Origin of the sequence: Serratia quinivorans, from assembly GCF_946227985.1 — a bacterium.
GTDB lineage: Bacteria > Pseudomonadota > Gammaproteobacteria > Enterobacterales > Enterobacteriaceae > Serratia > Serratia quinivorans_A.
In genome coordinates, this window is record NZ_CAMKGL010000001.1 from 457948 (window position 1) to 513535 (window position 55588).

At 56.8% G+C, this 55588-nt stretch carries 56 protein-coding genes, 2 tRNA genes and 1 pseudogene (2 of these 59 running past the window's edge); 26 read left to right on the forward strand and 33 right to left on the reverse strand.

The features are described 5' to 3' along the window. The 3 genes in view from OCH02_RS02125 to OCH02_RS02135 are tightly spaced (at most 28 nt apart) and all read right to left on the reverse strand, a layout consistent with a single transcriptional unit that may run on beyond the window. Positions 1-1336: the beginning of an ATP-binding protein gene (locus tag OCH02_RS02125; RefSeq protein WP_261429563.1), read on the reverse strand. 1385 nt of this gene lie to the left of the window's left edge; only the first 1336 of its 2721 coding nucleotides appear in the window; its start codon is at positions 1334-1336; its stop codon lies beyond the left edge, outside the window. A 2-nt stretch (positions 1337-1338) separates the two neighbouring features. Beyond that, positions 1339-1947: a response regulator transcription factor gene (locus OCH02_RS02130; protein ID WP_261429564.1), complete on the reverse strand. Its 609-nt coding sequence runs from the start codon at positions 1945-1947 to the stop codon at positions 1339-1341. Positions 1948-1975: 28 nt separating this feature from the next. Next, positions 1976-3241, reverse strand: coding sequence for an MASE1 domain-containing protein (locus OCH02_RS02135; RefSeq protein ID WP_261110615.1), 1266 nt, complete (start codon positions 3239-3241; stop codon positions 1976-1978). Between the two features lie 181 nt (positions 3242-3422). Between OCH02_RS02135 and OCH02_RS02140 the strand changes: the two genes are divergently transcribed. After that, positions 3423-3698, forward strand: a complete 276-nt coding sequence (locus OCH02_RS02140) for a hypothetical protein (protein ID WP_261429565.1) — start codon at positions 3423-3425, stop codon at positions 3696-3698. 270 nt (positions 3699-3968) lie between these two features. Next, positions 3969-4151: pseudogene (locus OCH02_RS02145) on the forward strand (hypothetical protein); the annotation flags it as partial. A 79-nt stretch (positions 4152-4230) separates the two neighbouring features. Here the strand turns inward: OCH02_RS02145 and OCH02_RS02150 are convergent. Together OCH02_RS02150 and mtfA are read right to left on the reverse strand one after the other, a co-directional pair. Continuing rightward, positions 4231-4306, reverse strand: a tRNA-Asn gene (locus OCH02_RS02150). Between the two features lie 102 nt (positions 4307-4408). Beyond that, positions 4409-5197 (reverse strand): DgsA anti-repressor MtfA, encoded by a 789-nt coding sequence (mtfA, locus tag OCH02_RS02155; protein WP_261429566.1) that lies wholly within the window; start codon positions 5195-5197, stop codon positions 4409-4411. A 92-nt stretch (positions 5198-5289) separates the two neighbouring features. Between mtfA and OCH02_RS02160 the strand changes: the two genes are divergently transcribed. The 3 genes from OCH02_RS02160 (at position 5290) to OCH02_RS02170 (ending at position 7559) form a co-directional block, all read left to right on the forward strand. After that, positions 5290-5379 (forward strand) — tRNA-Ser (locus OCH02_RS02160). Positions 5380-5572: 193 nt separating this feature from the next. Further along, complete coding sequence (gene gspS / locus OCH02_RS02165) at positions 5573-5971, forward strand: type II secretion system pilot lipoprotein GspS (RefSeq protein WP_261429569.1); 399 nt, start codon at positions 5573-5575, stop codon at positions 5969-5971. Positions 5972-6107: 136 nt separating this feature from the next. Beyond that, on the forward strand, positions 6108-7559 hold the full coding sequence (locus OCH02_RS02170) for an EmmdR/YeeO family multidrug/toxin efflux MATE transporter (protein ID WP_261429572.1): 1452 nt from the start codon (positions 6108-6110) through the stop codon (positions 7557-7559). Between the two features lie 3 nt (positions 7560-7562). Here OCH02_RS02170 and OCH02_RS02175 read toward each other — a convergent pair whose 3' ends face one another. Further along, positions 7563-8402: an AraC family transcriptional regulator gene (locus OCH02_RS02175; protein WP_261429575.1), complete on the reverse strand. Its 840-nt coding sequence runs from the start codon at positions 8400-8402 to the stop codon at positions 7563-7565. Positions 8403-8602: 200 nt separating this feature from the next. Between OCH02_RS02175 and OCH02_RS02180 the strand changes: the two genes are divergently transcribed. After that, on the forward strand, positions 8603-9910 hold the full coding sequence (locus OCH02_RS02180; RefSeq protein ID WP_261429578.1) for an alpha-glucosidase/alpha-galactosidase: 1308 nt from the start codon (positions 8603-8605) through the stop codon (positions 9908-9910). Positions 9911-9990: 80 nt separating this feature from the next. Further along, on the forward strand, positions 9991-11247 hold the full coding sequence (locus tag OCH02_RS02185) for an MFS transporter (RefSeq protein WP_261429580.1): 1257 nt from the start codon (positions 9991-9993) through the stop codon (positions 11245-11247). Here OCH02_RS02185 and OCH02_RS02190 read toward each other — a convergent pair whose 3' ends face one another. From OCH02_RS02190 to OCH02_RS02200, 3 genes are all read right to left on the reverse strand, one after another. After that, complete coding sequence (locus OCH02_RS02190; protein WP_261429582.1) at positions 11248-11442, reverse strand: hypothetical protein; 195 nt, start codon at positions 11440-11442, stop codon at positions 11248-11250. 292 nt (positions 11443-11734) lie between these two features. Next, positions 11735-14110 (reverse strand): glucose/quinate/shikimate family membrane-bound PQQ-dependent dehydrogenase, encoded by a 2376-nt coding sequence (locus OCH02_RS02195; protein ID WP_261429584.1) that lies wholly within the window; start codon positions 14108-14110, stop codon positions 11735-11737. Between the two features lie 358 nt (positions 14111-14468). Beyond that, on the reverse strand, positions 14469-15368 hold the full coding sequence (locus OCH02_RS02200) for a LysR family transcriptional regulator (protein ID WP_261429585.1): 900 nt from the start codon (positions 15366-15368) through the stop codon (positions 14469-14471). Positions 15369-15539: 171 nt separating this feature from the next. Here OCH02_RS02200 and OCH02_RS02205 point away from each other — a divergent pair, with 171 nt between their 5' ends. Further along, on the forward strand, positions 15540-16322 hold the full coding sequence (locus tag OCH02_RS02205; RefSeq protein ID WP_261429587.1) for a carboxymuconolactone decarboxylase family protein: 783 nt from the start codon (positions 15540-15542) through the stop codon (positions 16320-16322). Between the two features lie 85 nt (positions 16323-16407). Next, positions 16408-16803: a cupin domain-containing protein gene (locus tag OCH02_RS02210; RefSeq protein WP_261429588.1), complete on the forward strand. Its 396-nt coding sequence runs from the start codon at positions 16408-16410 to the stop codon at positions 16801-16803. Positions 16804-16865: 62 nt separating this feature from the next. Here OCH02_RS02210 and gabD read toward each other — a convergent pair whose 3' ends face one another. Further along, positions 16866-18341, reverse strand: a complete 1476-nt coding sequence (gabD, locus tag OCH02_RS02215) for an NADP-dependent succinate-semialdehyde dehydrogenase (protein ID WP_261429589.1) — start codon at positions 18339-18341, stop codon at positions 16866-16868. A 217-nt stretch (positions 18342-18558) separates the two neighbouring features. Here gabD and OCH02_RS02220 point away from each other — a divergent pair, with 217 nt between their 5' ends. After that, entirely contained in the window at positions 18559-18771 is a 213-nt protein-coding gene (locus OCH02_RS02220) for a glycogen synthase (protein WP_012145814.1), read from the forward strand. Between the two features lie 34 nt (positions 18772-18805). Here OCH02_RS02220 and OCH02_RS02225 read toward each other — a convergent pair whose 3' ends face one another. Then, positions 18806-19720: a pyridoxamine 5'-phosphate oxidase family protein gene (locus OCH02_RS02225; RefSeq protein ID WP_261429590.1), complete on the reverse strand. Its 915-nt coding sequence runs from the start codon at positions 19718-19720 to the stop codon at positions 18806-18808. Between the two features lie 5 nt (positions 19721-19725). Further along, entirely contained in the window at positions 19726-20343 is a 618-nt protein-coding gene (locus OCH02_RS02230) for a glutathione S-transferase (protein ID WP_261429591.1), read from the reverse strand. A 98-nt stretch (positions 20344-20441) separates the two neighbouring features. On the opposite strand from OCH02_RS02230, the gene OCH02_RS02235 reads away from it, so the two are divergent. The 6 genes from OCH02_RS02235 to OCH02_RS02260 all read left to right on the forward strand — a co-directional run bounded on the left by OCH02_RS02235 (position 20442) and on the right by OCH02_RS02260 (position 26333). Continuing rightward, positions 20442-21347, forward strand: coding sequence for a LysR family transcriptional regulator (locus OCH02_RS02235; protein WP_261429592.1), 906 nt, complete (start codon positions 20442-20444; stop codon positions 21345-21347). 155 nt (positions 21348-21502) lie between these two features. Then, positions 21503-22297, forward strand: coding sequence for an alpha/beta hydrolase (locus tag OCH02_RS02240; RefSeq protein WP_261429594.1), 795 nt, complete (start codon positions 21503-21505; stop codon positions 22295-22297). 3 nt (positions 22298-22300) lie between these two features. Beyond that, positions 22301-22672: a RidA family protein gene (locus tag OCH02_RS02245; protein ID WP_218217102.1), complete on the forward strand. Its 372-nt coding sequence runs from the start codon at positions 22301-22303 to the stop codon at positions 22670-22672. A gap of 59 nt (positions 22673-22731) precedes the next feature. Next, positions 22732-23919 (forward strand): amino acid aminotransferase, encoded by a 1188-nt coding sequence (locus OCH02_RS02250; protein ID WP_261429596.1) that lies wholly within the window; start codon positions 22732-22734, stop codon positions 23917-23919. A gap of 16 nt (positions 23920-23935) precedes the next feature. Next, positions 23936-25336: an amino acid permease gene (locus tag OCH02_RS02255; RefSeq protein WP_261429598.1), complete on the forward strand. Its 1401-nt coding sequence runs from the start codon at positions 23936-23938 to the stop codon at positions 25334-25336. Between the two features lie 94 nt (positions 25337-25430). Next, positions 25431-26333 carry a DMT family transporter gene (locus tag OCH02_RS02260; RefSeq protein WP_261429599.1) on the forward strand — a complete coding sequence of 301 codons (903 nt, stop codon included), beginning with the start codon at positions 25431-25433 and terminating at the stop codon, positions 26331-26333. Positions 26334-26455: 122 nt separating this feature from the next. Here the strand turns inward: OCH02_RS02260 and OCH02_RS02265 are convergent, their stop codons facing one another. From OCH02_RS02265 to paaA, 14 genes are all read right to left on the reverse strand, one after another. After that, positions 26456-27940: a PLP-dependent aminotransferase family protein gene (locus OCH02_RS02265; protein ID WP_261429600.1), complete on the reverse strand. Its 1485-nt coding sequence runs from the start codon at positions 27938-27940 to the stop codon at positions 26456-26458. Between the two features lie 81 nt (positions 27941-28021). Further along, positions 28022-28618, reverse strand: coding sequence for a phenylacetic acid degradation protein PaaY (gene paaY, locus OCH02_RS02270; RefSeq protein WP_261429601.1), 597 nt, complete (start codon positions 28616-28618; stop codon positions 28022-28024). 12 nt (positions 28619-28630) lie between these two features. Next, the gene (gene paaX, locus OCH02_RS02275; RefSeq protein WP_261429602.1) at positions 28631-29569 is read right to left on the reverse strand and encodes a phenylacetic acid degradation operon negative regulatory protein PaaX; all 939 of its coding nucleotides are present in this window, start codon (positions 29567-29569) and stop codon (positions 28631-28633) included. Positions 29570-29647: 78 nt separating this feature from the next. After that, the gene (paaK, locus tag OCH02_RS02280) at positions 29648-30955 is read right to left on the reverse strand and encodes a phenylacetate--CoA ligase PaaK (protein WP_017893315.1); all 1308 of its coding nucleotides are present in this window, start codon (positions 30953-30955) and stop codon (positions 29648-29650) included. Between the two features lie 17 nt (positions 30956-30972). Next, entirely contained in the window at positions 30973-32178 is a 1206-nt protein-coding gene (gene pcaF / locus OCH02_RS02285; protein ID WP_261429603.1) for a 3-oxoadipyl-CoA thiolase, read from the reverse strand. Continuing rightward, positions 32175-32615 carry a hydroxyphenylacetyl-CoA thioesterase PaaI gene (paaI, locus tag OCH02_RS02290; RefSeq protein ID WP_261429604.1) on the reverse strand — a complete coding sequence of 147 codons (441 nt, stop codon included), beginning with the start codon at positions 32613-32615 and terminating at the stop codon, positions 32175-32177. Before paaI ends, pcaF begins: the two co-directional genes overlap by 4 nt. Continuing rightward, positions 32612-34132 carry a 3-hydroxyacyl-CoA dehydrogenase gene (locus OCH02_RS02295; protein WP_261429606.1) on the reverse strand — a complete coding sequence of 507 codons (1521 nt, stop codon included), beginning with the start codon at positions 34130-34132 and terminating at the stop codon, positions 32612-32614. Before OCH02_RS02295 ends, paaI begins: the two co-directional genes overlap by 4 nt. Before the next feature lie 2 nt (positions 34133-34134). Next, a complete protein-coding gene (paaG, locus tag OCH02_RS02300; protein ID WP_261429608.1) occupies positions 34135-34926 on the reverse strand; it encodes a 2-(1,2-epoxy-1,2-dihydrophenyl)acetyl-CoA isomerase PaaG in 792 nt (263 codons plus the stop codon). Positions 34927-34929: 3 nt separating this feature from the next. Further along, positions 34930-35703 carry a 2,3-dehydroadipyl-CoA hydratase PaaF gene (gene paaF, locus OCH02_RS02305; protein WP_261429609.1) on the reverse strand — a complete coding sequence of 258 codons (774 nt, stop codon included), beginning with the start codon at positions 35701-35703 and terminating at the stop codon, positions 34930-34932. Between the two features lie 9 nt (positions 35704-35712). After that, complete coding sequence (paaE, locus tag OCH02_RS02310) at positions 35713-36771, reverse strand: 1,2-phenylacetyl-CoA epoxidase subunit PaaE (RefSeq protein ID WP_261429610.1); 1059 nt, start codon at positions 36769-36771, stop codon at positions 35713-35715. Between the two features lie 8 nt (positions 36772-36779). Next, a complete protein-coding gene (gene paaD / locus OCH02_RS02315; RefSeq protein WP_261429611.1) occupies positions 36780-37277 on the reverse strand; it encodes a 1,2-phenylacetyl-CoA epoxidase subunit PaaD in 498 nt (165 codons plus the stop codon). Between the two features lie 9 nt (positions 37278-37286). Then, positions 37287-38045 (reverse strand): 1,2-phenylacetyl-CoA epoxidase subunit PaaC, encoded by a 759-nt coding sequence (gene paaC, locus OCH02_RS02320; RefSeq protein ID WP_261429612.1) that lies wholly within the window; start codon positions 38043-38045, stop codon positions 37287-37289. Positions 38046-38053: 8 nt separating this feature from the next. Beyond that, positions 38054-38341, reverse strand: a complete 288-nt coding sequence (paaB, locus tag OCH02_RS02325; RefSeq protein WP_017893307.1) for a 1,2-phenylacetyl-CoA epoxidase subunit PaaB — start codon at positions 38339-38341, stop codon at positions 38054-38056. A gap of 12 nt (positions 38342-38353) precedes the next feature. Continuing rightward, the gene (paaA, locus tag OCH02_RS02330) at positions 38354-39292 is read right to left on the reverse strand and encodes a 1,2-phenylacetyl-CoA epoxidase subunit PaaA (RefSeq protein WP_315899147.1); all 939 of its coding nucleotides are present in this window, start codon (positions 39290-39292) and stop codon (positions 38354-38356) included. Between the two features lie 318 nt (positions 39293-39610). On the opposite strand from paaA, the gene paaZ reads away from it, so the two are divergent. Continuing rightward, positions 39611-41683: a phenylacetic acid degradation bifunctional protein PaaZ gene (gene paaZ / locus OCH02_RS02335; protein ID WP_261429614.1), complete on the forward strand. Its 2073-nt coding sequence runs from the start codon at positions 39611-39613 to the stop codon at positions 41681-41683. 60 nt (positions 41684-41743) lie between these two features. Continuing rightward, on the forward strand, positions 41744-42841 hold the full coding sequence (locus OCH02_RS02340; RefSeq protein ID WP_261429615.1) for an AAA family ATPase: 1098 nt from the start codon (positions 41744-41746) through the stop codon (positions 42839-42841). Here OCH02_RS02340 and OCH02_RS02345 read toward each other — a convergent pair. Together OCH02_RS02345 and OCH02_RS02350 are read right to left on the reverse strand one after the other, a co-directional pair. Continuing rightward, the gene (locus OCH02_RS02345) at positions 42838-43734 is read right to left on the reverse strand and encodes a Kdo hydroxylase family protein (RefSeq protein ID WP_261429616.1); all 897 of its coding nucleotides are present in this window, start codon (positions 43732-43734) and stop codon (positions 42838-42840) included. The two genes, OCH02_RS02340 and OCH02_RS02345, sit on opposite strands and share 4 nt — an antisense overlap. A gap of 321 nt (positions 43735-44055) precedes the next feature. After that, positions 44056-45606 carry a GGDEF domain-containing protein gene (locus OCH02_RS02350; RefSeq protein WP_261429617.1) on the reverse strand — a complete coding sequence of 517 codons (1551 nt, stop codon included), beginning with the start codon at positions 45604-45606 and terminating at the stop codon, positions 44056-44058. Positions 45607-45790: 184 nt separating this feature from the next. On the opposite strand from OCH02_RS02350, the gene OCH02_RS02355 reads away from it, so the two are divergent. Then, on the forward strand, positions 45791-45985 hold the full coding sequence (locus OCH02_RS02355; protein ID WP_261429618.1) for a hypothetical protein: 195 nt from the start codon (positions 45791-45793) through the stop codon (positions 45983-45985). 54 nt (positions 45986-46039) lie between these two features. Here OCH02_RS02355 and OCH02_RS02360 read toward each other — a convergent pair whose 3' ends face one another. Next, positions 46040-46456: a VOC family protein gene (locus OCH02_RS02360; protein ID WP_261429620.1), complete on the reverse strand. Its 417-nt coding sequence runs from the start codon at positions 46454-46456 to the stop codon at positions 46040-46042. 271 nt (positions 46457-46727) lie between these two features. Here OCH02_RS02360 and OCH02_RS02365 point away from each other — a divergent pair, with 271 nt between their 5' ends. From OCH02_RS02365 to OCH02_RS02380, 4 genes are all read left to right on the forward strand, one after another. Continuing rightward, positions 46728-47501, forward strand: a complete 774-nt coding sequence (locus OCH02_RS02365; protein ID WP_261429622.1) for an SDR family oxidoreductase — start codon at positions 46728-46730, stop codon at positions 47499-47501. 53 nt (positions 47502-47554) lie between these two features. Beyond that, the gene (locus tag OCH02_RS02370) at positions 47555-48457 is read left to right on the forward strand and encodes a LysR family transcriptional regulator (protein WP_261429623.1); all 903 of its coding nucleotides are present in this window, start codon (positions 47555-47557) and stop codon (positions 48455-48457) included. Between the two features lie 496 nt (positions 48458-48953). After that, complete coding sequence (locus OCH02_RS02375; RefSeq protein WP_017893301.1) at positions 48954-49202, forward strand: GlsB/YeaQ/YmgE family stress response membrane protein; 249 nt, start codon at positions 48954-48956, stop codon at positions 49200-49202. Positions 49203-49296: 94 nt separating this feature from the next. Further along, entirely contained in the window at positions 49297-49686 is a 390-nt protein-coding gene (locus OCH02_RS02380) for a YidB family protein (RefSeq protein ID WP_115184359.1), read from the forward strand. 3 nt (positions 49687-49689) lie between these two features. On the opposite strand, the gene OCH02_RS02385 is transcribed toward OCH02_RS02380, so the two are convergent. Next, positions 49690-50622 (reverse strand): LysR family transcriptional regulator, encoded by a 933-nt coding sequence (locus tag OCH02_RS02385; protein WP_261429624.1) that lies wholly within the window; start codon positions 50620-50622, stop codon positions 49690-49692. 115 nt (positions 50623-50737) lie between these two features. Here OCH02_RS02385 and OCH02_RS02390 point away from each other — a divergent pair, with 115 nt between their 5' ends. Together OCH02_RS02390 and OCH02_RS02395 are read left to right on the forward strand one after the other, a co-directional pair. Further along, the gene (locus OCH02_RS02390) at positions 50738-51790 is read left to right on the forward strand and encodes an SDR family oxidoreductase (RefSeq protein WP_261429625.1); all 1053 of its coding nucleotides are present in this window, start codon (positions 50738-50740) and stop codon (positions 51788-51790) included. Between the two features lie 109 nt (positions 51791-51899). Then, on the forward strand, positions 51900-52979 hold the full coding sequence (locus OCH02_RS02395) for an endonuclease/exonuclease/phosphatase family protein (protein ID WP_261429626.1): 1080 nt from the start codon (positions 51900-51902) through the stop codon (positions 52977-52979). Between the two features lie 38 nt (positions 52980-53017). Here OCH02_RS02395 and OCH02_RS02400 read toward each other — a convergent pair whose 3' ends face one another. From OCH02_RS02400 to OCH02_RS02410, 3 genes are all read right to left on the reverse strand, one after another. Further along, positions 53018-54025, reverse strand: coding sequence for an NAD(P)H-quinone oxidoreductase (locus OCH02_RS02400; RefSeq protein ID WP_261429627.1), 1008 nt, complete (start codon positions 54023-54025; stop codon positions 53018-53020). Between the two features lie 158 nt (positions 54026-54183). After that, entirely contained in the window at positions 54184-54393 is a 210-nt protein-coding gene (locus tag OCH02_RS02405; protein WP_012145776.1) for a hypothetical protein, read from the reverse strand. A gap of 510 nt (positions 54394-54903) precedes the next feature. Continuing rightward, positions 54904-55287: a hypothetical protein gene (locus OCH02_RS02410; RefSeq protein WP_261429630.1), complete on the reverse strand. Its 384-nt coding sequence runs from the start codon at positions 55285-55287 to the stop codon at positions 54904-54906. A 157-nt stretch (positions 55288-55444) separates the two neighbouring features. Here OCH02_RS02410 and OCH02_RS02415 point away from each other — a divergent pair, with 157 nt between their 5' ends. Beyond that, positions 55445-55588 carry the start of an ion transporter gene (locus tag OCH02_RS02415; RefSeq protein WP_261429633.1) on the forward strand. 723 nt of this gene lie beyond the right edge of the window, so 144 of the gene's 867 nt are visible here — the first part of the coding sequence; the start codon lies at positions 55445-55447; its stop codon lies beyond the right edge, outside the window.

Here is a 55588-nt window from a genome sequence, read left to right on the forward strand (position 1 = left end):
GTGAGCGAATTTCATGACTCATGCGCGCCAGGAAATGACTTTTTTCGCGGCTGGCGTTGGTGGCCTGCTGCAAGGCATCGGCGAGATCGCGCGCCAGGCGTTTGCGCTCGCTGATGTCGTACCAACCGAGTAGCAGCCCTTGCGGCGTCATACGGCTGTCACTGTAAGCCGCCAGCCATTGGGCGATTTCCCGTTGCGCTCCCTGTATCACCATCGCACGGTCGGAAAACTGCGGCTGCATATTGCCGATGGCTGCTATGCGCTCTTGTTGACTGATGGCGGGAATAATTGGATTTCGCGCGGTAAATTGCTCGAGGGAATGTCCAATAACTTGCTGCTGCGTTAGCGTCAGTGACTTTAGCAAGGCCTGATTGCAATGGGTGATGTTACCGAGCGGATCACACACCAGCAGTGGCGTTGGGATACTGTTGAGCAGCGTTTGCCAGTATTTCAACGCATCGCGCAATCCGCGTTCGGCACGGCGGCGGCGGAAAATTTCAGTCGACAGAAAACCGATCAGGAACAGCGACAGCGCGGCGCTGACCGCCGTCAGCGGGTTGAACCAGCGATCGCCGGCGGTGCCGCTCGGTTGCATTCCACTTAGCGTTGAGTTCAACAGCCAGCGTTCATTGATCGATTGTGCAACGCCTGTCGGCAGGGCGTCGATGGCGTGATTAATACGCTGCAACAGTGCGTCCTGGCCGGGGGCCAGCCACAGTGGCTGGTTGCTGACGATCGCCGGCAGTGGCCGCACGCTCAGCCTGCCGGGGTAAAGATTGCTGGCTAACAGCGCCGCCTGTGTGGCATCGCAGACAATGCCCTGCGCGGCGCCGGCATTCAGTAGCCGGATCGCTTCATGCAATGACGCCGCCTCAACGAGCCCCACGCCGGGGTAAGCCGCCAGTAATCCCGCCTGCGCCGGGCTATGACGTAATATCAGCACCCGCTGATGACGCAGATCCAGCGACGCATCGTGCTGCAACGGCAATCGATCCTGGCGAACCACCAGCGCCCAGCGCTGTTGCAACAGCGGATGCGAAACCAGTATCCCCGGCGGTGGCGGTGAACTTTGCGGCGGCGGCAAGGCTACCTGGATACTTTGATCGTTCAACATCTGCGCCAATTGACTGTGGCTGGATGCGGCCTCTGTGGTGAAGTGCAACCCATTTTGAGCCGCAAGGGCGCTCAGCAAATCTGTCGCCGCACCCTGCAGTTGATGGTTCGCGTCAAAATCGCTGTAGGGCGGACGATCGTCGAGCAGACCGACGTGAATGTCCCCGGTTGCCCAGGCCCACGCAGGCAGCAGGGCGAGCAGTACCAGCCAAGGCCGCCTCATCTTCACAGCCCGGCTTCGCGCAAATAGGCGAACAAATCGACATCGGAGCTGACGCCAATCTTTAACATGGCGCTTTTCTTTTGTGCGCTGATGGTCTGTTTGGTTCGACTGAGCATGGCGGCGATATGGTTAACGCTGTGACCCTGGGCCAACAGGCGCACGACCTCTAACTCGCGTGGGCTCATCGCCACTGTGGGAGGCGATGAAACGGCGTTGCCCGGCGGTCGGCGTCCCTGCTGTAACGCTTTCAAACACGCGGTCAGCTCAGTGGTCAGACTCTGCTTATTGATCACCGCTAACACGCCGGTAGCCAGAATGGAGTTGACCAGCCCAGGATTGGTCATCACGGTAATGACGACAATCGGCAACTGCGGGTATTTGCGACGTAGCGTGCTAATCAGCCGCAGTCCGTCGGACTGCTGTTCACCCGGCATATTAAAATCAGTGAGCAGCACATCTGGCAATTTTTCCGCCAGTAAGGCCAGCAGTTGGTCCACCGTTTGCGCCTCACCGACGATCGTAAAATTATCGCCAAAGGCCGTGGTCACCACGGTTCGCAGACCAATCAGGAATACGGGGTGATCATCGGCTATTACCACGGTTTTTTGCACAAATGACTCCTCGGAGCAGGCAATGCAATCAGTATAGTGAATCCGCTTTCGCCAGTGCCAATACGCCGGCCACCCCTTGTTGCGGATGGTGCAACAAACGGCATTCGACATGATGATAATGTGCATCGGGCAGCAGTAGGCGTAATGAGCAATATTGCGGTGTATTCCGTGTTTCGCCTGCGGTGCGCAGCAATGTTTTCAGCACCTCGCGATCGTCAGGGTGAACATGCGCCAGCAGCAGCGTCAGATTGGCTAACTGACGTGGCGGCATGCCGAAAACGGCGTCGTGTGGCTGCCAATCCAACTGTTCAGCTTCCGCCGACAGGCGAAAAAAGGCTGGGTGGCGGGCTTGCAGCAACGCGTCCAGCAATAGCTGCTGTTGCTGCGTCTGTTGGCGCCTGGAACGATGTCGTTGTTCCCGCGTTGCCACTAACAAACCCAGTGAGATGATCATCAGCAAGTACAGCTGTGAAGCCTCGACCGCCTGCATGCCGGCCAACGCCGGGCGAAATGGGCCATAGCCATAGAGCGTCGCCAGACTAACCAGCAGCGTGAGCAGAATAAAGTACAGCGCCAGCGGCAGCAGGGGCAACAAAGCGGACAGCAACAGCGATAGCGCCAGCACGGAATACAATAAAGCGTTATTCAGCAGGTCGTTGCTTAACAGACTGGAAGGCAGGAAAAAAATGGCTATAGCTAACGGAAAAGTCCACGCTGCAATAAAGGCTTGCTGACGGGTGGGCCACTGCCACTGGCCATGATTCAAACGATGGATAATAAATAGCGGCGCGATCGCCAGGCAGCCGGTAGCATTGGAAATTCCCCAGCTGATGAAGTGTGAAACCCGCGTCGGATAGCCGAGAGCTTTAAGAATTAAATCACTGAACAGGCCACCTACGGCGCTGGCAAGGTACACGCCGGCCAGCAAAAGCAACGTTTCTCCCGGGTGCGACAAGCCGTTTGAATAGCGCTGCAGCCCGTTCCAGATTAACGCCAGCGGGCAAATGATCGCTAAATCGAGCAGGGCGAACGCCAGCGCAATATCCCAGGGGCGATCGTGCAGCAGGCTGACCGAAAAATGCAGTACGCCGGCGCTGATCGCCCACATCGGCCACTGTGCCGGGGAACGGGTGCATAATACGCCCAGCAACAGACCGGCCGGCAACCAAATGGTGCTGGACAGGCTCCAGGGATCGCGTGTTTCGAGACTGATGGTGGCGAGTAAGAAGTAAACCGCGACAAAGATCAGCCACCGTAACAAGCCGTAACGACGTGGAATACGCCCGGCACCCATGCTTATCTCCCTTGTCGTCTTTGCGATAAATATTAACAGCCACTCTATAGGTTTAGCGACGAATTGCTTTTCTGACTAGTCAGATATTCGTTGTTCCAATGCGTCTTTATACTTCACTCCACGTTACGGCATTGCGCCGAATCGTCAATTTGCACCACTCAATTACTGAGGTTTATCCGCTATGAAAAACATTCAATTGTTCGGTGGCATCGTATTGGTATTTGCAGCAGCTATGGTGCTGTTTTGTTCTTTAACTTCTGTAGGCCATAGCGCACGTATCGCCGAGCCGGTATTTGTGATGAAAGAGGGGACGGTGTTATTTTCCCTAAATGCCAGTATGCAGCAAAATCGTCAACTTGACGTTCAATATCAGCATGCCAGAGGGTTATTGCAGCAGGTCGGTGGTAAGTTGCTAAATGGCATGAAAAACACTGGCGTTGGACGTTACTTTTCATGAGTTGATTTAATTTATTAAGTCAATTCAACGTCGTTTTTCATAAAGCTCATATTGTTATAGGTTGCCAATCCATAATATTAATGGATTTGATTTTTCTAAGCGAAGTGAAAGCCCATTACAATTGTTATACGACGATTGCGTCACTTCAGAGATCGTTCCGTTGGCCATACCCAGTCGGTATGCATTACAGGATAGGTACTGTTGCTCTGCACGGAATTTACCAAACATCTTCCTGTGCTCAGGTGTTGCGGTGGGCACGTGCAGCAAGAACCCTGGTTTTTATGCCGTAATGAAGGAATGATTGAAGACGCGACGATGCAGGTGATTTCCGAGATCTACAGAGTGTTTGGTGCCCATAGTCATTCGTATACCGCTCGAAAGCTATATCGCTTCCTGGCTGAAAGCACTGACGCTATACCTTCAACACCGTTAACGCGGCATCGTTATGGATAAAATCTGATTCGGTCAGAGATTCAATAATACCAAACGGCAAAAGACCCGCCTAAGTCTCCTTAAGCGGGTCTTTCGAATTTGGCTCCTCTGACTGGACTCGAACCAGTGACATACGGATTAACAGTCCGCCGTTCTACCGACTGAACTACAGAGGAATTGTCTGAACGGGGCGCATCATATCCAGCCACCCAGAATGTGTCAACGCTAAATTCACCCATTCGGTGCGACTGCTCAGCATCTGAGCAATGCGGGCCGGGTTATGGGTATTCTGCGCCATTTTCGGCCTGAAGCCGCTGTAATCGTGCGAGAGGATCCTGCTTATAGAAACGACTAAAATGCTGGTACATCACCGGAAAACGGTTGGCCAGCAGTTCGGGCGCACTGAAAAAATACTCCGACAGGACCGCGAAACACTCGGCCGGATCAGTCGCAGCGTAGGCGTCCATACTGGCGGCTTCTTCGCCGACCATGTCGATCTCGTCCTGCAGGTTCTCCATCGCGGCGTGCAGGTCATGTTCCCAGGCGGCGATATCGCGTAGCGGGATCGGCGGAATACCGGTGGCACTGCCGCCGTTGCGCATGTCCAGCTTGTGTACCGCTTCGTGGATCACCAGGTTAAAGCCGGAAAGATCAAAAGAGTCCTGCACGTCCTGCCAGTTGAGCACGATGGGCCCCTGTTCCCAACTTTGGCCGGATTGCACCACCGGCCCGGAGTGCACCAGGCCGAAATCGTCCTGCCATTCATCCTCTACCACAAACGGCGTAGGGTAGAGCAGGATCTCATTGAAACCGTCAAGGCACTCGGCGCCCAGTTCCAGCACCGGCAAGGCGAACAACAGGGCAATACGCGCCTGCATTTGCGAGGTCAACACCAGCCCTTGCAACGGGACGATGCTTTTTTGCTGCAAGATCTGCCCGGCAACGGCGATCAGCCGTTGTTGTTCCCGCTCATCCAGCGGAGAGAGCAGGGGAATTGCCAGTGCGTCCTGCCACTGGGCAAGCGTCTCCGCCTGCGGTTGATGCGTTTTCCACGGCCATTTAATCATCACGTTGCTCGTAAAGTCGTCACTTGAACATTCGGCTGGAGGCTAACTCTGTAAAAATGCCGCAAAAAGGGGCATGATAGCAAGCACTTGAAGGAGAGATGCCGGAGCGGCTGAACGGACCAGTCTCGAAAACTGGAGTAGGGGCAACTCTACCGGGGGTTCAAATCCCCCTCTCTCCGCCATTATTCAATCACTTAGATAAAATTCTTTCAACGATCCCCGTCACACATAGTATTTCGCAGAATGATAGATTTTGCCTGACTCACGCCCTGCCAAAAGTTTTGTCCTTTTTCCCCTGAGTTCACTCACTGCCTTGCAGTATTTACCCGCTCGCCTAAGCTGATTTCAACCATCACTTTTTTAAGGGTAATCGCTATGTTAACTGTGTTACGCATTTCAACTTTGGGGGCTGCGGCCTTACTATTTCTTGTCGGCTGCCAGCAAACGGCACATAAGCCGCCAACGCCGCTGCAAACGCAGTTGGACAAGCTTTCTGCCATGTTGGCGAGCAGCCACTTCCTGCGGCAAAACTGTCACCGCCAGGACATCCCGGATGACGTCAAATTGCAACGTACCGCGATGCGAGTGGCGGAACATCGTGGCTGGGATACCCAGGCCACGGGTTATCAGCAGTTGCCGGCACTGGCTCAGGCTCGTTATCTGGCCATACTGGAGGATCGTCAATTACTGAGCGATAAGTGCGCTGCACTGAACAATCATACCAAGAACTTTATTGCCGCAGCCAAGTCCGATCAGGAAGACTATATGGAATAGCTCCTGCAATGCACGGGTGTGGCATGCTTCGCCCGTCATACCCCATCCGCACCTGCGGTTAAAATATTCTTTGCAGGATAAGCATCTGTCGCTCATTATTTGAAATGTTGTTTCACTTTTATCCCATGAGCCGATCTTGAATTTATATGCTGCCCTACGCCAGCGTGTGGAAAATACTCCCTGGTACCCCAAACGCAAAAGCTACCGCGTCCTGTTTTGGCGTGAGATCACGCCGCTGGCGGTGCCGATCTTCATGGAGAATGCCTGTGTCCTGCTGATGGGGGTGCTAAGCACTTTTCTGGTGAGCTGGATCGGTAAGGAGGCGATGGCCGGGGTCGGGCTGGCAGACAGCTTCAACATGGTGATTATCTCTTTCTTTGCCGCGGTGGATTTGGGCACCACGGTGGTGGTGGCCTTCAGCCTGGGCAAGCGGGATCGCAAAAGAGCCCGGGCAGCAGCGCGCCAGTCCCTGGTTTTAATGACCTTGGTGGCTTTGGTGTTGGCAGTGGGGATCCATCTGGCGGGCGAACAAATTATCGATGTGATCGCCGGTGCCGCCACGCCGCAGGTGAAAGCGCTGGCGCTTTCTTATCTGCAAACCACGGTCTGGAGCTATCCGGCGGCGGCCATTGCGCTGATTGGCAGCGGTGCGTTGCGCGGTGCCGGGAATACCAAGATCCCGCTGTTGATCAACGGCGGCATGAATATTCTGAATATCATCATCAGCAGCATCCTGATTTATGGCATGTTGGGCTGGCATGGGCTGGGTTTTGTCGGTGCCGGGCTGGGGCTGACCATTTCGCGCTATATCGGTGCGATAGCAATAATTTACGTGCTGATGATCGGTTTTAACCCGGCGCTGCATATCACGCTAAAGAGTTATTTTAGCCCGTTAAAACTGACGATTTTGTGGGAGGTGCTGGGCATCGGCATCCCCGCCAGCATCGAGTCGGTATTGTTCAACGGCGGTAAATTACTGACGCAAATGTTTGTCGCCGGTATGGGCACCAACGTCATCGCCGGCAATTTTATCGCTTTCTCTATCGCCTCACTGATTAACCTGCCGGGCAATGCCCTGGGATCTGCGTCGACCATTATTGTCGGAAAGCGCCTGGGGAAAGGGCAGATAGCCCAGGCGGAACGGCAGCTGCGCCACATATTCTGGCTGGCGACCCTTGGGCTGACGGTCATTGCCTGGGGTACAGCGCCGTTGGCAGGGGTATTCGCTTCGTTTTATAGCCAACAGGATGACGTGAAAGAGGTAGTAAAGGTGCTTATCTGGCTCAACGCCGCCTTTATGCCCATCTGGGCCGCTTCCTGGGTATTACCCGCCGGTTTGAAAGGCGCGCGTGACGCTCGTTTCGCCATGTGGGTGTCGATGCTGGGCATGTGGGGTTGCCGCGTGGTGGCCGGTTATACGCTGGGCATTATGTTGGGGATGGGGGTGGTCGGCGTTTGGCTGGGAATGTTTATGGATTGGGCGGTGCGCGGCGCACTGTTCTACTGGCGCATGGTCAGTGGGCGTTGGTTATGGAAGTACCCGCGGATAAAATCGAACGTCACTGAGGAAGAGACCGTGGTGAAGTGACCCTTAGCGGTCAGCTAACCCTGGCTGATTATTTTCCTGCCGCCATTGGGCCGGTGATACGCCGTGGACCTGTTTGAAGGCTTTGGAAAAGTGCAGTTGGTTTTCATAGCCGACCGAGATCCCCACCACTTTTATCGCTGTCCGGCTGTTGCGCAGCAGGCTGGTGGCGAGCGTCATGCGAAAGTTAAGCAAGTACTCCTTTGGCCCGATACCGTAAGCCCCCTTGAACAATCGGCACAGGTAACTGCGGTTGATATTGCAGTAGGCAGCCAGGCGCTCAATGGTCAGATGCTCGTGATAGCGGTTTTCAATCAGTTTGACCGCCTTGTGCAGATGTTGCGCCTTGTCGCTGGGGTGTTCGTCGCTGCCCTGTAGTGCATTGTCGATCAACGCAGAAAAAAACAGATAGCACAGGCCGAGAGTTTGCAGGCGGTGCTCGTCGTCATGAGTGACGATGCGGCGTAAGTAACGCAGGGCCTGGGGTGTCTCATCACTCCTGCGGGGGCGATAAATCGGGAACTGGCGGCTCAGGCGACACTCTTCGAAAATCTTGCCGGCCACCAGTCCGTCGACCTCCAGCCACATGTAATGCCAGGGATCTTTTTTATCGGCGCGATAGGTGGTTACGTCGTGCGGATGGATCAGAAAACCTTCTCCGGCAACCACCGGAAATGCACCGTATTCGCTGTGCAGCACGCCGGTTCCGCTTATCACATAATGAAATAGATAGTGCTGTCGAACCGCAGGGCCAAAGCTATGCCCTTTGTCGCAGTTCTCTTCACCATATTGGTAGAGATTCAGCTCAATATTGTCGGTGCGGCTCAGGGTAAAACTCTTATGCATCAGTCATTGTCCTGGTTTTCTTGTCCACGTTAACAGTGTAGCTGTCGTGCATTGAGTAGGTAAACGTCAAATCCAGACCTGGCTCACAGTTTTTACGCTGCGTCATTTTTCGCCATAATGAGGTCACATTCATCCATATCTGGATTCGAGGTCGCAGGGTAATTTCAGCCTATCGAAAACCAGTGCAGCGGAGAAATAGGATGATTAAAGTCACTTTTATGGGCGCAGGCAGTACTATCTTCGCCAAGAACGTACTCGGCGACATCATGGCAACGCCGGCATTGAAAGAGGTGGATATCGCGCTGTACGACATTGATAGCGCCCGTCTCAATGAATCTTTCGCCATGCTCAGCAATATCAACCGTAATATTAACGCCGGCAGGGCGAAGATTACTCCCTATCTTGGGGTGGAAAATCGCCGTTCGGCGTTGAAAAATGCCAATTATGTGGTTAACGCCATCCAGGTTGGCGGTTACGATCCTTGCACCATCACCGATTTCAACATCGCTAAAAAGTATGGTCTGCAGCAAACCATTGCCGATACCCTGGGGATAGGCGGCATATTCCGCGCACTGCGCACCATTCCGGTGATGTTTGATTTCGCCCGGGATATTGAGGCGGTATGTCCGGATGCCTGGTTGCTGAATTACACCAACCCGATGGCGGCCTTAACCGGTGCCATGCTGCGCCATACCGAAGTGAAAACGGTGGGGTTGTGTCACAGCGTTCAGGTCTGTGCAGAGACGCTGCTGAAAAGCGTGGATATGCCTACCGATGATGTCCAGTTCCACATCGCAGGCATTAACCATATGGCCTGGTTGCTGGACGTTCGCCGCCATGGCGAGGATCTGTACCCGGAAATCAAGCGTCGCGCCAATGCGCTGCAAGGCAAGCACGATGATATGGTGCGCCATGAAATCATGAAAACCTTTGGCTATTATGTTACCGAGTCATCGGAACATAACGCCGAGTACATGCCTTATTGGATCAAGCGCAACTATCCGCAATTGATTGAGCGCTTTAACATTCCGCTGGACGAGTACCCGCGCCGCTGTATTGAGCAGATTGAACAATGGCAGCAACGCAAGCTGGCGCTGACCAATGACGCCAACCTGACTCATACCCGCACTCATGAATATGCATCGTACATTATTGAAGCGATGGAAACCGATCGTCCGTACAAGATTGGTGGCAATGTGCTCAACACCGGTTTAATTACCAACCTGCCTGCCGAAGCCTGCGTTGAAGTGCCTTGTCTGGTGGATGGGCAGGGGATCTCACCCTGTTACGTGGGTCATTTACCGGAGCAACTGGCGGCGCTCAACCGCACCAATATCAATACCCAACTGCTGACTATCGAAGCGGCGGTAACCCATAAACGCGAGGCGATTTACCACGCGGCACTGCTGGATCCGCATACTTCAGCCGAGCTGTCGATAGATGATATTCGTAAACTCTGCGATGAACTGATTGAGGCCCACGGCAACTGGCTTCCCGCCTACCACTGATCGCTGAACTGACTGTATTACCTCCTCAAAACGCACAAGGCGCAGGGCTTCCTGCGCCGTCATAAATGGGATGGTGAGCCATGTTTTATTTAAAAAACAAGAACTTTTGGATCTTCGGTGCCTTCTGTTTTTTCTATTTCTTTATCATGGGGGCGGTGCTGCCGTTCTTCCCGATCTGGTTGCATGACGTCAACCAACTCGGCCAGCAACAAACCGGTCTGGTATTCGCCTGCATGGCGCTGTTTGCGTTGGTGTTCCAGCCGATTTTTGGTTTTGTCACCGACAAGTTTGGCCTGAAGAAACACCTGTTGTGGATGATCATTTTCCTGCTGCTGTTTCTGGCGCCGCTGTTTATTTATGTCTTCTCGCCGCTGCTGCAAACCCACTTTGTGCTCGGGGCACTATTGTGCGGGATTTACCTGGGGTTGGTGTGCAGTGGAGGCTCGCCGGCAATTGAAGCCTATATCGAGAAGGTGAGCCGCCGCAGCCAGTTTGAGTATGGTCGTGCCCGGCTGTTTGGCTGCATTGGCTGGGCGATTTGCGCGTCGATCGTCGGCTATATGTTTACCATTAATAACCAGTTTGCGTTTTGGCTGGCGTCGAGCTTTGCATTGGTGTTGGCTGGCCTGCTTTATATGTTTAAACCTGAGCAAAACAACACGTTGGCAGTGGCGGACGGGTTGGCGCTGAACCACAAACCGATCAAGTTGAAAGCGGCGTTGAGCCTGCTGAAAATGCGCAAATTTTGGTGCCTGGTGATGTATATCGTCGGGGTGGCCTGCGTGTACGACGTGTTCGATCAGCAGTTCGCCAACTTCTTCACTTCGTTTTTCAGCGACCGACATACCGGGACTCAGGCGTTTGGCTATGTCACCACGCTGGGTGAGTTCCTCAACGCTTTTATCATGTTCTTTGCGCCACTCATCATCAACCGCATTGGGGGCAAGAACGCGCTACTGATTGCTGGGGTGATTATGTCGGTGCGGATTATCGGTTCGTCTCAGGCGGACTCGGTGACTGCGGTGATTTTCCTCAAAACCCTGCATATGTTTGAGGTGCCGTTCCTGCTGGTGGGCATTTTCAAATACATTACCACCCAGTTTAACGTGAATCTTTCCGCCTCGATTTACCTGTGGGGTTTTTGCTTCTTCAAGCAGCTATCGGCCATCGGCATGTCCTATGCAGCGGGCCTGATGTACGTCAACTACGGCTTTAAAACCTCGTATCTGATCCTCGGCTGCATTGCCCTGCTGTTTACCCTGATATCGGCCTTTGCCCTGAGCGGCAAGGTCGCGGTGGTGAAACAGGAGGGCGTACTGCCGGTGGCGGCGAATTAATCAATACAATAACGTCATGAGGCTAAAGAACAGCAATGTCAGGGCAATGATAAACCCGGTTTGCAGCGTTTTGCGCAGCAGGCGGCCCTGGGCCCAGCGGGTCGCGCTCAGGCGGTTGTCGATCGCAAACAGCGCCGGCACCATCAGCAGCACATAAACCAGCATCAGCATGGCGGTCAGAGGTTGTTGGCTCATGCAAGACTCCCCGTACCGGTAGGGATGGGGAGGACGATAGCGATTTTTTGTCTGCTGCGGTGTTGAATCATATGTCTCCAAAGAGGGCCGCCCGAAAGCGGCCGCCAGTCTACTGCCTGTCATATTGAGATGATTGTCAGCCACTGCCGGGGCCAACGCAGTTATAATATTGCGAATGATAATCATTATCAACATGTGAGGTGAAATTTATTGTAGGGAAGGTTTTGCGGGAGTGTTTATCGTGAAAGAGCACGCCGGATGGCGTGCTCTGTGATAGGGCTAAACTCGACGATTATTTTTCATCTGGCAGTGCGTAAGCAACGATATAGTCGCCCAGCTTGGTGCCAAAGGAACCATGGCCGCCGGCAGAAATGACCACGTACTGTTTGCCGTTGACCTCATAGGTCATTGGCGTCGCCTGGCCACCGGCCGGCAACCGCGCTTCCCACAGTTTTTCACCGTTGGTCACGCTGAAGGCACGCAGATAGTTGTCCGCCGTTGCGCCAATAAAGAACACATTCCCGGCGGTTGAGACCGGTCCGCCCAACATCGGCATACCCATTTTGAACGGCAGCGGCAGCGGAGAGCTGTCGCGCACGGTACCAATGCGTTTTTTCCACACGATATCGTTGGTCTTCAGATCCACCGCAGAAATGTAACCCCAGGCAGGCTGTTTGCACGGCAGGCCAAGTGGCGACAGGAACGGGTTCAGGGTCACGCCGAACGGCACACCGTACTGCGGCTGGACGCCGGCCTCGGTACCGCTGCCGCCTTTATCGCCGACCGGCGGCTCGATTGGGTTGCCTGGGCCGCGTGGGATCAGTTTTGATACAAACGGCAGCGCGATAGGGTTGGCGATGGCCACCTGACGGTCAGTATCGACAGACAGGCCACCCCATTCGAACATGCCGAGGTTACCCGGGAATACCAAAGTGCCCTGTTCGGAAGGCGGGGTGAAGGTGCCCTCATAACGCAGGCTGTGGAACATCACCCGGCAAACCAGTTGGTCATAAATGGTGGCGCCCCACATATCTGCACCGGTCAGTTTTTTCTCAGGGCGGAAAGTCAGCTCAGAGAAAGGCTGAGTCGGTGACAGACGGTCGCCCTTGGCCGGGCCTTGCGGAACCGGTTTTTCCGGTGCAGGAACTACCAGCTCACCGTTGGTGCGGTTAAGAACGAAGATGTTACCGGTCTTGGTCGGCACATAAATCACCGGCACCTTGTTGCCGCTCTTGTCGGTGATATCCGCCAGCGTTGGCTGGGCCGGTACGTCCATATCCCACAGGTCGTGGTGCACCGTTTGATAGAACCACACCAGTTTACCGGTAGAAGCGTTCAATGCCAGCAGGCCGCTGGCGTAGCGCTCCATGTTCGGCGTGCGATCGCCGCCCCAGATATCCGGAGTGGTCACCCCCATTGGCAGGTAAACGATATCCAGCTTGGCATCATAGGCTGAAGGCGCCCAGGAGTTTGGCGAGTTCGGCGTGAAGTGGTGTTCATCCGCCGGGATGGCGTTGGGATCATCTGCACCCGGATCAAACGCCCACAGCAGTTTGCCGCTGTTGACATCAAAACCGCGGATCACGCCCGAAGGTTCGCGATTGGAGTAGTTATCGGTCACCGCACCGGCAATGACAATCACCTTGTCGGTGATCACCGGCGGTGAGGTCGGCTCATAATGGCCCGGAGTGGCATACGGCATATTGCTTTGCAGATTGAGTTCGCCGTTATTGGCGAAGTCGGCGCAAGGCTTGCCGGTCTCGGCATCCAAAGCAAACAGGCGGCCATCATTCACCGGCAGGATAATGCGGCGTGCGCACTGTGCCGGAGAGGCGTCGCTGGCGTTGCCTGCGGCGGCAGAGGTCTCATGATAAGAGACGCCACGGCAGGTAATGTGCTGGAAGGTAGGGTTGAACTTCAACTGAGGATCAAACTGCCACTTTTGCTTGCCGGTGGCCGCGTCCAGCGCGAACAGCTTCTGGTGCGGGGTGCACAGATAGAGCGTGTCGCGGATTTTAATCGGGGTCACTTCGTTGGTGATTTCCCCCGGATCGTTGGCGGTTTTCAGGTCGCCGGTCTGGAAGGTCCAGGCTTCCTTGAGCTGACCGACGTTCTTGTCATTGATCTGGCTCAGTGGGGAATAACGCGTGCCTTCCTGCGTACGGCCATAGGCCGGCCAATCGGCGTCTGATGCCTGAGGGGCAACCTTCACCTGGGCCGGTTCAAGGGTACCGTTGATCTCTTGCGGATCGTTAAACACCGCGTAGGCCAGTACTGCGACGGTAAACACCAGCGCGATACTCAGTGCGCTGTAGGCCAACTTGCCGCTGGCAATCAGCTTGTGATAGATAAACGGCAATACCAGCCACAGGCCGAAGAAGAAGGTGACGTCCAGACGTGGCGTCAGCGCCCAGAAGTCCGGGCCAACCTCCCACAGCGCCCAAATTGTGGTGCCGAGTAAAAATACGGCATACAGCAGCAGGGCAGTGGCGCGGCGGCGAGCCAACAGCCAGGCGGTAACCAGCAACACCAGGCCGGCAATGATGTAATACAGCGAACCGCCGAGTTTGGCCAGCCAGATGCCGCCTCCCAGCAGATAGAGCCCGCTCAGCGCGGCAAATAATGCCGTGATGATGATGAGCGGCGACAATGATGCTTTATTTTGCATAGTATTATCCTTACCAAAATGAAAAGTCCCCGATTTAGAGATTAAGCCATATCCAAAAAAACACGCGGTTTCTCCCTAAAAATCCATCCCGTACGTTTGGCAAACCCTCTCCAGCGCCAAGGCTAAAAGGCCGTGGCAGTTAACATGGGGAGGCGGGTTTTGGCTTATTGAAAAACTCTGTCATGGGGGACGAAGTAAAAAAGCACTGAATCCGGCGTAGCGTTTTGCCTCTTCATCGAGAGGTTGGCGACCGCTCCGCCTGAAGCGCGGCTAGGTTACTCTGATTGTTATTCTTTCGTTGCATACCTTGTGCTGTTTCGGCGATTTTTTGTTGGCTTTATCAATGGAAATTAGCGGTTCAGGCTTGCCGCGGATAGCGCAGCGCCTCGACAAACAGCGCAAAGGCGGTGGTGTGTTGCCTGCGGCTGGGATAATAGAGGTAATAGCCGGGAAACCGTGGGCACCACTCGTCGAGCACCTGGACCAAACGGCCGTCAGCCAGCTCATCGGTGACGCTGTCTTGCGGTACAAAGGCGATGCCGAAGCCCAGCCGCGCCGCGTCGATGCGTTGGCGCAGACTGTTAAAGGTTAGCTGGCCGTCGACCCGTACCTTAATTTCGCGCCCGTCTTTTTCGAACTCCCAGGCGTAGAGACCGCCCATAGTGGGTAAACGCATATTGATACAGCGATGGTTTTGCAGTTCCTGCGGGGTTGTTGGCGTGCCGTATTGTTCAAAATAGGCCGGGGAAGCAATCGGCACCATATGCATCTCGGGCGCAATGCGCACCGCAATCATGTCTTTGGCGACCTGTTCCCCCAGGCGGATACCGGCGTCAAAACGACCGGCGACAATGTCGGTCAGGGCATTATCCACGGTGATTTCGACATTGATATCCGGATAGTCCGCCAGAAAGGACCTCAACATTGGCCACAACACCGAGTCGACGGCATGTTCGCCGGCGGTGATGCGGATATTACCCGCTGGCCGTGCCCGCATTTCACTCAGGGCGTCCAGTTCACTTTCAATCTCGGCAAAACGCGGCCCGATGCTGTTGAGCAGCCTTTCGCCGACTTCGGTAGGTGCCACGTTGCGGGTGGTTCGGGTCAGTAAACGCAGCTCGAGTCGTTCTTCCAGCCCCCTGATGGCGTGGCTCAATGCCGATTGGGAGACGCCAAGTTTCGCCGCCGCTTTGGTGAAGCTGCGCTCACGGGCGACCATCAAAAACGAAATTAAGTCGTTAAAGTTCTCTTTTAACATCCCGGCCTCACAGCATGGGCAGAATTTATGGCGATATTCTAGCCGTTTGCCGACAGCGGCGACAATTAATGAATTCAGCTCATAGCTCCTTGCGGATTTAGCCCTCTAGTCCTGATGTGGGAGCGACGTTATCTTTTGTCTTTCACGCCACTCTTATCGGGAAATAAATGAATGAAATATTTTGCAGCCACAGCACTTTCTATGTCGATGGCGATTTCCGGCAGTGTCGGGGCAGAAACTCTGGAGTCGGAAGAGCGGGTTAAAAGTGTTTCACCGGCATTGGCCCAATTTCAGCGTGACACATTACAGGGCGATCTTTGGCAGCGTCCGGCGCTTTCGCCGCGCGACCGCAGCGTGATCACCATCGCAGCCGTAATCGCCCGTAACCAAAGCGCGTTGATGGCAGAGCAATTCAACCAGGCATTGGACAACGGCGTAAAAGCTACTGAATTGTCGGAGATTATCACCCATCTGGCTTTCTATACCGGCTGGGGTAATGCCATGGCGGCAGTGGCGGTTGCGCGTGAGGTTTTCCAACGGCGCGGCATTAATGTTGCCGAATTGCCGGCGGCGGATCCCCAACGGCTGCCGCTGGATGAAGCGGCGGAACAGCTGCGGGCCAGTGCGGTAGAAAACGCGGTCGGCAGTGAGCAATTTCCTGGGCTGGTTGCCTACACCTCGGGCGTGCTGTTTCACGATCTTTGGCTCCGGCCGGCACTGGCACCCCGCGATCGCAGTTTGGTTACGGTGAGCGCACTGGTGGCCAACGGGCAAGTGGCGCAAATGACCTTCCATCTCAACAGGGCAATGGACAACGGCCTGACCCAGCAACAGGCTGGCGAGGTTATTGCTCATCTGGCGTTCTACGTCGGTTGGCCCAACGCCATGTCCGCCGTCCCGGTTGCCAAAGAAGTGTTTGCCAGGCGTGCCTCTTCATCACCTGTTATCCCTTAGGATTTATCCGGTGAAATGACTCACAGCCTCTACAATTATTTTGTCTATATTAGCGTCGGCCGCGTTTGCCTAAACGGAGAAAACAGTGAAAATTCAACGCAGCGGTTCCCAACCCTCCCGTCCGGGCCCAGAAAACTATTTTACCGGTAAGGTGCGGATCGATGCGCCGTTTGCCGGCAGTGAGCCGGCCCGCGTAGGCGGTGCTACCGTGACCTTTGAGCCAGGTGCGCGCACTGCCTGGCACACCCATCCGCTCGGCCAGACGTTGATCGTCACCCAGGGGCGCGGTTGGATCCAGGTGTGGGGCGAGGAGATCCAGGAAATGAACCAGGGTGATATCGTCTGGATCCCGGAAGACGTCAAACACTGGCACGGCGCGACACCGGAGACGGCCATGACCCACATTGCCATCGCCGAATCATTAAACGGCAGCCCGGTGGGTTGGCTGGAGCAGGTCAGCGACGCGCAGTACCAAAAGTAATGACTACGCTGTTAGCGGCACACTGGCCCGCAGGGTGCGGGCCATGGGCTAGTTTCAGAGGGTTAACTCCCCAGCCCGCCGAGGCACAGGTACTTAATCTCAAGATAATCCTCGATACCGTATTTTGACCCCTCACGGCCCAGCCCGGAGTTTTTAACCCCGCCGAAGGGGGCGACTTCGGTGGAAATCAGCCCTTCATTAATGCCAACGATGCCGTATTCCAGCGCTTCGGCGACGCGCATTACCCGACCAATATCCCGGCTGTAGAAGTACGAGGCCAGGCCAAACGGCGTGTCATTGGCCAGCTCAATGGCTTCGGCTTCGCTATTAAAACGGATCAGCGGCGCTACCGGACCAAAGGTCTCTTCATGGAAGATTTTGGCCTGCCGTGATACCTCGGTCAGAATGGTCGGCGTAAAGAAGTTATTGCCCAGCGCATGGGGTTTGCCACCCAGCAGAACAGTGGCTCCCAGTTGCACTGCATCGGCGATATGCTCGCTGACTTTTTCCACGGCGGCCGGGTTAATCAACGGGCCGATAGTGACGCCGTCGTCCAGGCCGTTGCCCACTTTTAGCTTCTCTACCGCCGCTTTCAGCTTTTCTGCGAAGGCGTCGTAGATGCCATCCTGAACCAGAAAACGGTTGGTACACACGCAGGTCTGGCCGGCATTACGGTATTTGGAAGCCACGGCGCCTGTCACAGCGGCGTCCAGATCGGCATCGTCAAACACGATAAACGGCGCGTTGCCGCCCAGTTCCATACTGGTCTTTTTGATGGTCGGGGCACACTGTGCCAGCAGTTGCGCACCGACCTCGGTGCTGCCGGTGAAGGAGAGTTTGCGTACGTCCGGGTTGGCGGTCAATTCCGCCCCTATGGCCTGGCTCGGGCCGGTTATCACGTTGCAAACACCGGCCGGTAAACCCGCACGCTCGGCCAATACGGCGATAGCCAGTGCAGAGAAGGGGGTTTGGCTGGCGGGGCGGATCACCCCGGTACAGCCCGCGGCCCAGCCGGGGCCCGCTTTACGGGTGATCATCGCCGCCGGGAAATTCCACGGCGTAATGGCAGCGAATACCCCAATCGGCTCTTTCTGCACGATAATGCGGCGGCCAGCCTGGGGCTGCGGAATGGTGTCGCCGTAGACGCGTTTGCCTTCTTCGGCAAACCACTCGATAAAGGACGCCGCGTAGGCAATCTCACCCCGGCTTTCCGCCAGCGGCTTGCCCTGTTCTGCGGTCATGATCAGCGCTAAATCGTCCTGATTTTCCATCATCAACTCGAACAGGCGGCGCAGTTTGCCGGCCCGTTCTTTGGCGGTCAATGCGCGCCAGGCCGGCTGGGCCTTTTTCGCGGCGGCGATCGCCAGCGCGGTCTCTTTGGCCCCCAACGCCGGCACCTGACCGACCAGTTCGCCGGTGGCGGGATTGTGGATCTTGAGGCTCTGGTCGCCTTTGATCGGCAGCCATTGCCCGTCGATATAGTTGGCCTCGCGGAACAGCGCAGGATCTTTGAGGGTGGCAGAGAAGTGATTGCTCATCGGTTTTCTTCCTTTTTCAGAATTCAACACAGGGTGACCTACCCCAAACGGCACCCCTTTACCCTAGCAAACTTTTCCGCCTCTATTTGCCCGATCCGTGACAACTAATCAATTTGCCGTCAAGCGCACCTTCTGTACAAAAAACATCCGCCGTCAGGACGATACTGAAATCAGCAGGCATATGACCCTTTTCGATGTGATTAAAAGGAGTGTGCAAATGATGAAATCAGTGGACAGACATCTTTATGGCGGCGGAGAAATGGATTTTTTGGCTTCCAGCATTGCGCTGATGGAGTGGCAGGGGCGAGAGGTCGACGCCGGCAAAGTGGCCGGCAACATGTCGGAGTCGCAAAGCCGCTTGTTCTTTGAACGCCTGAGCTATTTCCGTCAGCTTTATCAGGCGGCCACAACGGTGGAACACAGCGTATAAACCTAATCTACTGACCCCGCCGACGCGGGGTTTTTTATTCCGACCACACCCCGGTATTGAGCGTTGCCGGGGAGAACTCAAGATTACGGCCGCGCCACGGCAGGGCCTGTGAAAAACGCCATGCGCGCTGTATATCGAAGCGCCAGTAGCGCTCCGCACCCGCCACACCCTGGCCCCTCTCTGCTTGCCAGAGGATCTGTGTTTCCCCCTGCAAATGTAAAACATCCCCGCGTTCAAAATCGATAAACAGCAACGCCGCCCGCGGTTGCGCCAACAGGTTACCCAGGGTATTCATATAGCGATTGCCACGAAAATCCGGTATCCACAGGGTGTTTCCCTCCAGATAGATAAACCCCGGTTTTCCGCCCCGGTGCGAAATATCCACGCCACCTTGCGCCAGCTGGGTATGGGCAGCACTGGCCACGAAACAGGTATCCGCGTTGCGGATCAACGCCTGTGCCGCCGCATCCAACGTAGTGAGATATTCGATTGGCGCAGGGTTGGCGGGGGCCGGATACAGCTCGCGCCGCTGAATATACTGCGGACAGTTGCCAAAGCTTTGCCTGACTTCGATCTCAATGCGGTTTTTGTCGGTACGTCCGATCACACCGTTGGCGCGGTTACGGCGTCGGTTGCTAAAATCCAGCCCCAGCGCTCCCACCGGCTGGCCGGGTTGCAATGCTGCCTGCGCCGGATCGTCGCTGCGGCGTGGGGTGCTGATACGCAGATGGGTGCTGTCCGGCGTGCGCAAAAAACCGGGCGGGCCGCTAAACAACGTAGCCACCGGCCAACCTTGCTGGTCCAGCGTGGCGACAAACAGGTAAGGCAGTGCCTCGAAAAACTTGCGGTGCTGGTCAGGCATGCTGGGGAAAATTCCGCCGCCCACCTGGTCAAATCCGGCCAGGGTCTGGGCACGTAGTTCATCGGGGTGGAACATCTGCGGGATCATCGGATTTACCTCTCGACGGGGTAAGGCAGCGACGGCATGGCAAAGAAGCCGGGCAATGCGGCAATGCGCGCTATCCAGCGCTGGATTGCCGGGTACGGGGCCAGCGAAATCCCCCCTTCCGGCGCTACCGCCACATAGCTGTAGCAGGCCAGATCGCCAATGGTGGCCTGTGCCGTCGCCAGAAACTGACGGTCGGTCAGATGCTGCTCCATTTGTGGCAGGAAGCGCGCGCTGACGGCCTGCGCGGCCTGATAATCCTCTGTTACCCCAAACTGGGCGATCAAACGGGCGGAAGCCGGGCCATAGCGAACTTCTCCCGCCGCTTTGGACAGCCATTCCTGCACCTGGGCCGCCGCCACGGGTTCTTCGGGTAACCAATGGCTATCCGGCGCATAACGCTTGGCCAGATACACCAAAATGGCATTGCTGTCGGCCAGTGCCAGCTCACCATCCACCAGTACCGGGATCTGGCCGAAAGGGTTCAGGCGCAGAAAGGCCTCGCTTTGGCGCACCGCTGCGGGGGCTTCGATAAATTCATACGACAGTTCGAGCATCCGCAACAGCAACTCCACGCGGTGGACGTGGCCGGAAAGCGGGGTACCGTACAGTTTTAGCTTTTGCATAATCACACTCCAGAGGGATTTTAATCAGCATACTCTTGCAGTCGGTGAGCGAAATCCGGCAATCTGGAAATTAATAATTTCAATTTATGGAATAGTCTATGGATCGGTTGGACGAACTGGCGATTTTTGTAGCGGTGATCCAGCACGGCAGCCTGGCCGCCGCCGGTCGCAAACTGCGACGTTCCGCCCCGGCGGTGACCCGGGCCATCGCCTCGCTGGAGCAGCGTTTTGGCGCCAGGCTGGTTGAACGCACCACCCGGCGGCTGGCCCCGACCGAGGCCGGGCTGCGGCTGGCGGAGCGGGCGCATTTATTGCTGCATGAATACCAGGCGGCGGTACTGGATACGGCGGATACCCAGCTCAGCGGGCTGTTGCGCATTACCTCACCGGTGCAGTTCGGGCGTAAGCACGTGGCACCGGTGGTGATGGCGTTTCTCGATCTTTACCCGCAGACGCAAATTGAAATGGTGCTCAACGATCGCAACCTGGATTTGATCGACGAGGGGCTGGACGTGGCGGTGCGCATCGGCCATTTGCAGGACTCTTCCCGCGTGGCGCGTCGGTTGGGGCAGGTATCCCGGGTGACGGTTGCCAGTCCGGCCTATCTGGCGCTACGCGGCGAGCCATTGGAACCGGCGCAGTTGGTCGATCATGACACTATCGTCGGCACCCAGCGGGCGTCGCTGCGCGAATGGCGGTTTGGCCCACAGGAAAACGGTGACAGAGTAAGGCTGACGCCGCGCTTGCTGCTCAATGACGTTGAAACCCAGTTGCTGGCGGCGCGAGCAGGCAAGGGCATCGCCCGCTTGCTGTCGTATCAGGTGGCAGACGACCTGGCGGCGGGGACGCTGGTGCGCCTGCTGCCGGCGTTTGAACCCTTGCCGATGCCGGTGCAACTGGTGGCGCAACATAGCCAACGCATGCCGCTAAAAGTGCGTACCTTCTGGGATTATGCCTGGCAGGAATTAAGTCAGTTGGCGCAAATTCAGCCGCCGTTAAAATAGCGATTCAGGCTCAATAAGTTTCACTGGTTAAACTTATTGAGCCGCAGAAAAGATTTATATTACCCTGCACGCATTGCTGTTGTTCCCTTCTTGACAATATTATTCCCGGTGCTAATAGTTAACGCATATCTTAAATAATAAACGAAGTTTAATATATGAAACTTTTGGCGGGCAGTTACGATAACGGTTCGACGGTGGACAATGAGGATGAAATTCTGACCTCATTCCAAACTCGCAGTCAGGCGGTTTATCAGCAAGTCCGTAGCGAACGTAATATTGCCTATGGGGATTCACCCCGGGAAGTTTTCGACTGGTTATATTCTGACAAGCCGCATCAGGGAACATTAATATTTATTCACGGAGGATATTGGCAATTTTGTTCCAGGGATGATTTTGCCTTTATTGCTACAGTGCCATTGGCGTTGGGCTTTGACGTGGTGCTGCTGGAATATACGCTGGCACCTCAGGCCTCGCTTGACGATATTTGCCGGCAAACCGGTGCGGCGCTGAACGCGATTCAACAACGCCTGGCGTCAAATAAACTGGCGCCGGTTTACCTGTGTGGTCATTCCGCCGGGGGGCATCTGGCCAGTTTCTGGCAGCATCATCCTATGGTCGACGCGGTATTACCGATCAGCGGTATTTTCGAGCTGGAGCCCCTGTTAACCACTTACGTTAACCGGCAGTTGCAGTTGACCCAGCAGCAAATTGCGCGGTTAAGCCCGGCGCGCAATATACCTGACCGCATTAAACCGATGACGCTATTTTACGGCGCTGCTGAACTGCCGGAACTGATTGGCCAGTCGCGACATTATTATGCTGCGCTGCAGGCAAAACAGCTGCCCGTCCGCCTGGTTGCGGTCGACGGCGCCAACCATTACAACGTGCTGGATTCACTGTTCGCCAGGGATGGGGCGTTGATCCGCCAGTTAACCACTACGGGGAAATAAACCATGCGTACCATTATCGATACCGGCTTGCCGGAGATTGGCCAACCCTTTTCCTGGGCGACTAAAGGCGGTGGCATGCTGTTCACCGCTCATGGCCCGGTCAGGCCCGACGGCAGTATTGAAACCGGCGAGCCGGAAAAACAAATTACCCTGACCTTTGATAATTTGGCCCGGACGTTAAAGGCGGCAGATAGCCACAGCGATAATGTTCTGCAGGTAATTATTTATCTCACCGATGTGAATGACGTTAAATTACTTGATGAAATTTATAAGCAATATTTCAATTATCCTTACCCTAATCGTTCAACGGTAATTGTTGACAAGCTGGTGGTGCCGGGAATGAAAATAGAAATAACCGTCACTGCTACCGCCTGAAGTTATATAACTATAATTCCCACCTGCAAATTCATTGAATAATGAATTAAGGAATCGCTATGTTTAATCACATTGGCCGCTCGGCGGCCGATCCTATTATGTCATTGATGGAAGCTTATTTACGGGATGAAAATACGCAGAAAGTTAATCTGGGTATTGGTCTTTATTACGACCGGCAAGGGCGGATCCCGCTGATGCAAGCGGTTGAGGCCGCCGAGCGGCAATTGCTTGATCAGCGTCGCCCGCATGGATATCCGCCAATCGAAGGCTCGGCGCTGTTTGCCCAGCAGGTGCAGACCTTGTTGTTCGGCGAAGCGGCATCAGCGTCGATAAGCACGGTACAAACCGTTGGCGGTTCAGGCGCTCTGAAGCTGGCGGCGGATTTTATCCATCATTACCTGCCCCGTCATGACATCTGGGTGTCAGATCCTACCTGGGCCAACCATTGGGCGATCTTCGAGGGCGCAGGACTGAAGGTACATACCTACCCGTATTTTGATGAGGCCAACGGCGGCCTGCGTTTTGACGCCATGCTCGATACGTTGGACAGCCTGCCGGAAGGCAGCGTGGTGTTGTTGCACCCTTGCTGTCATAACCCGACCGGCACCGATCTCAGCCCGGCGCAGTGGCGTGCCACGCTTGAGGTCGTACAGCGCCGCCGCCTGCTGCCGTTGTTCGATATTGCCTATCAGGGCTTTGGCGACGGGCTGGACGAGGACTGTTTCGCACTGCGTGAGGCGTTGAAAACCGACCTGGAATTTTTGGTCGCCAATTCGTTTTCGAAAAACGTCGCGCTGTATGGCCAACGGCTGGGGGGGCTTTCAGTCCGCTGCGCCAGCCCGGAGAGTGCGACCAACGTCAAGGGCGCATTGAAAACCTTGATCCGCCGCAGCTATTCCTGCCCGCCGACCCACGGCAGCCAGATTGTGGAAACCCTGTTGGCGGATGCCAATTTGCGCCAGCAGTGGGAAAGCGAACTGGCCGGTATGCGCCAACGTATCAAACAGATGCGCCAAACCCTGGCTAACGGGCTGGAGCAGGGCGGTTCGCAGTTGGACTATCGGCGCATTCGTGACCAAAAAGGCATGTTCAGTTACACCGGCTTGAACCCGCAGCAGCTCGAGCGGCTACGACAAGATTACGCCATCTACCTGGTGGCGCCCGGCCGCATGTGTTTGCCCGGCCTGAATCAAAACAATGTCGATTACGTTACTGCCGCCATTCTGGATGTCACCCGTACTGCGTGAATAAGGTAGGACTGCCATGAAACAGATGAAAGGTTTTGAAGAAATTGCGCGGCGGCAGGGCGGCTTGAAGAAACAGCTCACCGCCGGGCAGATGACCATGCTGGCGATAGGCGGAGCGATCGGCACCGGGCTGTTTCTCGGCAGTGCCTATGCCATTCAGATGGCGGGCCCCAGCGTCCTGTTGAGCTATTTTATTGGCGGCGTGGTGGCGTTGTTACTGATGGGATGCCTGGCGGAAATGACCTCTGAACACCCGACGCCGGGTTCTTTTGGTGACTATGCCGAGTTTTACATCAGCCCGCTGTTCGGTTTTCTGGTGCGTTATTCCTACTGGTCCTGCGTGGTATTGGCGGTGGGCACCGAGGTCACCGCTATCGGCATGTATATGCAGTTCTGGTTCCCGACCACGCCTATCTGGCCCTGGGTGCTGCTGTTTTCTGCGGCGGTGATCGTCATCAATGTGATTGGCGTCAAGTCCTTCGGCCAGGTGGAGTATGCGCTGTCGACCATCAAGGTGGTGGCCATTGCGGCCTTTATCGCCATTGGCATCGGCATTTTGGTGTTTTCCGCTAATCCGGCCTACGGTATTCACAACTTTACCGCCAATGGCGGCTTCTTCCCGTTTGGCGTAAAGGGCATGTGGTTCGCGGTGATCGTGTCGATTTTCAGCTATCTGAGCATTGAGATGATCGCGGTGGCCGCCGGTGAAGCCAAAAACCCGGTGATTGCGGTGAAAACTGCCTTCAAGGGCACCATTTTGCGGTTGTTTATTTTTTATATGCTGTCGATTGCGCTGATGCTGGCAATCGTTCCCTGGCGGCAGTCGGGAACCGGTGAAAGCCCGTTTCTGATGGCGATGAACGTGATCCATTTGCCTGCCGCCGCCGGTATCTTCAACTTTATCGTGCTGGTGGCCGCGCTGTCGGCGATGAACAGCCAGCTGTATATCACCACCCGCATGATGTTCTCGCTGTCGCGTGCGGGGCAGGCTCCGGCTGCGTTGGGGCGGGTCAGTAAACGCGGTATTCCGGTAAACGCGCTGGCGATGTCCTGCATTGGCATTGTGGTGTCGATCGTGCTGAGCCTGGTTTATCCGGAGAAATCCTTTGCCGCCATGATGTCTATTTCGGTGTACGGCGCTTGCTTTACCTGGCTGATGATTTTCGTCACCCACCTGTTTTTCCGCCGCCAGCATCGCCAAACCCACCTGAAATTCCGCATGTGGGGCTTCCCCTACACCACGCTGGCCGGTGCCGGTTTGATGACCGCACTGTTGATCTCGACGGCGTTCACCGAGTTTTTCAAGATGACGCTGTGGTTCGGCATTCCGTTCACTCTGCTGCTGGTGGCCATTTACTTCTTCTATAGTCGCCATCAGCCACTGCCCGCCGCGATGGAAACGCCGGAGGTAGAGTAAAGTGGTTTGCTGATAATGTCGTTATCTGGCTCTGGCAATAAGCCACTTTAACCGGAGAATAAGCGATCTTTCGCAGGTGTAGAGTGGTGTTGCCATGAGCAGTGAGACAGAAAAAATTCAGGTTGTCGGCCGAAGCGATCATTCGGCACAGGGATGGATCAACGGCTTTCTGGGGATGTTGATTTTTAGCGGTTCTTTGCCCGCCACGCGCCTGGCGGTGCAAGAGTTTGATCCCCTTTTCCTGACCGCGATGCGGGCGGTGCTGGCAGCCATCCTGGCGCTTGGCGCGCTGGGGCTAATGCGTCAACGTTGGCCCCGGCGACAGGATCTTGTGCCGCTGGTGATGGTGGCGATCGGGGTCGTGATCGGTTTCCCGTTGCTGACGGCGTTGGCCTTGCAGCACACCACTTCGGCGCATGCGCTGGTGTATATCGGGCTATTGCCACTGGCTACCGCCTGTTTTGGCGTACTGCGCGGGGGAGAACGCCCGAAAATCGCTTTCTGGCTGTTCTCGGTGTTGGGCAGCCTGCTGGTGGGGGCCTTTGCGCTAAGTCAGGGGGCGGGCGCTTCCTGGGCCGGTGACCTGCTGATGGTGGCGGCGATACTGCTTTGCGGCCTGGGCTACGCGGAAGGCGCGATGCTGACGCGCAGGCTCGGCGGCTGGCAGGTGATTTCCTGGGCGCTGGTGGTGGCTTTGCCGCTGACGGCCGGGGTTGCCGTTTGGGCCGCTCCGGCGAGTTGGCCGCAGGTCAGCGTCGGGGCGTGGCTCTCTCTGGGCTATATTTCGCTGTTCAGCATGTGGATTGGCTTTATCTTCTGGTATCGCGGTTTGGCGCTGGGCGGCATTGCCGCCGTGGGCCAGTTGCAACTGCTGCAGCCGTTCTTTGGGCTGGCGCTGGCCGCGTGGGTGCTGCATGAAACCATCCAGCCTTCGATGATTGCGGTTATGGCCGGGGTATTGGTTTGCGTGTACGGCGCGAAGCGGTTTTCCCGTTAAACCGGGCGAGATAATGCCTGAGACCCCTTCACTTAAACACGATATTAGGGGAAACCGGGGGATGGGGTTCCCGCAGGGACGCCCCACCCCCGGGTCGCCCCGGGTATCTCAATCTCGCCGCTTTACCCTACCTCGGCTAACGTCACCAGCACCTGATTCAGCCGTTGGGCGGCGCGGTGGATTTGCAGGTCATCGTAGCCGCCCAGTCCGAGTATCAAGCCGCTTTTCCCGCTGCCGACGCCATACATCGGCGAAAGTGCGCTTACCGCCACTCCAGCCTCGGCGGCATGGCGAGCGACCCGTTGGTCGTCCAGCCCCGCCTTCAACCACAGCACCAGATGCATGCCCTGGCTGCTGGGGTGCAGCGTCGCCAGCTCGGCAGCCACATGGGTATTGATGGCTGCGGTTAACACCCGCCGTTTTTCCGCATACACGCCGCGCATACGGCGGATATGACGATCCAGATGCCCCTGCGCCATAAAGCTGGCCAGCACGTGCTGATCGGCGCTGGGCGGGTGGCGATCCATCAGCACGCGCGCGCCGCAAAAGGCATCCACCAGTGGCCTGGGCACGATGGCGTAACCCAGCCGCAATGAAGGGAAAAGGATCTTGCTGAAGGTGCCAAGATAGATGACTCTGGCCGGATCCAACCCCTGCAATGACGGAAACGGATGGCCGGAATAGCGCATTTCACTGTCGTAATCATCCTCGACAATCCAGGCCCGGCTCTCTTTGGCCCAGGCCAGCAGCTCGAGCCGACGCGTCATGCTCATCGGCATGCACAGCGGGTATTGGTGAGAAGGGGTGACAAAGGCGGCTTTGGCCTGCGGCGCGATTTGGCTGCCTGCTGCCACGTCTATTCCTTCGGCATCCACCGGGACTCTGGCCATTCGCCGGTCTCTGAAGACGCTGTTAAAGATGGCGGTAATGCCGTGATAGGCCGGATCCTCCACCCAGGCGGTGTCACCGGCGTCCAACAGAATCTGCGTCGCCAGATACAGCCCTTGTTGAGTCCCTGAGGTAATAATCACCTGTTCCGGCGTACAGAGCACCGAACGGGATTTGCGGACGTATTCACAGACCGCCTTGCGCAACGGCAGTGCCCCCAGTGGTTCGCCATAACCGGCGGGGGCGCCAGGCCCACGGGCGCGGATGCGGTTGCCGAGACGACGCCAGACGTCATCGGGCGCGGTATCATTGATGGGCACCGAGACGGTGAAGGGGATAGGCGGTAGCGGCCGTAACTGCCCGGCAAACTGCGCCAATGCCTGCGCCTGGCTGGAAAGGGGAATGTCACAAATATCAGCCGGGCTGAGTGGTGCCGGGGGCTGGCGGTGAAGTGACAGGGCGACGCGGGTGCCCGAACCGGGCTGGGCTTCGAGAAAGCCCTCGGCGGTCAGCTGTTCGAAGGCCGCCAGCACCGTGCCTCTGGCCAACTGCAATGCGCCTGCCAGTACGCGGGTGGAGGGCAACAGATCGCCAGGTTTGAGTTCGCCTCTGTTGATGGCTGCCCGCAATGCCTGAGCAAGTTGCAGGCTAAGCTGCCCCGCCTGGCGATCAAGCTCGCCGATGGCGGGGACTTCAACCGTTTTGGCCGTTCTTGGCATCTATTCCGGTCCAGATGAAAAGGGTTAAACAGGGTATTTACTGTAAACCACTTTTTAACGAAATAGCGTATTTCGTGATGCTTAAAGCTGACTTTTTGGGATCAGGTGGTCGCCAAAACTTAAGCGCTGACGGCCAGGTTCGATTTCGCTCAGTGGGGTGACTTCTTGCAGGGAAGATTTACAGCGCAGTACCAAATCATGATATTCGCGCGTGCCGGCCACTTTCCACGCCAGTTCCTGTTCGGTCAGGTCACGCAATACCCGCGCCGGGCTACCGACCACCAGCTTGTTGGCTTCAATCACCGCGGCGGCCTTAACGAACGCCATGGCACCGACGATGCTGTTCTCACCGATCTCCGCGCCGTCCATAATCACCGCATTCATGCCGACCATGGCGTTACGGCGGATACGGCAGCCGTGCAAGATCGCGCCGTGGCCGATGTGCCCGTCCTGTTCCACCACGGTGTCCTGCTGCGGAAAGCCGTGCATCACGCAGTTGTCCTGGATATTGGCCCCGTCACCGACAACCAGGCGGCCAAAGTCGCCGCGCAGGCTGGCATTGGGGCCGATATATACCTGCTTGCCGACGATGACATCGCCAATCAATACCGCCGTCGGGTGCACATAACTGCTGGGGTCTACCACTGGCGTCAGGCCATCAATCTGATACACGGGCATAGTAAAATTTCCTTAAAATGAAGGATCGCGCGGCAGGCCGCCAAAGCGCCGGTAATAGCCGGCCGCCGGGGCGGGCAGGGTGCCGATAGTGGTCTCCGCCAGCGCGCTGACATACTCGGTCGCGGCGCGGTCCACCCGCTGATAAATATTGATACACAGGTTGCGGGCGATCTGCCCCTCCCACTGGACGGGCAATAGGGCGTCCGGCAGCAGCGGATCTTTGAGCACCACGCGGCGGAAGAAGTGGATCAATAATAGCTTAATCTGGAAACAGCGCTGGGGCGTCAGCAGGGCATCGTCGGTTTCGCGCAGCAACGCCATTAGCGGGCGGAAAGAGACGATAAACTCATGATAATCGGCGGCGACCTCGCCCAGCGCCCAGCAGTTCGCCACCAGTTGCTGCAGGGTTTGTTCGGAGCGGTTATAGGGGTAGTCGGCACGAAAATAGATAACTTGTTCGCTGGCATTAAGCTCGCCAAGCAGGGCGGTGACGTCGGTTTGTGCATGGGTGGGGGCCGCCATCAGGTTATTGGCTATCTGGCCAAAACCCAGCCAGCCCAGCTCTTTTTTCAGCCGTGCCCGTTCGCTTTTCTCCGCGCTTTCCAGCAACAGCAGATCCCATTTCCCGTCCCAGGCCGGTGGCTCGCTGAGGTAGATTTTAGACTCGGCGTGGCGGAACTGGCGCATACCCTGATCGGTTACCCGATAGAAGCTGCGGCGACCGATTTTTTCGACCTCCAGCCAGCCCTCTTTTTGCAGGCGAAATACCGAGGTGCGCACAAAGCGGTCGCCGAAACCCAGCGCCTCCAGCAGTGCGCTCAGGCTGCCGAGCCACACTTCGCCACCGCGATGACTCAGCGCATCGCCGTACAGGGAGATAATCAGTGAAGTGCCGCTGATCGGCTGGGCGTCTATAGCATGGCGGATAAACTCATCCAGTTTATGTTCCATATTTTTCCATGGGTTAGCCGACGATGAGACACAACATTACCACAAATTTTTGAGGCGTCATCCGTGACGCCACGAGAATCAACGGGGGCGCAGGTCGACCACCCGCTGGGCTTTGCCTTCCGATCGCGGAATATCGCCGCAGTTGGCAATGCTGACGTCGGTGCTGACGCCAATGATCGATTTAATATGGTGACGCAGCTGGTGGCAAATCTCGCAGCGCTGCTGATGGCTGAGGCTGAGCGCGGCCTCTTTCAGTTCAACGCGTACCGCCAGGGTATCCAGGTGCCCACTGCGACTGACCTGCAGCTGATAATGCGGCGACAGCTGTTCGAACTGCATAATTTGTTCTTCCACCTGCGACGGGAACACATTGACGCCACGGATGATCAGCATGTCGTCGGAGCGACCGGTGATTTTTCCCATCCGGCGCATCTGGCGTGCATCGCCCGGCAGCAGGCGGGTGAGATCGCGGGTGCGGTAGCGGATCACCGGCAGCGCCTCTTTGGTCAGGGTGGTGAACACCAGTTCGCCGTGCTCCCCATCCGGCAGGGCAATGCCGGTTTCCGGGCAGATGATCTCCGGCAGGAAGTGATCTTCCCAGATAGTCGGGCCACCGCCGCTTTCGGCGCACTCCATCGCCACCCCCGGCCCCATCACTTCGGACAGGCCATAAATATCCAGCGCCTTGATGCCCATGCGGCTTTCAATTTCGTGCCGCAGCGCTTCGGTCCAGGGCTCTGCGCCAAACACCCCGAGACGTAATGAACAGCCGCGGGCATCGCCGCCCATTTTGCGTTCCAGTTCGTCGATCAGCGTTAAACAGTAGGAGGGCGTCACCATGATCACGTCGGGTTTGAAGTCCAGGATCAGCTGCGCCTGCCGCTCTGTCTGCCCGCCGGACATCGGGATCACCGTGGCCCCCAGCCGCTCCGCGCCGTAGTGAGCGCCGAGCCCACCGGTGAACAGGCCATAACCATAGGCTACATGCACCTTGTCTTTGGCCGTGGCACCGGCGGCGCGCAGGCTGCGGGCGACGATATCGGCCCAGTTATCGATGTCCCGCTGGGTATAGCCGACCACGGTTGGTCGGCCGGTCGTGCCTGACGAGGCGTGAATACGCACCACCTGTTCCATGGGTACCGCGAAGGTATCGAACGGGTAGTTGTCGCGTAAGTCCTGTTTGGTGGTGTAGGGGAAACGCGCCAGATCGCTCAATTGCTTAAGATCGTCTGGATGCACGCCCGCCTGATCGAACTTGCGTTTATACATTGGCACATTGTTATAAGCGTGGTGCAGCGTCCATTTAAGACGCTCCAGCTGCAGCGCTTCAATTTCATCACGCGAGGCGAACTCAATGGCGTCGAGTGGCGGTGGGTTGGTCGTCATCATTATTAGCCTCGGGGTCAAACTCGCTCAATGATCATGGCGATACCTTGGCCGACGCCGATGCACATGGTGCAAAGCGCGTAGCGGCCGGAACGCCGTTCCAGTTCAAACAAGGCGGCCAGCGCCAGACGTGCACCGCTCATTCCCAGCGGGTGACCAAGGGCAATAGCGCCACCGTTGGGATTCACCTGGGGGGCGTCGTCCGGCAGACCAAGCTGGCGCAGCACCGCCAACGCCTGGGCGGCAAAGGCCTCATTCAGTTCGATCACGTCCATTTGCGCCAGGCTTAGCCCGGCTAATTCCAGTACCTTGCGGGTGGCCGGCAGCGGACCGATGCCCATCAAACCGGGTTCAACGCCGCAGGTGGCGGTGGCGACGATGCGCGCTCTTGGCGTCAAGCCCTGGCTGACGGCCATTGCCTCGGAGGCAACAATCAGCGCCGCTGCGCCGTCGTTTAGGCCAGAGGCGTTACCGGCGGTCACGGTACCGGGTTGGCGGAACGGCGTTTTCAGCGCCTGCAATTGTTCCAGCCGGGTGTCTGGGCGCGGGTGTTCGTCCTGGCTGAACAACGTCACCGCGCCTTTTCTACCGCTGAGGCTGACCGGCACTATCTCTTGCGCCAGTAAACCTGATTCTTGCGCCAGGGCGGCGCGTTGTTGGCTGCGCAGCGCGAAGGCGTCCTGATCGGCGCGGCTGATGTTGAACTGCGCCGCCACATTTTCGGCGGTTTCCGGCATTGAGTCGGTGCCGTACTGCGCCTGCATCAGCGGATTGATAAAGCGCCAGCCCAAAGTAGTGTCATACAGTTGCGCCTGACGGCTGAAAGCGCTGTCGGCTTTGCCCATCACCAGCGGGGCGCGGGTCATGGATTCTGCGCCGCCGGCCAGCACCAGTCCGGCTTCACCGGCCTTGATGCTGCGAGCCGCCATCGCCAGCGCGTCCAGCCCCGAACCGCACAGGCGATTGACGGTAGTGCCGGAAACGTTCACCGGCAGGCCCGCCAGCAATGCGGCCATACGGGCCAGATTGCGGTTGTCTTCCCCGGCCTGATTGGCGCAGCCGAGGATCACGTCATCGACCAATGACCAGTCCACCTGTGGGTGGCGAGCTAACAGGGCACGCAGCGGCAGCGCGGCCAAATCATCGGCGCGCACGTTGGCCAATGCGCCGCCGTAGCGGCCAATCGGCGTGCGAACGCCATCGCAGATAAACGCCTGATTCATGGATGCTCTCCTAAAATGGCATGGCCGAGGCGATGCGCCCGCCCGCGAAACCAGGCGACGGTCTTGCCCCGTTGGTTGACTATCTCGACGTCATACAGCCCGGTGGTTTTGCCCTGATGGCGTACCTCGGCGCTGGCGGTCAGGCGATCGCCGGCCAGCGCCGGGCGAATAAACTCGATATTGCAGCCAGAGGCCACCGCTGCCAGCCCCTGACTGTTGCAGGCATAGGCGAAGGCGGTGTCTGCCAGGCTGAACAGTTGGCCGCCGTGGCAGGTTTGGTGGCCATTGAGCATCTGCGGGCCGACGGTCATGCTGACCCGCGCGAAACCGGCATCAACCGCATCCACCCGCATCCCCATCGCCTGGGCGCAGGTATCCTGTTGAAACATCTGTTCGGCGCAGCGTTGCGCCAGTGCCTGTGGCGTATTGGCGTTCATTGTTGGGCTCCTGAAGCGAGGGACGCGTAATGACGCAGCAGCGGCATCGGGCGGTAACGTGGCTCACCATAGTAGAGTTGCAGGTTTTCCAGCGTGGTCAGGATGTGTCGCCAACCCAGGGCTGCCCCCCATTCCAGCGGGCCGCGGGGGTAGTTGACGCCGTAGCGCATGGCGCGGTCGGTATCTTCGGCACTGGCGACGCCCTTGTTGACCACGTCAAGCGCCTCATTGGCCAACATGGCGAGGGTGCGCATCACCAACAGGCCGGGATAGTCCGGCAAAGCGATCACCTTCTTGCCGAGAGATTGCAGCAGACGCACGATGGTGGCGTTGTGCCTGGCATCGTTTTGCGCCGCACAGCTGATAGCGACGGTGGTGGCCTGCGAGTAGTCGGCTGACAGATCAAACAGCACCACGGGGGTTGCGGTTTCATCGGCCACCTGGCTGGCTGTTTTACCATTGGTTAACATAAGTGTAACTTCATCGATCCGGGCATAGACGCTGGTCTGTCCAGATTGTTTGATCGACTGCGCATTTCCGCTCAGTAATTTGCTCAGTAGTGCGATACCGGCGGCATCGCCATGCAGTGTGATGCTGCGCGGCAATTCCGCCGTGGACGCCGGCAGTACGGCCGCCACCGGCAGTTGATGATCGCCATAGCGATAAAAACCACGGCCGCTTTTGCGGCCAAGACGCCCGGCCGCCACCCGTTCCTGTTGTAACAGTGACGGGGTAAAACGGGGATCCTGGAAGAAAGCCTGAAACACCGATTCGGTCACGGCGTAATTGATATCCTGACCAATCATGTCGGTCAGTTGCAGCGGCCCCATGGCGAAGCCACCCGCGTCGCGTATTACCGCATCCAGCGTGGCGGCGTCGGCGACCTGTTCTTCCAGCGCGCGCAGGGTCTCGGCATAAAACGGCCGTGCCACCCGGTTAACGATAAACCCCGGCGTGGAGCGGCACAGCACGCTTTGTTTGCCCCATTGCCGGGTTAGCCTTTGGAGTGTGTCGACGGTTTCGGCGCTGGTGTCCAGCCCGCTGACGATCTCCACCAGTTTCATCAGCGGCGCCGGGTTGAAGAAGTGCAGCCCGGCCAGACGCTGTGGATGTTGCAGCACACCGGCGATGGCGGTAATCGACAGCGATGAGGTGTTGCTGGCAAACAGCGTAGCGGGCGAGCACAAGGCTTCCAGCTCACGGAACAGGCTTTGTTTGATTGCCAGCTTTTCCGCCACCGCTTCTATCACCAGACCGCTGTCGGCCAGCGAGTTAAGCGACTCTGCCGGCTGAATGCGCGCCAGCAGAGCGTCGGTGGTGGTGGCATCGGCCTTGCCGGCCGCAACACGTTGACGCAGCCGTTGGGTGAGTACGTCGAGTGCCTGCCGGGCAGCATCGGCGGCGATATCAAACAGCTGCACCTGATGCCCGGCGGCGGCGGCCACCTGAGCAATACCAATGCCCATGGTACCGGCACCAATCACCGCCACCCTGAGGTTTAAGTTCGGCTGGTTCATGGTTATTTCCCGCTGAAGTTTGGCGCGCGTTTGGCGAAGAAGGCGCTGACGCCCTCGCGGTAGTCGTCGCTGCGACCGCCCAGACGCTGTAGATCGCGTTCCAGATCCAGCTGTTGGTCAAGGGTGTTGTTGGCCGAACTGTAGAGGGCCTTTTTAATCAGCCCCAGCCCATAGGTCGGTTGGGTGGCCAGATGTTGCGCCAGCGTTTGGCTGGTGGTGGCCAGTTCATCCGCAGCAACCACCTGCCAGATCATGCCCCAGGCCAGCGCCTGCTGGGCGCTGACTTTATCCCCGAGCATCGCCATACCCATGGCACGGGCATGGCCTGCCAAACGCGGCAGGAACCAACTGCCGCCAGAGTCCGGCACCAGTCCCAAACGGCAGAACGACTGGATAAAATTGGCGTTGTCGGCGGCGATGACGATATCGCAAGCCAGCGCCAAAGCGGCCCCGGCACCCGCGGCCACGCCGTTGACGGCGCACACCACCGGTTTTGGCAAGGCGGTCAGGCGGCGGATTAGCGGGTTGTAGAAACGTTCTACCGACAGGCCGAGATCCGGCGCCTGCTGCTCAACGCTGACGTTGCGATCGTTCAGATCCTGCCCGGCGCAAAAACCGCGTCCGGCACCGGTGATCAGCAGGCAGCGCACGGTTTCGTCGCGCTCGGCGAGGGTCAGCGCTTCGCTAAGCTGGCGGTGCATCTCGTCGTTAAAACTGTTGAGCCGGTCTGGCCGGTTAAGGGTCAGGGTCAACACCCCGGCTTCCAGATGGGTGAGAATCAATGCGTTATCCATAAATCAGCGCCCCTGATAGTTTGGCGTACGTTTTTCGAAGAAGGCGGCGATGCCTTCACGGCGATCGTCGGTGGCGGCCAGAGTGACAAACTGCTGGCGCTCGATGGCCAGCCCCTGGCTAAGGCCGGTTTCTTCAGCCTGTTTCAATGCCTGTTTGGCGGCGCGTAATGCCAGCGGCGCCTGCAGGCTGATGCGTTCGGCAACCTGTTGCGTGCGCTCCAGCGTCAGCGCATCGACACAGACTTCGCTGACCAGGCCGCTTTGCAGTGCGCAACTGGCGTTGATGGCTTCACCGGTCAGCACCATCTGGTTGGCGCGGGACTTGCCGACGCAGCGGATCAAACGCTGGGTGCCACCGGCCCCCGGCATCAGGCCGAGGGTGATTTCCGGCAGGCCAAAACGGGCGCTTTCACCGCAGATAACCATGTCGCAGGCCAATGCCAGTTCACAACCGGCACCCAGGGCATAGCCGTTGACCGCGGCCAGCAGCGGTTTGCTGAACTGGGCCAGTCGCTGCCACAACAGCGGACGGCGATCCGTCAACGCGGCGGGCAAGTCTTGTTTTTGCAACTCGTGCAGGTCGGCACCGGCAGCAAAGAAGCGGGGCGCACCGGTAATCACCACTACGCCAACGCTGGTATCGACGTCGGCCTGTTCCAGTAAATAAACCAACTGTTCCAGGCTCGGGGTGTTCAGGGCGTTGCGCGCCTCCGGGCGATGCAGTGTCAGTGTCACCACTCGCTGGTGTTGCTGTCGCAGGACAAAAGGGGTTTCCATCGGCGGCTCCTATACGTCAAAGTCCAACACCACGCCGTCGCCGCGCGGCCACGACTGGCAACTCAATACGTAACCCGCCGCCAGTTGATCCGGTTCCAGGCTGTAGTTAACCGCCATATCCACCTGACCGGCCTTTAACCGGCACTTGCAGGTGGCGCACACCCCGCCTTTGCAGGCGTAGGGCAGGTCAGCACCCTGACGCAGTGCCGCATCAAGAATGCTGTCATCCTGAGCGCCCACCTCGATATCCAACCGACGGCCATCGAGCAAAATCTCGACCCGGGTGGCATTGCGGTTGGCGTCATTGACCGGTCGGGCAACCATACCGCTGGTGTTAAAACGTTCGCTGTGAATGTGCCCGGCGGGCACGCCCGCCTGTTCAAGTACGCTCTGGGCGTCATCCATCATGCTTTCAGGCCCGCAGATAAAGGCGTGGTCATAGTCGCGGTAATTGAGTAATGCCCCGCCGATCGCCAGCAGATGCTCACGGTCGATGCGGCCGCTGAGCAGTGGGCTATCAAGATTTTCCTGGCTGAACAGGTACAGCGGCTGAAAGCGCTGTGGATAGCGGTTCTTCAGATCGGACAGCGCTTCTTTGAACATCACCGAGCGGCTGCTGCGGTTGCCATAAATCAGCGTGAAACTGCTGTTTGGCTCGAGTTGCAGCGTGGCCTTGATGATCGACAGCATCGGCGTAATGCCGGAACCGGCAGCAATCGCCAGATAGTTACCGCTGTTCTCCGCCTGCGGTTGATAGCCGAATCGCCCTTGCGGCACCATCACTTCCAGCGCGTCGCCGACCTTCAGCATCCGGTTAACGAACGAGGAGAAGCGGCCCTGATTAATGGCTTTAACGCCGATCTGCAGCAGCCCGTCCTGCGGTGAACTGCAAATGGAGTAGCAGCGGCGCAGTTCTTCTCCGTCGACCAGCGCCTTCAACGTCAGGTGCTGGCCGGGCGTATAGCAGTAGTGACTTTTCAGTTCTTCGGGCACCCGCAGAGTGATGGCTACGGCGTCCGGCGTTTCGCGCTCGATGGCAGCGACGTTCAGGCGATGGAAGACCGTCATGGTTATTCCTAAATGCATTTGAAGTAGTCGAAGGGTTCACGGCAATCGCAACAGCGGTACAGCGCCTTACAGGCGGTGGAGCCGAATTCGCTGATTTTCTCGCTGTGGGTGCTGCCGCATCGCGGGCAGGGCACCGGGCCGTGCGCCTGGGGTTTGTCGCAGGTATGGCCCTGTGGCGGCGCGATGCCATATTCCCGCAGCCGTTCACGCGCAGCCGCATTCATCCAGTCTGTAGTCCAGGCCGGACTAAGGCGGATATCCACCTTTACCGGGCTGAAGCCGGCCGCGGACAACTGCTGTTCGATCGCGTCGAGCAGGAACTCGGTGGCGGGGCAGCCGGAATAGGTCGGTGTAAAGGTAATGCGCCAGCCGCTGCCGTCGGCTGCGACGTCGCGCACCATGCCCAGATCGGTAATCGACAGCACCGGCAGTTCCGGATCGCTTATCTGTTGCAGGCAGTGCCAGATTTGCGGTATTTCGGCGGCTTGCAGCCGGGTAATGTTCATGACGGCCTCCTACCAGTTCGCGTTGGGATAGGCGCGTTGCAAAAACTGCATCTCCGCCAGCAGTGGACCGAGGTGCTCGCTGTGCCGTCCCTGTTTGCCACCGTGACGGAAGGCCTGTTCGCTCGGCAGTTGCAGGCCGGCCTGTTGCAGCGTGTCGCTCACCAGTGCCAGCCACGGGGCTTCAAGCCGGCGCGGATCGGCGGCGATGCCCTGTTCTGCCAGTTGCAGTTCCAGCTCATCGGCGTGGAACAACTCGGCGGTAAAGCGCCACAGGTTATCCAGTGACTGCTGAATTTTTTGCCGGCTGAGCGGGCTGCCGTCTCCCAGGCGAGTCATCCAGCCACGGCTGAAACGCAGGTGGTAATGGGCTTCTTTCAGTGATTTGGCGGCGATGGCGGCCAACTGTGCATCGCGGCTGTTGCTCAGCGCCTGATGGAGTTGCACGTGGTAGGCGTCTATCAGGAACTGGCGCACCAGGGTGTCGTTGAAACCGCCATTGGGTTGTTCCGCTAACAGCAGGTTATGAAACTCGCGTTCGTCACGGTTAAAGGCCAGGCTGTCTTCACTGCAATGCGGCCCGGCCAGCTCGGCGGCGTAGCCGAGGAAGTTGCGTGCCTGGCCGAGCAGGTCCAGGCCGATGTTCGCCAACGCCAGGTCAATTTCCAGCTCCGGCGCGTGGCCGCACCAGGCACACAGCCGCTGGGCGAGGATCAGTGGCGTATCGCCCTGACGCAGGACATAGGTGATTCGAGGATCGTTAAAGGTCATGGCCGCCTCTACATGTTCTTGATGCCGTCGGGAATGGTGTAGAACGTCGGATGACGGTAGATTTTGTCATCGGACGGATCGAAGAAGGCTTCACGATCTTCCGGCTGCGAGGCGATCAGATGGCTGGACTGCACCACCCAGATTGAGCAACCTTCGTTGCGGCGAGTATAGGCGTCGCGAGCGTTTTCCAGCGCCATCTGGTCATCGGCGGCATGCAGACTGCCGACGTGACGGTGCGCCAGCCCCTGTTTGCTGCGGATAAACACTTCATACAATGGCCATTCAACGTGTGTCATCATCGGTTCCTTTTATGCGGCGGATGAGGTGTTTTTGGCCGCGTGGGCCAGGGCGCCTTCACGCACCCAGGCACCTTCGTCCCAGGCGCGGCGTTTGGCCTGCAGCCGTTCGTGGTTGCATTGCCCGCGGCCTTTAATCACCTCGTGCAGTTCACTCCAGTCGATTTCGCCGAAGCGATAGTGGCCGCTGGCTTCATCCCAGGCTAAATCGGCATCCGGGGCGCTCATTCCCAGGGCTTCCAACTGCGGCACGGTATTGTCGACAAACTTCTGCCGCAGCTCGTCGTTGCTGTGGCGTTTGATCTTCCAGGCCATGCTTTGCGCGCTGTGGGGGGAATCGGTGTCGCTTGGGCCGAACATCATCAGCACCGGCCACCAAAAGCGATTAATCGCGTCCTGCAGCATGGCTTTTTGCTGTTCGCTGCCATTGGCCATCGCCATCACCGCCTCATATCCCTGGCGCTGGTGGAAGCTCTCTTCCTTGCAAATTTTCACCATCGCGCGCGCGTAGGGGCCATAAGAAGCACGGCACAGGGCTACCTGATTGACGATAGCCGCGCCGTCGACCAGCCAGCCGATCACCCCGATATCCGCCCAGTTGAGCGTCGGATAATTGAAGATCGAAGAGTATTTCATCTTGCCGTCGAGCATTTTCTGGTAGATGTCCTGGCGCGAGCAGCCCAGGGTTTCGGCGGCGCTGTACAGATACAGACCGTGACCGGCTTCGTCTTGCACCTTGGCCAGTAACACCGCCTTGCGGCGCAGCGTCGGCGCTCGCGTCAGCCAGTTGGCTTCCGGCAACATGCCCACCACTTCGGAATGGGCATGCTGGCCAATCTGACGGATCAGGTTTTGGCGGTAGGCATCCGGCATCCAGTCTTTGGCCTCAATGGAGGTATCCGCCGCAATCTTGTCGTCGAAGTGTTGTTGATATTGCGCGTCAGTTGTCATGCTTGCCTCTTGGTGATTCGTATTTTTCACATTAAATATAAAAATGTGAATCACGTTAACTTACCATAAGGCTACAAACTGATAACAAAAAGATCAAACGACATTTATGTGGTTTTGCGATGGCACTCACAGGTTGTGTTTATATGTAATTGTTATATATGGTCATTTAAAATCCATGGGTGGGGAGGAATAGCCCGTCTTTTGAGCTTTAGGGCCGTGATGTTTTGTTTTTGTTAAATATTGCCCAAGAGAAAACTGGACAATACCTGATACGTAATTAATCATTGTGGTGTAAATTTATGAATTCCGGAGGAGCAAATGCAGCAGTTACACAGTTACCTTTCTGGCGGCTGGGTGTTCGGCCAGGGCACCGCCCGCGAAATCCATCATGCCGTTACCGGCGAACCGCTGTATCAGGTTTGTTCCGACGGGCTGCCGCTGGCTGCCAGCCTGGAGTATGCGCGCAGCCGGGGTGGCAAGGCGCTGGCGCAGATGACCTTCCAACAGCGCGCACAGATGATGAAAGCGGTGGCCAAACACCTGTTGGCACATAAAGAAGCGCTGTATGAAATTTCCTACCAAACCGGGGCAACCCGCAGTGACGGCTGGGTGGACATTGAGGGCGGCATAGCCACGCTGTTTGCCTATGCCGGTCTGGCAGGACGTGAATTGCCGGACGATACCCTGTGGCCGGAAGACGAACTGATCCCGCTGTCCAAGCAGTCGCAGTTTGCCGCCCGCCATGTGCTGACTTCACGTCCTGGCGTGGTTCTGCATATCAATGCCTTTAACTTCCCCTGCTGGGGGATGCTGGAAAAGCTGGCACCGACCTGGCTGGCGGGGATGCCGGCGATCATCAAACCGGCAACCGCCACCGCACAGTTGACGCAGGCAATGGTCAAATTGATTATCGACAGCGGTTTGGTGCCGGAGGGCGCGCTGCAACTGGTGTGTGGCGGTATCGGCGACATGTTTGAACACCTCGATTATCAGGATGCGGTGACCTTTACCGGCTCGGCGCAGACCGGTCAGCAGCTGCGGGCGCATCCGCGCCTGCTGGAAAAATCCATTGCCTTCACCATGGAGGCCGATTCGCTCAACTGCTGTGTGTTGGGGGAAGATGTGACACCGCAGATGCCGGAGTTTGCGCTGTTTATCAAAGAGGTGTGCCGCGAGATGACCGCCAAGGCCGGGCAAAAATGTACCGCCATCCGGCGGATTATCGTGCCGGCGAAGCGGGTGGCAGAAGTGCAGCAGGCGCTGTTGCAGCGTCTGGCCGGTGTCACGGTGGGCGATCCTAAACTGGAGCAGGTGCGCATGGGCGCGCTGGTCAGCCATGAGCAACGCAATGACGTACAGCAAAAGGTCGATTTTCTGCTGCATAACGGCTGTGAACCCTTGTGCGGTGCCGTGGCGGATAAACTGACCCCGATGGGGGAAAATGCGAATAACGGCGCATTTTACCCGGTCACCCTGTTGTACTGCGCCGATCCCTTTACCCATCAGGCGGTGCACGCTACCGAAGCTTTTGGTCCGGTGGCGACCTTGATGCCTTATCAGCACACTGAACAGGCGATCGAACTGGCGTTAATGGGCCAGGGCAGCCTGGCGGGATCGCTGGTGACCGCCGATGAAACTCTGGCAATGCGGTTTATCCGCGCGACGGCCTGCGCCCATGGTCGTATGCTGATTTTGGATCAACAGGCGGCGCTGGAGTCCACCGGCCACGGTTCCCCGTTACCGATGCTGGTGCACGGCGGGCCAGGGCGAGCGGGGGGCGGTGAGGAACTGGGCGGGTTACGGGCGGTGAAACACTATATGCAACGCACGGCGATCCAGGGCAGCCCGGCGATGCTGGCGGCGATTGGCCGTGAGTGGGTACTCGGGGCGACGGTGATTGAGGATCCGGTTCATCCGTTCCGTAAATACTTTGAACAGCTGCGGCTGGGCGAAAGCCTGCTCACCGCAAGGCGTACGGTGACCGAAGCCGACATCGTTAACTTTGCCTGCCTGAGCGGTGACCATTTCTATGCTCATATGGACAAGATTGGTGCCGCCGAATCCCTGTTTGGCGAGCGGGTCGCGCATGGCTACTTTGTGGTTTCTGCCGCTGCCGGCTTGTTTGTCGACCCGGGTGTGGGGCCGGTGATCGCCAACTACGGCATGGAAAACCTGCGTTTTATCGAGCCGGTGAAAATTGGCGATACCCTCCAGGTGCGGCTGACCTGCAAGAAGAAAATCCGCAAGCCGCAGAAAACCGCGGAAGATCGTCCGCATGGCGTGGTGGTGTGGGATGTGCAGGTGCTTAATCAACATCAGCAGGCGGTGGCGTTGTACAGCATTCTGACGCTGGTGGCACGCCAGCAAGGGGATTTTGAGGCGACAAGCTAAAGACGAAGGGGATGGCTGCTATGTTAAGATGCGCCATCCCCCTGACTAATAATTGTGCCTATGACGATCCAACAACTCCAGCTAAGTGGCTTCCGTTCTATCCGCAACCTGCAACTGCAATTGGGCCGCCTGAATGTGATCAGCGGCCCGAATGGCTGCGGCAAATCAAACCTGTATAAAGCGGTACGGTTGATCCACGAGGCGGCATGTGGGCGCTTGTCTACGGCGCTGGCCGAGGAGGGCGGCATTCAGAAGGCGATGTGGGCCGGAGGATTGCGCCCGGGCGATCGGCGGGGCGATCCGAAACGGATGTTGCTGTCTGCCACCCTTGAGGACTTCGATTATCAGTTGCAGCTGGGGTTCCCCGATCCTACCGACAGTCTGTTTCAACTCGATCCGCTGGTCAAAGAGGAATCGCTGTGGGTAGCCGGCCATGGCCGTCGCCCGTCGACGCGGGTGCTGGAGCGGCGCAATCAAAGCGCATTTCTGACGAATATTCAGGGCGAACGCACGACTTATCCCGCCAGTTTACATGCGGAGGAATCGGTGTTTGGTCAGCTTGCCGACCCCCACCTGTATCCCGAGGTGTCGCAGGTGCGGGAAAACCTGCGCCAGTGGCGCTTTTATCATGAGTTTGCCGTTTGGCCCGGTTCACCACTGCGTGCACCGCAGGTGGGCATCCGCGCGCCGGTACTGGCGCATGACGGCAGTAATCTGGCCGCCGCTTTTGAAACCGTTTGCGAGATAGGCAACGGGGAGTTGCTGCATGAGATCCTGGGGCAGGCCTTTCCGGACAGTCAGTTTGAAATACAGGCACCGCAGGGGCGTTTTCAGCTATTGATGCATCGGGCCGGGATTTTACGGCCTTTGGACAGTGCCGAGCTTTCGGACGGTACGCTGCGTTTTCTCTGCCTGGCCGTGGCGATGCTCAGCCCGCGCCCCCCGGCATTTATGGCCTTTAACGAACCGGAAAACAGCCTGCACCCGCAGTTGCTGCCGGCACTGGCAATGCTGATCGCCGAAGCCAGTCGATACAGCCAACTGTGGATCACCAGCCATTCACCACAATTGGCCGAACTGATTGGCCACCACAGCCTGGTCACGCATTATCAACTGGCGCAGCAACAGGGGGAAACCCTGCTGCTCACCTCGGATTAAATCAAGGGCTTGCGCAGCAGCGTTTCCAGCATTTTTAGCGGTGACTGCCGTGGGTTTTTCATCGCGCTGACTGGCAGCAGGAAGGTTTGTTCCAACATAAACTGGCCGGCCATCGCTGCATGCGGTGTTTGATCGGAAAAACAGATCCAGCTGCTGCCCGGTGGCAGGTCGAGTGCCAGTTGTGGGCCTTGCTGCTGGTAGTGTTGGTCGGCTTTCATTGCATCGTGCAGGTGCAGCATCAGGTGGTCGTAATGGCTGCGGCGGCGTTTGGTGATGCCGACCTTATGCTGTAGCCAACTGCTCAACGGCGAATAGCGCGGCAGGCGCGGTATAAAACGTTGTGCCAATTGGGGAAAGGGTTCACCGACGCGCCACTGGCGATGTTCTCCGTGCGGATTGATATTGGTAAAAATACGCAGGATGCGTTCACCCTGATTAGGGCGTGACGGGAAGGCATCAACGTGCAAACGACTGTCGTCCTTACGCCATGAGCTGGTCGCGCGCCAGGCCGAAACCGGGTGCAGGCGCAGGCTGTTAACCGGGGAATACAAGGTCTGCTGATAATGAGGCAGTAAACCGGCGATCAACTGTCGGCTGGCCTGATAATAACGTTCCAGCAGTGCCTGTACCTGCGGCTGTTGCGCCGCGATGGCTACGCCAGATAATTTTTGGCTTTCCGGCCAATAGCTGATGTTTTTACGTTTTATATCCACCAGTGCGGGATCCAATAACGTTAATTCAGCGGCTAACAATGGAAATTTTAATTCGGGCAAAAACAATACTTTTCCTTGCTCCAGCGCCTCAACGGCGGTGAGGGCAACGGGCAGGGGGGCGCTGTCCCACTGCCGTTGTGGCAATGTCATCAACGCCTGTTCCGGCATAAGGCTATCCATACGTATCCTATCTCCTTGCAAAGTAGGGTTCTTCTAATTGTTTTTATTTGAATGGAATTTATAACCCGAGGGAATTATTCCCGAATTGAATTAGTGGGTAATAAGCTGGGTTTAATAATGGTAGCACCATTAAAATTCACCAAACACTAAACAGAGATTAAACGATATGCTAATCGCACGAATGGGTAAAAATAGATTTAAGCGGAATTAATGTGTTTGTTATTGGAAATTAATCAAAAGCATCGATTAGGCATGATAATTCTATTAGGTGGCCTGGGTTTTTTATCTGGGACCGCCTTTTGTTAAAGGCGGCCCACCGGGTCAAGCGGAGTAAATGCGGTTTTTGCCCTGGGCCTTCGCTTGGTACAGTGCGCTGTCAGCCTGATTGATAAAGCTCATCGGCGTGTCGTTATACATATGCGGCACCTTGGCGTAGATCCCTATGCTGATGGTGATGACGCCATGTGGGTTGCCATCATGGGGTATTTTTAGCTCCCGCACCGCTTCAATGACGCGCTCGGCGAAAATCAGTGCGCCCTGAGCGTCGGTATCCGGCAAGATGATGGCCATTTCTTCGCCGCCGTAGCGGGCCATGATGTCGTTGCTGCGGCTGGCCATTCCCTTGAGCATTTGTCCGATTTGCTGCAGACACTGGTCGCCGGCCACGTGGCCATAGATGTCGTTATACTGCTTGAAATAGTCGATATCCAACATCAACAGCGCCACGCTGCGGTAGTTGCGTGAGGCGCGCATCAGCTCATTCTTTAAGGCGATATCAAACTGACGGCGGTTGGCCAGCCCGGTCAGACCGTCCAGCAAGGCCAGTTCCTCCAGGGTTCGGTTGATACTGGTGAGCTGATCGCGAGTGCGCATCAGCTCGGCTTCGGTGCGCACGCTGTGGTTTATCTGACGCATCAGCACCATCCCCATGGCCAACAGGATCGCCAGCAGGGTGGCGCCACCCAGGGCAAACAGGCCCGAATCGTTGCGCCAATCAGCCAGCACATCTTTTTTCGACAACCCGGCGGCAATCACCAGTGGGTAGCGGTTAACCCGTGAATAGCCGTAAATCCGTTCTACCTTGTCGTAGCGCGAGGTAATGGTGGCATTGCCGAATTCGGAGTGTGGCAATATTTCCCGGAACAGCACGCCATCGGAAATATTCTTGCCGATGGCCGCCAGAGAATAAGGACGGCGGTAGAGAATGGTGCCGTCCGCCAATAGCAGGTTGAGTGAAGCATCGCTGTTTAGCGCAAAGGTATCGTAAAACTGGCGGAAATAATTGATATACAATGTGGCCAGCACGACCCCGGCAAAGCTGCCGTCCGGGTGGTTGAAACGGCGTGATACCGGAATGATCAAATCGCCGGTAGAGCGGCTGCGCACCACCTTGCCGATATACACTGCGTTACTGTTGTGTTCGAGGTGATATTTAAAATATTCCCGGTCGGCATTATTGGCGTTTTGTACAAACCGGCCCGATGAAGTGACAACCCAATTACCTTGCGCATCGTAAACAAACAGCCCGTGCAGTTGCGGCAGGTTACCCACCTGTGTTTGCATCACTTTTTGCAATCGTAACAGCTGTGGGCGAGCCAGCCCGTCAACCTGAATGCGTTCACTCAGATCGGACAGCGTGCTGTCGGTCTGCATAAAGGTGTCATCGGCATGCTGCGCCAGCGCACGGGCCAAATTGGCTGATTCATACTCGGCACTTTGCACGTCGCGCTGATGGGCAGTCCAAATTTGCCAGGCGTTAAACAGGATCAGCGTAACGGCAACGATGACGACAAACACGCCGGCCTGGAATAATAACGGGGAGTTTTTACCGTTGCGAGGCCGTTCGGCATCCTGCAGTTGCTGCTGTGTCATGTCACCCTTGCTGTACAATCTTTAAATCGAGGTAAGAACAATCTTACATCTTATTCGTTAATCACCTGGACCACTACACCTTAAACGGTGAAAATGAATAAGTTGTTGAGGGTAGAGGAAGAATATATTGGCTCCGATTATACCCTCGCACTAAACCGGCGGAGATAATACAGGGATCGCGGGCATGTCTGACTACATCATTATTACTTTGCTGACGTTGGTGGTTTATTACCCGCTGACGCTGGGAGTGCTGGCGTTAACGATCCTGTTTGCCTGGCGGCAGCGTAAGTCACCGTACTGGCGTTTGGGATTGGTGCTGCTGACGGCGCTGTTTGTGCTGTTTGCCATGGCGGCCTATGACTGGTATCACTACAATTGATGGTGATGCCACGATGCCCGCTATCCGAGGCGGACACCGCTGCGGGATGACGAATTATTCAACGTTAATCATCCAATTGACGCCAAACTGGTCGGTCAGCATACCAAAACCTTTGGCCCAGAAGGTGGACTGATATGGCATGGTCACCTGGCCGCCTTGCGACAGTTTTGCAAACAGTTCACGGCCTTGATCCACGGTACTCGGGTTGAGCGACAGGGCAAATCCTTTGTGTGATGCGTCGGCACCCTCTTGCGGGCAGCCATCCGAGGCCATCAGCGCGGTTTCACCTATCAGCAGCCGGGCATGCATGATGGACTCCGGATCGACGTCCTGCGGGCTGCCCTGTTTGGCTTCCTCGGGCATTTCTTTGTAACGCATCATCATTTCAAGCGTGGCACCCAACTGCTGTACGTAGAAGTTCACCGCCTGTTCACAGTTACCGCTAAAGAATAAGTAGGGTTGAATCACCATGACATTGACCTCTGTAATGGCCCGTCTGGGCGTTTAGCGGCCTACGGCGGGCGGGAAACAATAGTTTCTTATTGCGACTATTGCCGTTGGAAACTTACAAGTGTAGTGCGATTTCCGCTGAATGCTCGGTTGCCGATCACGCTTTGGATATTTTTTGCACACCTGGACGTATTGACCGAAAAATCGGGATGGTTCATCCCGATTTGGACAGATTATCTGAGCGGTCACAGTTCCTATACTCGTTACAACCTTCACTAACGGAGTCACTGTAATGAGCAAGCAATCTTTGAATGGAAAAGTGGTATTGATCGCTGGCGGTGCGAAGAACCTGGGTGGTCTGGTAGCGCGCGATCTGGCGGCCAGCGGAGCAGCCGCGATAGTTGTGCATTACAACAGCGATGCAACCCGGGCGGCAGCGGAGGAAACGCTGAAGGCGGTTAACGCGGCGGGCGCCCAGGCGATAACGGTACAGGGCGATTTGACCCAGCCCGCTAACGTGGCGCAGCTGTTTGAGCAGGCTATCAAGGCATTCGGCAAAGTGGATATTGCCGTCAATACCGCCGGTCTGGTGATCAAAAAACCGATTGCCGAGGTGACCGAAGCGGATTACGACAGCAGTTTTGACATCAATTCCAAGGCAGCTTTCTTCTTTATCCAGCAGGCGGGCAAACATTTGGCTGACAACGGTCGCATTGTATCCATCGTCAGCTCACTGTTGGCGGCCTATACGCCGTTTTATGCCGTCTATCCGGGCAGCAAGGCACCGGTGGAGCATTTTACCCGTGCCGCGTCCAAAGAGTTTGGCGAGCGGGGCATCAGCGTGAATGCCATCGGCCCCGGTCCGATGGATACGCCGTTCTTCTACGGTCAGGAAAGCAAAGAGGCAGTGGAATATCACAGCAGCGCCGCGGCGCTGAGCAAATTCTCGAAAACCGGCCTGACCGACATTGAGGACATCGCGCCGATCGTCAAATTTCTGGTCACCGACGGCTGGTGGATCACCGGGCAGACGCTGTTTGCCAGCGGTGGCTATACTACCCGTTAATATCAATGTTGCTGCGGCCGGTGCCGCAGCCTGTTTAACAGGATGCACTGCCGGTGGATAAAATAGGGAGATTGCGAGTCTTTATCCAGGTGGCCGACGTGGGCAGTTTTATCCGCGCTTCGCAAATCCTGCTGATGCCAAAAACCACAGTGTCTGCCGCGATACAGCAATTGGAACATGAAATGGGCGCCCGCCTGTTTCATCGCACCACTCGTCGGGTACAACTGACCAGCGACGGTGAACTGTTGCTCGAAAAGGCACGCAGCCTGCTGTTTGACGTGCAGGCCTTGGAAAGTCTGTTTCAGCGACATAACGGCCCGATCGGGGGGCGCTTGACGGTCGATGTCCCCAGCCGTATCGCCCGGAGAATGATCGTGCCGGCGTTGCCGGACTTTTTCCTGCAGTATCCTGAAATTCAACTGTTTCTCAGCGCCAGCGACCGTTCCGTCGATTTGATCCAGGAAGGGATCGACTGCGTGGTGCGTGTCGGTAGCCTCAGTGACAGCAGTCTGGTCAGCCAGCCGCTGGGCCGCCTGAGTATGATCAACTGTGCCAGCCCGGATTATTTGCAGCGCTACGGGACCCCGGAGCATCCTGCTCAATTGGAGGAGCACTGGGTGGTGGGCTATGCGCAGCCGACCCTGGCAGGGGCGGATAGCTGGCAGTGGCAGCAGGATGGACAGCGTTTTGAGAAAACGTTGCCTAGCCGGGTGACGGTGAACAATGTGGAAAACTATATCGGTTGTTGCCTGGTGGGGTTGGGAATGATGCAGATACCGCGTTTTGATGTTCAACACTACCTGGATAGCGGCAAACTGTGCGAGATCTTGCCGCAGGCCCGGCCACCGGCAATGAGCATGGCGTTGCTTTATCCCCATCGTCGTCAGCGTTCGGCGCGCTTAACCGCATTTGCCGAATGGTTCAGCCAGTTAATCAAGCCGTTCTGCGAACCCTGAGGCCGGCTGGCCAATGGGATTTTTATCCAGGTGAAACCCTATTTCTTCTTGGCTTTCAGACAATTAAATTTCTGTAAAAACAAGAAACAATTAAAACCGCCAAAAAAGTGACAAAAGATGTGTAACATTACATCAACAGCAGGGCGGCTGAACCCTCCCAGGCGGCAGCCAGGGCATAAATTGCGGCCAGTATCAGCAGAAACGGCGTGTTGGTCATGGTCTGTCTCCGGCGTGAAGTCCCGTCGGTCGTTATAGCCTGTACAAATGACAGCGAGATGAATGCGGCTAATTTCCGTACAGGAAAATTCGGACGGACGGAAATGGGTAAACTGCTGATATTTGACTATAGTAGTTGTGTGAAGACGCGTGTTTATCGTGATTTACCCTGTATCGTTCTGCCGTTAAGGCAAGGGGCAGGTGTGAAAGTATCGAGCAGGCGCCGTCGTGGGTCTGGTGATAGGGTTTCTTAAGGCAAAAGGTAATAGGGAGAGTAAAAATGGGCATTATTTCCTGGATCATTTTTGGGTTAATCGCCGGTATCTTGGCTAAATGGATCATGCCGGGCAAAGACGGTGGTGGCTTTATCGTGACCGTTATTCTGGGGATTATCGGTGCAGTTGTCGGCGGCTATATCAGTACCTTCTTCGGTATGGGTCGCGTTGATGGCTTTAATCTGGGCAGCTTTGTTGTCGCAGTTATCGGTGCCCTGGTGGTGCTTTTTGTCTACAGAAAGATCAGAAACTAATCAGATGCTGATCAACAGGGTCGCTGCGGCGGCCCTTTTTTCGTTAAATCACAAGGGTCGAGCGGCCTGAGCCGACGGCTGGAAGGAGATTACCATGGGTCTTTTTGATAGCGTATTGGGCAATATTCTCGGCGGTGCCAACGGTGGTAAAGGCATCGATTACGTCGCCATTATGCAATGGGTTGAGCAACAGGGTGGCCTGCAGGCGATTCTGGACAAGTTCCGTCAGGGGCAATTCGGCGATGTAGTCGGTTCATGGCTGGGCAACGGTGAAAACCAGCAGATCAACGGCGATCACGTGCAGCAGGCTCTGGGCAGCGATGCCATCAATCAGCTGGCTGAAAAGCTGGGCGTCGATCCGGCTCAGGCATCCGCCACTATTGCGCAGTTCCTGCCAACGGTCGCTGACGCCGCATCGCCAAATGGCGAAGTGCAGCAGGACAGTAATGAACTGGGCGATATGGTCGGTAAACTGTTCAAATAATGTTTATGCCCCCGGCGCCTGTTCGGGGGCATGGTTTAACGTCATGCCTTCAATGTTCCCCAATGCCGTCAGCAAATACTCGACCCAGGCCCGCACTTTACCGGGAATAAAGCGCGCAGCAGGATAAACCGCATGCAGCGCCATCGGCGGATAACGCCAGGCCGGCAAAACGGGCACCAATGTGCCACTCGCCAATTGCCGACCGATCAACGGCCGCTGTGCGCCGCCAATACCCAGCCCCGACTCAATCGCCGCCAGCAGTGAAAAAGTATTGTTAGCACGGAATACCGGACGCAGCTCCACCATCTCGGGGCCATGCGGGCCGATTAATGTCAGTGCGTCAGCATCGCTCAGGCCGCTATAGCGGATGTGCGGATGAGTTGCCAGCTCTGTCAGGGTTTGCGGTTCACCCTGTGCTGCCAGGTAAGCCGGCGAGGCCACCAGAATGCGCTGTAACTCTCCCAGGCGTCGCGCCACCGTGCCAGGTGAACTCAGTTCGCCAAAGCGGATCGCGACATCGATGCCTTCACCGATCACATCCGCCCGACGATCGTCCAGCAACAGCTCGATGTTCAGTTGCGGATGCTGTTGCTGAAAGGCGATCGCCAGCGGCGTCAGGTGTTGTTGGCCGAAACCTGTTGGTGCATGGATGCGTAACGCCCCCTGCAGCAGCAGATTTTGGCCATGTAGCACTTCTTCCGCTTCACCCACCGCCGCCAGAATCGGTTTGATTTGCCGGTAATAGCTTGCACCGGCATCGGTCAGCGTGACGGCGCGGGTGCTGCGAAACAGCAGTTGTGCGCGCAGTTGTTGCTCCAGGCCGGCGATCTGTTGGCTGACCGCCGGTTGTGTCAGGCCCAGATCGCGAGCGGCGGCCGACAGGCTGCCCAACTCGGCTACCCGAACAAAAGTCTGCATGGCGTTTAGCTTGTCCATCGGCTCTCCATCTATAGATTTTACTTATAAGTGATAGTAATAAACCCCGTCTACCGCAAGTTTAACTAATCAATCACAGTGAAAGTCTCAATAGATACTGAAGCGGAGACACAATATGCATAACGACAAACTGGCACTGGTCGTCGGCGCTAACGGCGTTATTGGCGGCAAGCTGATTGACGAGCTGGAACAACAAGGTTGGCAGGTGATTGGCCTGTCGCGGCGCGGAGGTGTTGACCGGCCGCAGGTGCATTATCTGGCGGTCGATCTGTTGGATGCACAGGCTACGGGTGATGCCTTGCGACCGCTGACCCAGGTCAGCCACATTTTCTACGCGGCCTATCAGGATGCGCCGGACTGGGCGGGGCTGGTGGCGCCAAACCTGGCGATGCTAAGCAATGTAGTGGAGGCGTTGGAACCCGTAGCGCACGGGCTGGAGCACATTAGCCTGATGCAAGGCTATAAGGTGTATGGTGCCCATTTGGGGCCGTTCAAAACCCCGGCGCGTGAGAGTGATGCCGGGCACATGCCGCCGGAGTTCAATCTTGAGCAGCAAAGCTATCTTGAACAGCGCCAGCAGGGGAAAAACTGGCACTGGAGCGCCATTCGCCCCAGCGTCGTCGGCGGCTTCTCGCTTGGCAACCCGATGAATCTGGCGCTGACCCTGGCGGTTTATGCCTCGATCAGCAAGGCGCTGGGGCTGCCACTGCGTTTTCCCGGCAAACCTGGGGCTTACCACAGCCTGCTGGAAATGACCGATGCCGGGTTGCTGGCGCGGGCTACCTTATGGGCGGCGACGGAGCCGGCGGCGGCTAATCAGGCATTTAACATCAATAATGGTGACCTGTTTCGCTGGAGCGAACTGTGGCCGAAAATTGCCGGTTATTTTGATCTGGAAGTGGCACCGCCGTTGCCGATGCCGCTGGAGTCGGTGATGGCGGATAAAAGTGAGCTGTGGCAGGCGTTGGTGCAACAGCATGATTTGGTCGAAACGGATTACCGTGCGGTGGCGAGTTGGCGTTTTGCCGATTTTGTTTTTTCGTGGGATTACGACATGTTTGCCGATGGCAGTAAGGCACGCCGTTTTGGCTTCCATCAATTTGTTGAAACCGAAGCGATGCTGTTCGCGCTGTTTGATGAATTCCGCCGTCGCAAGATAATTCCTTAAGTCGGCTGGCGGGACGGGCGTTTTTTATGGCAATCTTTGGCTGCCGCAAGCAGCGGCAGTCAGGAGGCCGTCACCCCGACAGGCCCGGACCGATGATGAGGAAATAACCGTGACAGGGATAACCGCCATACTGACGCTTTTGCTGGCGCTGGTGACCATTGCGCCACTTTCAAAGCATGCAGCCTGGTGGATCCGGGTGTGGGATTTCCCCCGCCTGCAAATACTGGCGCTCTCGTTGCTGGTGTTATTGCTTAACCTGCTGTTTGTACCGCTGTCGCCCTGGGTGTGGGGCATGATGGCAATGAACCTGGCCTGTGCGGCTTATCAGGCCGCGTGGATTTACCCTTATACCCGGCTGAGCAAACCCCAGGTGCTGGATTTTACCGGCTACCAGAAGAAACCGCGTATCCGCATTTTGGTGTCCAACGTGTTAACGCCCAATCGCCAGGCGGAGAAACTGCTGGCGTTGGTAGCGACCGAACGGCCGGATGTGCTGGTGGCGGTAGAAACCGACGCCTGGTGGGAGCAGCAACTGTCGGCGCTGGAACAGGACTATCCTCACAGCTTGAAGTGCCCGCTGGATAACCTGTACGGCATGCATGTCTATTCGCGGCTGAAACTCAGCGATGCGCAAATACAATACCTGGTGGATGAGCAGATCCCATCAATGCACATGATGGTGCATTTACCGCAAGGGCAGCAGGTGCGCCTGCACTGTGTACACCCGATGCCGCCGAGCCCGACCGAGAATGAAGAGTCGGAAGATCGCGATGCCGAACTGGTGATGGTGGGCAAAAGCGCAGCCAAATCGGCGTTACCGGTGATTGTGACCGGCGATTTGAACGATGTGGCCTGGTCGACCACCACCCGGCTGTTCCTGAAAGTCAGCGGCCTGTTGGATCCGCGCCGTGGGCGTGGCATGTTCAGTACTTTCCATGCAGGTTATCCGTTCCTGCGTTGGCCGCTGGACCACGTGTTTCACAGCGATCATTTTGTGCTTGGCTCATTGCGCCGCTTAACCAGCGTTGGCTCGGATCACTTCCCGATCATGGTGGAACTGGTGTATTCGCCGAAGCAGGGGGCACAGCAGGAAAGCCTGGAGAAAGACAGCGAAGACGAAGCGCTGGCGCAAGAAAAATTAGCCAATACCGACTCCATGCCGGAGGAGGTACACACCCCAGGCAGTTGAAAAACGCCCCCGCAGCAATCGCGGCGGGGGCGTGTGACCTAGAGTGTCAGCATGATTTTACCGATATGCTGACTGGACTCCATCAGCGTATGGGCTTCGGCGGCCTGTTCCAACGGGAAGGTTTTGAAAATCTGCGGTTTTAATGCACCGCGCTCCAGCAGCGGCCACACCTTCTGGTGTAAATCAGCGGCAATTTGCGCTTTATCTTCCACGCTGCGTGCACGCAAGGTCGAGCCGGTATGGGTCAGGCGCTTGATCAACAGCGGCATCAGGTTCAGTTCTTTCACCACGCCGTTCTGGGTGCCGATTTGCACAATGCGGCCGTCCATCGCCGCCGCCTGATAGTTCTTCGCCACGTAGTCACCGGCAATCAGATCGACAATCACGTCGGCTCCCTTGCCGTTAGTCGCGCGCTGGGTCTGCTCAACAAAATCTTCGCTGCGGTAGTTAATCGCCACATCGGCACCCAATGCCAAACTGGCCTGGCGTTTTTCTTCGGAGCCGACGGTGGTGATCACCCGAGCGCAAAAGGCTTTCGCCAGCAGGGTGGCGACAGTGCCGATACCGGAGGTGCCGCCGTGGATCAACACGGTTTCACCGGCCTTTAGGCGTCCGCGTTGGAACACGTTAACCCAAACGGTAAAGAAGGTTTCCGGGATCGCCGCCGCTTCAATCAGGCTAAAGCCCTCGGGTACCGGCAGCGCATTGCTCTCATGTACTTTGCAGTATTCTGCGTAGCCGCCGCCGGCAATCAGGGCGCAAACAGCGTCGCCGATGGCGTAATTTTGTACCCCAATACCGGTAGCAACTACGGTACCGGCGATCTCCAGACCAGGAATATCCGATGCGCCTGCGGGCGGTGCGTATTGGCCGCGGCGTTGCATCATATCAGGGCGGTTAACTCCGGCGGCAGCGACCTTCACCAGTATTTCTCCCTGTTGCAGGGTTGGCAGCGGTCTTTGGCTGCTAATCAGAACCTCTGGTTCGCCAGGCTGGCTGATTTCGACGACTTTCATGGTGCTGGGCAGCGCTGGGTTGGCTGACATGGTGATTCTCCTCAGTTGGCGTTCAGGCGCAGTAACCAGTGTAGGTAACCGCCTGCTGTAATTCATGTTTTATCTTACATAAATGCCGAAGGGAGAATGTGGATCATAGGGCGGTCACAAGGGGAAAGTTGGGGTGCCGCCGCAGAGGCGGCATGGGATTAGTCATTGGGCGGGATGCGAAAACCTTTTAGCGAGACGATAAAATGTTCTTTCCCTTTGGAGATTTTGGCACCTCGATCACACCACAGGCTGGCGAGCTGGAAAAAGTCGTCGCTGTCGATGTCATAGGCCAGTTCGATTTTTTTTGCCGTGCCGTAGCGGATCAGCTTTTCGGCTTCCTGGTGATTGGTTGCTCTAATGGTGGTCATAACGAAATCCTTGGTATTGAGCCAGTGCGGATAATCGCCGACCATGATATGGCTATATTGTGACAATTTTGTGATAAAAAAATGACAGGGTGTGGTTCTGTGGTCAGGGGCAGGATGTTAATACCATACCCCTGTACGCTTGCATTAACGATCGTGCGGACGCAGTAGGGTGCTTTTCTTCTGTGATTTGAAGTGCTTATACAGCGCGAACCCTGCGATACTGGCTAATACGGCCAGCAAAAATAAGTATTCAGTCGCCATCTGACAACCCTCCGATAAAGCATGGCTAAGGAGGGGTTATTTGTGACAGCTATCACGTTACGCAGCAATGAGACCATTCTGTAAGTCGGCAGGTTATTGATATCCAGGCATAAAAAAAGCGCCTATAGGGAGGCGCATAAAATATTGCAACACAGCTTGTTGTGTTCAGCACCAGGAGGAGTGGTGAACAGAGTTTCATTGTATGAACACTGTGCTGCGGCCGATATAGGGATAACTCTTAAAGCCGCGTTACCACTGATAACCCATGCTCACATTATAATCAGGTTCCTGATCGGTGGAGTAGGGATCAGACTGACGACGGCGATCGGTTTTTTTCACCGGGCCGTTATTCGGACCGTAATTAAGCGATGAGTACGGCTTGGCGCGCGGGCGACTGCAACCGGGGTGATCACATTCCATATCAACGCGAAAACCGGTTTTGTCTTCTGTTTCCGACCACACCACCGGTGGCTTGGCCGATTTTTTTTCTGGGCCAAGGGCGGTTTGCGGTGCGGGTGCCGGTTTGATACTGGGGTCCGGTGCGGTATAGGACAGGTCCAGCGCCTGGGCGGGGGCGCTCAGTATCAACAGAGCAGTGCAGCAGGATGCTGCCAGCGTATGCCATCTCAGCATGGTCAATCTCCCTTTATAGTTACGCTGCGTAACTATAAAACAGCCAGACGAGAATTACTATCATTTGTGGCTGGTAATTAATAACAATATGAAGCATTGGCGGCACTCTTGTTCAGGTCTACTCTATGAATAACTTCTCTTTATAAGATATCGGGCTATGACCACTGACACTGCGGCGTTGAGCTTACGCCAGCGCAGTTATCAATTGTTGTTCGACAATCACTCCCGTCGCGGCCGCAGGATGGAGGCTTTTTGGGTCATTACCGCCTTACTCAGCGTGATACTGCTGTTTCTCGAGCCG

Excerpts from the sequence above, each read along its gene's own strand:
- OCH02_RS02220 (WP_012145814.1), top strand. The coding sequence starts at position 18,559 with ATGATGAAATCAGTGGACAGACATCTTTATGGCGGCGGAGAAATGGAT.
- paaE (WP_261429610.1), bottom strand. The coding sequence starts at position 36,771 with ATGACGGTCTTCCATCGCCTGAACGTCGCTGCCATCGAGCGCGAAACG.
- OCH02_RS02230 (WP_261429591.1), bottom strand. The coding sequence starts at position 20,343 with ATGCAAAAGCTAAAACTGTACGGTACCCCGCTTTCCGGCCACGTCCAC.
- paaA (WP_315899147.1), bottom strand. The coding sequence starts at position 39,292 with ATGACAACTGACGCGCAATATCAACAACACTTCGACGACAAGATTGCG.
- OCH02_RS02360 (WP_261429620.1), bottom strand. The coding sequence starts at position 46,456 with ATGGTGATTCAACCCTACTTATTCTTTAGCGGTAACTGTGAACAGGCG.
- OCH02_RS02250 (WP_261429596.1), top strand. The coding sequence starts at position 22,732 with ATGTTTAATCACATTGGCCGCTCGGCGGCCGATCCTATTATGTCATTG.
- OCH02_RS02255 (WP_261429598.1), top strand. The coding sequence starts at position 23,936 with ATGAAACAGATGAAAGGTTTTGAAGAAATTGCGCGGCGGCAGGGCGGC.
- OCH02_RS02190 (WP_261429582.1), bottom strand. The coding sequence starts at position 11,442 with ATGAGCCAACAACCTCTGACCGCCATGCTGATGCTGGTTTATGTGCTG.
- OCH02_RS02405 (WP_012145776.1), bottom strand. The coding sequence starts at position 54,393 with ATGACCACCATTAGAGCAACCAATCACCAGGAAGCCGAAAAGCTGATC.
- OCH02_RS02260 (WP_261429599.1), top strand. The coding sequence starts at position 25,431 with ATGAGCAGTGAGACAGAAAAAATTCAGGTTGTCGGCCGAAGCGATCAT.
- OCH02_RS02235 (WP_261429592.1), top strand. The coding sequence starts at position 20,442 with ATGGATCGGTTGGACGAACTGGCGATTTTTGTAGCGGTGATCCAGCAC.
- gabD (WP_261429589.1), bottom strand. The coding sequence starts at position 18,341 with ATGAGCAATCACTTCTCTGCCACCCTCAAAGATCCTGCGCTGTTCCGC.
- OCH02_RS02340 (WP_261429615.1), top strand. The coding sequence starts at position 41,744 with ATGACGATCCAACAACTCCAGCTAAGTGGCTTCCGTTCTATCCGCAAC.
- OCH02_RS02385 (WP_261429624.1), bottom strand. The coding sequence starts at position 50,622 with ATGGACAAGCTAAACGCCATGCAGACTTTTGTTCGGGTAGCCGAGTTG.
- paaF (WP_261429609.1), bottom strand. The coding sequence starts at position 35,703 with ATGGAAACCCCTTTTGTCCTGCGACAGCAACACCAGCGAGTGGTGACA.
- OCH02_RS02245 (WP_218217102.1), top strand. The coding sequence starts at position 22,301 with ATGCGTACCATTATCGATACCGGCTTGCCGGAGATTGGCCAACCCTTT.
- paaI (WP_261429604.1), bottom strand. The coding sequence starts at position 32,615 with ATGAACGCCAATACGCCACAGGCACTGGCGCAACGCTGCGCCGAACAG.
- OCH02_RS02225 (WP_261429590.1), bottom strand. The coding sequence starts at position 19,720 with ATGATCCCGCAGATGTTCCACCCCGATGAACTACGTGCCCAGACCCTG.
- pcaF (WP_261429603.1), bottom strand. The coding sequence starts at position 32,178 with ATGAATCAGGCGTTTATCTGCGATGGCGTTCGCACGCCGATTGGCCGC.
- OCH02_RS02180 (WP_261429578.1), top strand. The coding sequence starts at position 8,603 with ATGATTAAAGTCACTTTTATGGGCGCAGGCAGTACTATCTTCGCCAAG.
- OCH02_RS02205 (WP_261429587.1), top strand. The coding sequence starts at position 15,540 with ATGAAATATTTTGCAGCCACAGCACTTTCTATGTCGATGGCGATTTCC.
- OCH02_RS02240 (WP_261429594.1), top strand. The coding sequence starts at position 21,503 with ATGAAACTTTTGGCGGGCAGTTACGATAACGGTTCGACGGTGGACAAT.
- OCH02_RS02350 (WP_261429617.1), bottom strand. The coding sequence starts at position 45,606 with ATGACACAGCAGCAACTGCAGGATGCCGAACGGCCTCGCAACGGTAAA.
- OCH02_RS02410 (WP_261429630.1), bottom strand. The coding sequence starts at position 55,287 with ATGCTGAGATGGCATACGCTGGCAGCATCCTGCTGCACTGCTCTGTTG.
- gspS (WP_261429569.1), top strand. The coding sequence starts at position 5,573 with ATGTTAACTGTGTTACGCATTTCAACTTTGGGGGCTGCGGCCTTACTA.
- OCH02_RS02185 (WP_261429580.1), top strand. The coding sequence starts at position 9,991 with ATGTTTTATTTAAAAAACAAGAACTTTTGGATCTTCGGTGCCTTCTGT.
- OCH02_RS02365 (WP_261429622.1), top strand. The coding sequence starts at position 46,728 with ATGAGCAAGCAATCTTTGAATGGAAAAGTGGTATTGATCGCTGGCGGT.
- paaB (WP_017893307.1), bottom strand. The coding sequence starts at position 38,341 with ATGACACACGTTGAATGGCCATTGTATGAAGTGTTTATCCGCAGCAAA.
- OCH02_RS02400 (WP_261429627.1), bottom strand. The coding sequence starts at position 54,025 with ATGTCAGCCAACCCAGCGCTGCCCAGCACCATGAAAGTCGTCGAAATC.
- paaZ (WP_261429614.1), top strand. The coding sequence starts at position 39,611 with ATGCAGCAGTTACACAGTTACCTTTCTGGCGGCTGGGTGTTCGGCCAG.
- OCH02_RS02140 (WP_261429565.1), top strand. The coding sequence starts at position 3,423 with ATGAAAAACATTCAATTGTTCGGTGGCATCGTATTGGTATTTGCAGCA.
- paaX (WP_261429602.1), bottom strand. The coding sequence starts at position 29,569 with ATGGAACATAAACTGGATGAGTTTATCCGCCATGCTATAGACGCCCAG.
- paaG (WP_261429608.1), bottom strand. The coding sequence starts at position 34,926 with ATGGATAACGCATTGATTCTCACCCATCTGGAAGCCGGGGTGTTGACC.
- OCH02_RS02345 (WP_261429616.1), bottom strand. The coding sequence starts at position 43,734 with ATGGATAGCCTTATGCCGGAACAGGCGTTGATGACATTGCCACAACGG.
- mtfA (WP_261429566.1), bottom strand. The coding sequence starts at position 5,197 with ATGATTAAATGGCCGTGGAAAACGCATCAACCGCAGGCGGAGACGCTT.
- paaK (WP_017893315.1), bottom strand. The coding sequence starts at position 30,955 with ATGACGACCAACCCACCGCCACTCGACGCCATTGAGTTCGCCTCGCGT.
- OCH02_RS02195 (WP_261429584.1), bottom strand. The coding sequence starts at position 14,110 with ATGCAAAATAAAGCATCATTGTCGCCGCTCATCATCATCACGGCATTA.
- paaD (WP_261429611.1), bottom strand. The coding sequence starts at position 37,277 with ATGAACATTACCCGGCTGCAAGCCGCCGAAATACCGCAAATCTGGCAC.
- OCH02_RS02175 (WP_261429575.1), bottom strand. The coding sequence starts at position 8,402 with ATGCATAAGAGTTTTACCCTGAGCCGCACCGACAATATTGAGCTGAAT.
- OCH02_RS02135 (WP_261110615.1), bottom strand. The coding sequence starts at position 3,241 with ATGGGTGCCGGGCGTATTCCACGTCGTTACGGCTTGTTACGGTGGCTG.
- OCH02_RS02390 (WP_261429625.1), top strand. The coding sequence starts at position 50,738 with ATGCATAACGACAAACTGGCACTGGTCGTCGGCGCTAACGGCGTTATT.
- paaC (WP_261429612.1), bottom strand. The coding sequence starts at position 38,045 with ATGACCTTTAACGATCCTCGAATCACCTATGTCCTGCGTCAGGGCGAT.
- OCH02_RS02200 (WP_261429585.1), bottom strand. The coding sequence starts at position 15,368 with ATGTTAAAAGAGAACTTTAACGACTTAATTTCGTTTTTGATGGTCGCC.
- paaY (WP_261429601.1), bottom strand. The coding sequence starts at position 28,618 with ATGCCCGTGTATCAGATTGATGGCCTGACGCCAGTGGTAGACCCCAGC.
- OCH02_RS02375 (WP_017893301.1), top strand. The coding sequence starts at position 48,954 with ATGGGCATTATTTCCTGGATCATTTTTGGGTTAATCGCCGGTATCTTG.
- OCH02_RS02295 (WP_261429606.1), bottom strand. The coding sequence starts at position 34,132 with ATGAACCAGCCGAACTTAAACCTCAGGGTGGCGGTGATTGGTGCCGGT.
- OCH02_RS02265 (WP_261429600.1), bottom strand. The coding sequence starts at position 27,940 with ATGCCAAGAACGGCCAAAACGGTTGAAGTCCCCGCCATCGGCGAGCTT.
- OCH02_RS02355 (WP_261429618.1), top strand. The coding sequence starts at position 45,791 with ATGTCTGACTACATCATTATTACTTTGCTGACGTTGGTGGTTTATTAC.
- OCH02_RS02380 (WP_115184359.1), top strand. The coding sequence starts at position 49,297 with ATGGGTCTTTTTGATAGCGTATTGGGCAATATTCTCGGCGGTGCCAAC.